This window comes from Chryseobacterium sp. JV558, assembly GCF_033712365.1.
GTDB lineage: Bacteria > Bacteroidota > Bacteroidia > Flavobacteriales > Weeksellaceae > Chryseobacterium.
The window spans coordinates 115,344-160,370 of the sequence record NZ_WJHU01000009.1; the positions used below are offsets into that span (position 1 = coordinate 115,344).

40 protein-coding genes are annotated in these 45,027 nt (G+C 35.6%); 26 read left to right on the forward strand and 14 right to left on the reverse strand.

Features of this window, described 5'->3' with window-relative positions:
- The first annotated feature begins 68 nt into the window (after positions 1–68).
- From GFU89_RS21435 to GFU89_RS21455, 5 genes are read left to right on the forward strand one after another with little or no spacing between them, the layout of a single operon-like run.
- Positions 69–467 (forward strand): hypothetical protein, encoded by a 399-nt coding sequence (locus tag GFU89_RS21435; RefSeq protein WP_318849058.1) that lies wholly within the window; start codon positions 69–71, stop codon positions 465–467.
- 7 nt (positions 468–474) lie between these two features.
- Entirely contained in the window at positions 475–1,209 is a 735-nt protein-coding gene (locus tag GFU89_RS21440) for a CsgE family curli-type amyloid fiber assembly protein (RefSeq protein WP_318849059.1), read from the forward strand.
- 11 nt (positions 1,210–1,220) lie between these two features.
- The gene (locus GFU89_RS21445; RefSeq protein WP_264519018.1) at positions 1,221–1,631 is read left to right on the forward strand and encodes a curli production assembly/transport component CsgF; all 411 of its coding nucleotides are present in this window, start codon (positions 1,221–1,223) and stop codon (positions 1,629–1,631) included.
- Positions 1,632–1,655: 24 nt separating this feature from the next.
- Complete coding sequence (locus GFU89_RS21450; protein ID WP_318849060.1) at positions 1,656–3,020, forward strand: CsgG/HfaB family protein; 1,365 nt, start codon at positions 1,656–1,658, stop codon at positions 3,018–3,020.
- A 12-nt stretch (positions 3,021–3,032) separates the two neighbouring features.
- Positions 3,033–4,544: a carboxypeptidase-like regulatory domain-containing protein gene (locus GFU89_RS21455; protein WP_318849061.1), complete on the forward strand. Its 1,512-nt coding sequence runs from the start codon at positions 3,033–3,035 to the stop codon at positions 4,542–4,544.
- A 367-nt stretch (positions 4,545–4,911) separates the two neighbouring features.
- Here GFU89_RS21455 and GFU89_RS21460 read toward each other — a convergent pair whose 3' ends face one another.
- The 6 genes from GFU89_RS21460 to GFU89_RS21485 all read right to left on the reverse strand — a co-directional run bounded on the left by GFU89_RS21460 (position 4,912) and on the right by GFU89_RS21485 (position 11,034).
- Positions 4,912–5,562, reverse strand: coding sequence for a response regulator transcription factor (locus GFU89_RS21460; protein ID WP_318849062.1), 651 nt, complete (start codon positions 5,560–5,562; stop codon positions 4,912–4,914).
- A gap of 213 nt (positions 5,563–5,775) precedes the next feature.
- The gene (locus GFU89_RS21465; RefSeq protein ID WP_318849063.1) at positions 5,776–6,246 is read right to left on the reverse strand and encodes an OsmC family protein; all 471 of its coding nucleotides are present in this window, start codon (positions 6,244–6,246) and stop codon (positions 5,776–5,778) included.
- A 75-nt stretch (positions 6,247–6,321) separates the two neighbouring features.
- On the reverse strand, positions 6,322–7,752 hold the full coding sequence (locus GFU89_RS21470) for a T9SS type A sorting domain-containing protein (protein WP_318849064.1): 1,431 nt from the start codon (positions 7,750–7,752) through the stop codon (positions 6,322–6,324).
- 75 nt (positions 7,753–7,827) lie between these two features.
- On the reverse strand, positions 7,828–9,387 hold the full coding sequence (locus GFU89_RS21475) for a ribonuclease E/G (RefSeq protein WP_318849065.1): 1,560 nt from the start codon (positions 9,385–9,387) through the stop codon (positions 7,828–7,830).
- Between the two features lie 366 nt (positions 9,388–9,753).
- On the reverse strand, positions 9,754–10,044 hold the full coding sequence (locus GFU89_RS21480; protein ID WP_002984212.1) for an HU family DNA-binding protein: 291 nt from the start codon (positions 10,042–10,044) through the stop codon (positions 9,754–9,756).
- 318 nt (positions 10,045–10,362) lie between these two features.
- Positions 10,363–11,034 (reverse strand): response regulator transcription factor, encoded by a 672-nt coding sequence (locus GFU89_RS21485; protein ID WP_149388314.1) that lies wholly within the window; start codon positions 11,032–11,034, stop codon positions 10,363–10,365.
- A gap of 179 nt (positions 11,035–11,213) precedes the next feature.
- Between GFU89_RS21485 and tssO the strand changes: the two genes are divergently transcribed.
- The 17 genes from tssO (at position 11,214) to polA (ending at position 31,809) form a co-directional block, all read left to right on the forward strand.
- Positions 11,214–11,750, forward strand: a complete 537-nt coding sequence (tssO, locus tag GFU89_RS21490) for a type VI secretion system TssO (RefSeq protein WP_318849066.1) — start codon at positions 11,214–11,216, stop codon at positions 11,748–11,750.
- An 11-nt stretch (positions 11,751–11,761) separates the two neighbouring features.
- Entirely contained in the window at positions 11,762–12,286 is a 525-nt protein-coding gene (locus tag GFU89_RS21495; protein WP_318849067.1) for a type VI secretion system transmembrane protein TssO, read from the forward strand.
- 50 nt (positions 12,287–12,336) lie between these two features.
- Positions 12,337–13,248: a PKD domain-containing protein gene (locus GFU89_RS21500; RefSeq protein WP_318849068.1), complete on the forward strand. Its 912-nt coding sequence runs from the start codon at positions 12,337–12,339 to the stop codon at positions 13,246–13,248.
- Positions 13,249–13,294: 46 nt separating this feature from the next.
- A complete protein-coding gene (tssR, locus tag GFU89_RS21505; protein WP_318849069.1) occupies positions 13,295–15,700 on the forward strand; it encodes a type VI secretion system protein TssR domain-containing protein in 2,406 nt (801 codons plus the stop codon).
- A gap of 413 nt (positions 15,701–16,113) precedes the next feature.
- The gene (gene tssD / locus GFU89_RS21510; RefSeq protein WP_034697144.1) at positions 16,114–16,521 is read left to right on the forward strand and encodes a type VI secretion system tube protein TssD; all 408 of its coding nucleotides are present in this window, start codon (positions 16,114–16,116) and stop codon (positions 16,519–16,521) included.
- Positions 16,522–16,685: 164 nt separating this feature from the next.
- Positions 16,686–18,617: a type VI secretion system Vgr family protein gene (locus GFU89_RS21515; protein WP_318849070.1), complete on the forward strand. Its 1,932-nt coding sequence runs from the start codon at positions 16,686–16,688 to the stop codon at positions 18,615–18,617.
- A gap of 2 nt (positions 18,618–18,619) precedes the next feature.
- On the forward strand, positions 18,620–20,011 hold the full coding sequence (locus GFU89_RS21520; RefSeq protein WP_318849071.1) for a hypothetical protein: 1,392 nt from the start codon (positions 18,620–18,622) through the stop codon (positions 20,009–20,011).
- A 6-nt stretch (positions 20,012–20,017) separates the two neighbouring features.
- Entirely contained in the window at positions 20,018–20,626 is a 609-nt protein-coding gene (locus GFU89_RS21525; RefSeq protein ID WP_318849072.1) for a hypothetical protein, read from the forward strand.
- 166 nt (positions 20,627–20,792) lie between these two features.
- Positions 20,793–20,915 carry a hypothetical protein gene (locus tag GFU89_RS21530; protein WP_318849073.1) on the forward strand — a complete coding sequence of 41 codons (123 nt, stop codon included), beginning with the start codon at positions 20,793–20,795 and terminating at the stop codon, positions 20,913–20,915.
- 70 nt (positions 20,916–20,985) lie between these two features.
- The gene (locus tag GFU89_RS21535; RefSeq protein WP_318849074.1) at positions 20,986–22,164 is read left to right on the forward strand and encodes a hypothetical protein; all 1,179 of its coding nucleotides are present in this window, start codon (positions 20,986–20,988) and stop codon (positions 22,162–22,164) included.
- 117 nt (positions 22,165–22,281) lie between these two features.
- Positions 22,282–22,953 carry a hypothetical protein gene (locus tag GFU89_RS21540; protein WP_318849075.1) on the forward strand — a complete coding sequence of 224 codons (672 nt, stop codon included), beginning with the start codon at positions 22,282–22,284 and terminating at the stop codon, positions 22,951–22,953.
- Between the two features lie 266 nt (positions 22,954–23,219).
- Positions 23,220–25,715, forward strand: a complete 2,496-nt coding sequence (locus GFU89_RS21545) for an ATP-dependent Clp protease ATP-binding subunit (RefSeq protein ID WP_318849076.1) — start codon at positions 23,220–23,222, stop codon at positions 25,713–25,715.
- Between the two features lie 58 nt (positions 25,716–25,773).
- Positions 25,774–26,640 (forward strand): lytic transglycosylase domain-containing protein, encoded by an 867-nt coding sequence (locus tag GFU89_RS21550; RefSeq protein ID WP_318849077.1) that lies wholly within the window; start codon positions 25,774–25,776, stop codon positions 26,638–26,640.
- Between the two features lie 348 nt (positions 26,641–26,988).
- A complete protein-coding gene (tssD, locus tag GFU89_RS21555) occupies positions 26,989–27,402 on the forward strand; it encodes a type VI secretion system tube protein TssD (protein ID WP_318849078.1) in 414 nt (137 codons plus the stop codon).
- Between the two features lie 482 nt (positions 27,403–27,884).
- On the forward strand, positions 27,885–28,301 hold the full coding sequence (gene tssD, locus GFU89_RS21560; RefSeq protein ID WP_318849079.1) for a type VI secretion system tube protein TssD: 417 nt from the start codon (positions 27,885–27,887) through the stop codon (positions 28,299–28,301).
- Positions 28,302–28,396: 95 nt separating this feature from the next.
- A complete protein-coding gene (locus tag GFU89_RS21565) occupies positions 28,397–28,828 on the forward strand; it encodes a hypothetical protein (RefSeq protein WP_318849080.1) in 432 nt (143 codons plus the stop codon).
- 146 nt (positions 28,829–28,974) lie between these two features.
- Positions 28,975–31,809, forward strand: coding sequence for a DNA polymerase I (gene polA / locus GFU89_RS21570; RefSeq protein WP_318849081.1), 2,835 nt, complete (start codon positions 28,975–28,977; stop codon positions 31,807–31,809).
- An 84-nt stretch (positions 31,810–31,893) separates the two neighbouring features.
- Here the strand turns inward: polA and GFU89_RS21575 are convergent, their stop codons facing one another.
- The 6 genes from GFU89_RS21575 to GFU89_RS21600 form a co-directional block, all read right to left on the reverse strand.
- Entirely contained in the window at positions 31,894–32,613 is a 720-nt protein-coding gene (locus tag GFU89_RS21575; protein ID WP_318849082.1) for a hypothetical protein, read from the reverse strand.
- A 489-nt stretch (positions 32,614–33,102) separates the two neighbouring features.
- Positions 33,103–33,837, reverse strand: a complete 735-nt coding sequence (locus GFU89_RS21580; RefSeq protein ID WP_318849083.1) for a protein phosphatase 2C domain-containing protein — start codon at positions 33,835–33,837, stop codon at positions 33,103–33,105.
- Positions 33,838–33,874: 37 nt separating this feature from the next.
- On the reverse strand, positions 33,875–34,189 hold the full coding sequence (locus GFU89_RS21585; RefSeq protein ID WP_318849084.1) for a hypothetical protein: 315 nt from the start codon (positions 34,187–34,189) through the stop codon (positions 33,875–33,877).
- Between the two features lie 7 nt (positions 34,190–34,196).
- Positions 34,197–34,808: a hypothetical protein gene (locus GFU89_RS21590; protein WP_318849085.1), complete on the reverse strand. Its 612-nt coding sequence runs from the start codon at positions 34,806–34,808 to the stop codon at positions 34,197–34,199.
- 122 nt (positions 34,809–34,930) lie between these two features.
- Positions 34,931–35,329 carry an immunity 22 family protein gene (locus GFU89_RS21595; RefSeq protein ID WP_318849086.1) on the reverse strand — a complete coding sequence of 133 codons (399 nt, stop codon included), beginning with the start codon at positions 35,327–35,329 and terminating at the stop codon, positions 34,931–34,933.
- Positions 35,330–35,338: 9 nt separating this feature from the next.
- Positions 35,339–35,896 carry a YdeI/OmpD-associated family protein gene (locus GFU89_RS21600; RefSeq protein WP_318849087.1) on the reverse strand — a complete coding sequence of 186 codons (558 nt, stop codon included), beginning with the start codon at positions 35,894–35,896 and terminating at the stop codon, positions 35,339–35,341.
- A 148-nt stretch (positions 35,897–36,044) separates the two neighbouring features.
- On the opposite strand from GFU89_RS21600, the gene GFU89_RS21605 reads away from it, so the two are divergent.
- The gene (locus GFU89_RS21605; RefSeq protein WP_318849088.1) at positions 36,045–36,692 is read left to right on the forward strand and encodes an MgtC/SapB family protein; all 648 of its coding nucleotides are present in this window, start codon (positions 36,045–36,047) and stop codon (positions 36,690–36,692) included.
- A gap of 40 nt (positions 36,693–36,732) precedes the next feature.
- Here the strand turns inward: GFU89_RS21605 and GFU89_RS21610 are convergent, their stop codons facing one another.
- The gene (locus GFU89_RS21610; RefSeq protein ID WP_318849089.1) at positions 36,733–37,221 is read right to left on the reverse strand and encodes a copper resistance protein NlpE; all 489 of its coding nucleotides are present in this window, start codon (positions 37,219–37,221) and stop codon (positions 36,733–36,735) included.
- A gap of 256 nt (positions 37,222–37,477) precedes the next feature.
- On the opposite strand from GFU89_RS21610, the gene GFU89_RS21615 reads away from it, so the two are divergent.
- The 3 genes from GFU89_RS21615 to GFU89_RS21625 all read left to right on the forward strand — a co-directional run bounded on the left by GFU89_RS21615 (position 37,478) and on the right by GFU89_RS21625 (position 41,760).
- The gene (locus GFU89_RS21615; protein ID WP_318849090.1) at positions 37,478–39,616 is read left to right on the forward strand and encodes a S46 family peptidase; all 2,139 of its coding nucleotides are present in this window, start codon (positions 37,478–37,480) and stop codon (positions 39,614–39,616) included.
- A 72-nt stretch (positions 39,617–39,688) separates the two neighbouring features.
- A complete protein-coding gene (locus GFU89_RS21620; protein WP_318849091.1) occupies positions 39,689–40,687 on the forward strand; it encodes a polysaccharide deacetylase family protein in 999 nt (332 codons plus the stop codon).
- Positions 40,684–41,760: a GNAT family N-acetyltransferase gene (locus tag GFU89_RS21625; RefSeq protein ID WP_318849092.1), complete on the forward strand. Its 1,077-nt coding sequence runs from the start codon at positions 40,684–40,686 to the stop codon at positions 41,758–41,760. Before GFU89_RS21620 ends, GFU89_RS21625 begins: the two co-directional genes overlap by 4 nt.
- An 86-nt stretch (positions 41,761–41,846) precedes the next feature.
- On the opposite strand, the gene GFU89_RS21630 is transcribed toward GFU89_RS21625, so the two are convergent.
- Positions 41,847–44,714: a M16 family metallopeptidase gene (locus tag GFU89_RS21630; RefSeq protein ID WP_318849093.1), complete on the reverse strand. Its 2,868-nt coding sequence runs from the start codon at positions 44,712–44,714 to the stop codon at positions 41,847–41,849.
- Positions 44,715–45,027 lie beyond the last annotated feature (313 nt).

Here is a 45,027-nt window from a genome sequence, read left to right on the forward strand (position 1 = left end):
CAGGGTTTCTCCTTTTTTACCTCCAATTTTCTTCGGTTAGCATCAGTATCTTTAACACACTATAGGCCATGTTTACTTTAAGATGGAGTGTTTTTGCTCTTTTCGCATTATTGCGATTGCAGGCACAGGAAATCGACTGGGATAAGATCAACAGTAATACAATCTTTAATCTTATAGCCAGGCAGCAGATTGATCAGACTTCATACGGTAGCAATATCATTCAAATAGGTGATTATAACAATGCCGAGCTTTCTCTGAATGCCAAAACTAATATTGCTGTAAAACAACTGGGAGACTTTAATACACTTTATTTTATCAATTCATTTACAGATAAAGAAACTAAAGCCGCAGTTACCGCACAAGGAAACAACAATATTATTGATGTCACGGGAAGCAATAGTATTTCGGATGGAATCCAGATCAACGTAAAGGGAGATAATAAAACAGTTTTCATGAGAAACTATTAAAATACAAATGATGAAACTTTTATATTCCCTTAGCCTGAGCACATTTTTTAGCTTCCTGTCTGTATGGACTTATGGGCAGGAAGATAAAAAAGTAAACGCAAGAATAGAAAGCAGCCTCCTTGAAAATCAGATTATACTGAAAGCAATTTTAATGAATAATACCACCGTTTACAAGGAACTGAATTACCTTTTGGTTTCTATCAAAAAAGGAAACGGAGGAAACCTTTCAAACAATCAGCAAAGTGGTAAATTTTCTGTTAATCCCAATGAAGTCAAAATACTGTCAGAGATCAGTGTCAATCTTGAATCAAAAGATGCCTTGAAAGCCTTTCTTTATATCAGAGACGAAGAAACCCAAAAACTAGTCGCCAAAGATAGTCTGGAGCTTAACAGTGATCTTTTTAAAAAGAAAACAGCAAAGGTAGAAGAAGATGCGGCTTATGAATTAAGAGGACTTACCATTGATGAAACCAAAACTAAAGTTGGAAAAGATTTTTATGATCTGTTTTACATGCAATACAGCCAGCTTCCGGATAAAAGCAGCAGTGCCGTCACCATTACAGAACTTCCCCTTCGTGGAACAAGCGGCCAGATCAATATTCAGATTGAGGATAAAATTATTTACAGTTTTATGACTAATCCTGCAGAAGATTATTTAAAAGAACAGCTGGTCTACAGCTTAAAATATATCAAAGAATTTAATGCTAAGAAAAACCTTATTAAAAATGAATTTATCTACTAAAAATGTCCGCCATGAAAACCTTTATCATTTTTTTGACCTTTATTGCGGGTATTTTCTACGGAAAATCTCAGCAGCTCGTCTACAAACCGGTCAATCCGGCTTTTGGAGGAGACACGTTTAATTATCAGTGGCTTTTGAGCTCTGCCAATGCACAAAACCAATTTGATGAAAAAAATGATTTCAGCGATCTGCTGGATCGTGTAAATTCTCTTGACAGCTTTACCCAGAGTCTCAACAGACAGATTCTCAGCGAACTTTCAAGAAAACTGTTTGATGAACAGTTTGGTGATGGAAATATAAAGCCTGGAAATTATCTTTTCGGATCGCTTTACTTACAGATTACCAATACTAATCAGGGACTTTTAATCAATATTTTGGATACCAGCAATGGCGATCAGTCCGAGATCGTAATTCCGAAATAGGAAATAACTAAAAATAAACTTACCATGACAACCTACACTTACACCAGAATCTTTTTCTGTAGTTTCCTGCTATGCATTCTGCAGGCTTGTAGTTCAATATTTGGTTTACCTTCGGATCCCGAAAAGCCAACTATGGGAGAGGTTACTTCCTCTACCGCAGAATTGAAAAATCTTCCCCTTCCCAAAGAAAAAATTGTAATAGGGGTCTACAAATTCAGGGATCAGACCGGCCAGTATAAACCTTCCGAAAACGGAAACAACTGGAGTACGGCAGTCCCTCAGGGAACCACCACCATTCTTATCAAAGCACTGGAAGACAGCCATTGGTTTATCCCTATTGAAAGGGAAAATATTGCCAATCTTCTGAATGAAAGACAAATCATCCGTTCCACAAGACAGGAATATATAAAGGATGCAGATAAAAACACTCAGGCACTTCCTCCTCTTTTGTATGCCGGAATTCTTCTTGAAGGCGGCGTAATCTCATATGACAGCAATATTCTCACCGGAGGACTTGGAGCAAGATATTTCGGTATCGGTGCTTCTACACAGTACCGCCAGGATAGAATTACTATTTACCTTCGTGCTGTCTCTACTCTTAACGGAGAAATTCTTAAAACAGTTTACACTTCTAAAACCATTCTTTCAACCAGCGTCAACGGAAGTTTTTTCAGATATATTGATACGGAAAGACTCCTGGAGGCTGAGGTAGGACTTACACAAAATGAGCCCGTTCAGCTTGCTGTCACCGAGGCTATTGAAAAAGCAGTAAAATCTCTTATTGTAGAAGGTATAAGAGATAAAATATGGGGGAAAGCAGTGGATACTAATGGAGGATACGAGACCTTAATCAATGAATATAACAGAGAACAGGAGCAAAATGATGGAAGAGCAGTAGGCGGCAAATATCCTGAGAACTACAGACAGAAAGTTTCTGTATTTGCCAATGTGGAAGGACAGAAGGTGAAAGATGATTATGTAGGGGCTAAAATGAACGTTGGAGGTAAAATAGGATTTAAATATTTTCTTACTCCTTACCTGAATGTAGAAATAAATGGAAGTTATTTTACTCTTGAAAATTCAAATATTGCAAAAAGAAACTATTTCGGTCCCGAAGTGAATCTGGAATATGTACTTTTTCCTAAATATAGATTCAGCCCATACATTTATGGTGGAGTAGGAGCTATGTATTCAAAATATAAACCTCAATATAAAGGACAGTTCGGAGGCGGATTGGAATATATGATCAGCCGGAATGTTTCACTGAGAGCTTCAGCTCAATATGACCTGGGCTTCAAAGACGACTGGGAAGGCCTTGTGAACGGAAAAAGAAAAGATCAGGCTTTTCGCTTTGGTATAGGAATCAACTTTTACTTCGGAAACAAATAAAAAACACGAATTATGAAAACTTTAATTAAAATACTCAGCATATTCATCTTTGCTTTTTGTCTGTTTTCATGCAATGAAGACCTTGTAGAACAGGCTCAAACAGGAATGTTAAAAGGAAAAGTCGTAAAAAGAGGCAGTAATGTGCCGCTTTCCAATGTGAAAATTTTTACCAATCCTACAACACAGACGGTTTTCAGTGGTACAGACGGTACTTTTGAAATCGCAGCCATGCCGGTAGGAAATTATTCTGTAAAAGCAGAACTTTCAGGATATATTACCAGCTTCCAGTCTGTCAATATACAGAATCAAAATCAAGTGGTAACGGCAGTTTTTGAGATGGATGATGATACATCATTGAATTCTCCTCCCGCTACACCACAGTTGCTAAGTCCGATAGATAACGCAGTAAATCAACCTTTGAGCGTCGAATTAACCTGGAGCGCAACGGATCCGGATACAGCGGATGTTTTAAAATACAGTTTGGCAATTAAAAATAATCTTGACACTAATGTGATTCAGGTTAATGATTTGACAGCTAATCATTATACGCTTTCAAATCTGAAGTTTGGTGTAAGTTACTTCTGGCAGGTGTCTGTTTCGGACGGCATTCACCAGCCAGTTTTAAGCTCTACCAGTAAATTCACCACCAATACGGTGCCGGCCAACAGGTATCATTATACCCAAAAACAGAATGGAAACTTTGTTATCATCTCCAGCGATGATCAGGGAAATAATTTCCAGTTTACCAATTCTTCCTACAACAGCTGGCGGCCACGTAAGAACAATAATGCAGGTCTTATTGCATTTCTTCGTACAGAAGGTGGAAGTACTCATATTTATACAGCCAATCCTGATGGCTCCAATCCTTTTAAAGTAACAACGGTGGCTGTAGCAGGTTTTAATAATTATGAAATGGATTTTGCCTGGAGCACCAATGGTAAGGAGCTTATTTATTCCAACTTTAATAAGCTGTACAGGATCAATAAAGACGGCAGCGGTCTGAGTCTGGTATATACCACTCCTGACGGAAGTATGATATCCGAATGCGACTGGAGCTATGACGGAAGTAAAATAGCTTTGAAAACCAATGATTATAATGGTTATAACACTAAAGTTTATGTTATCGATATGACGGGAAGCGTCCTAAAAACCGTATTGTCTGGTTCTGTAGGAGCCAGCGGTGGATTGAATTTCTCTGTAGACGGACAGCTTCTTCTCTTTACCCGTGATGTCTCAGGATATCTGGATGGAAGCGGAAATTACCGACAGCTGGATTCACATATTTTCATCTATAATCTGGTCACAGATGTCATAAGCGATATTTCTGCTGAAAGCGAAAAAGTGTTAGGTACCAATGATCTTGATCCAAGGTTCTCACCGAATAATGCGCAGATCATTTTTATGAATACTTCCAATGATAATATTTCGCAAAGAAATGTAATGGTCATTGATCTTAACAGCAGTATGACGGATCTTACCCGAACAGCACTTTTCAGCAACGGGGAGATGCCGGATTATGAATAAGATTCAAGGTTTAATGTTCTTAAGTTTAATGTTTAATCTTGTTTAGCTGCTTTTCATTATTCAATGACTGGCTTTGCAAAACACATTGTTTAATGATATTAAAAGTCCAGGGTTTTAAAGTTTAAAGTTCCAAGTGGTGAGCCGGAGATTAGAAATTTGGGTTGTTTGCAGATAAAACAATAAAGATAAAGTTATATAAGCTTTTTCATCGCTCAATTTCTGATCTCCAGGTTTCACTTCTCATCTTACAATGAAAAAGGATTAATAATAAATTGCGTCTGAATCTAGTATTAAGAATGAATTCAGACATAAAAAAAATTCCAGACTGTAAAGTTTGGAATTTTTCTGAGTTTTTCATGGGAGAATTTCAGTCGATAATATGATTCTCAATAGCATATTTTACAATTCCGACTGAGTTTTTCGCATTAAGTTTCAAAAGAATTCTTTTTCGGTGTGTTTCTACCGTATTGATACTGATAAAAAGTTTTTCAGAGATGTCTTTACTGCTGCATCCGTCGCAGATCAGTTTAAGGATTTCCATTTCACGACGGGTGAGTGGTTCTTTGATGTGGGGATTTTGTTTTCCCTGTTCGCTGCTGATGAAGTTCATCATTTTTTCCTTTGCATGATCACAGATATAAATCTCATTAAGGAGTAATATATTAATGGATTTCAGGAACTCGTCATAGGTACAGTTTTTGTCCAGATAACCTTTGATACCTTTGTTGAAGAGCTTCCGCATATCTATCACATCATAAGAGCTTCCTATGACAATGATTTTGGTATTTTTATGTTCAGAAATAATACTTTCTACCAACTTGCAGATATCTGTAAGCATGAGCATATTAGAACTCATGACAAGCATTTCAGAAGGTTCTTCTTTTAAGTGTTTGGAGAGGGTTTCCAAAGAATTACAAATGTCAATTGTACTGAAGATTTTGCTTTGTGTTAGCAGTCTTGATAATCCCTCTGTATACAGCATGGGTTCATCAAAAATGGTCAATCTTGGTTTCATCATGGTCTGTTTTATTTATATAAAAATAGTAAAAAAACTTTATATTTTGAATAAAATTGACAAATATTTTAAAATTATTGTGTTTTTATTGATGGTAAAACATTATTTTTGTTGATTTTTTATTAAATAATTCTCTTTAAGTGGAGTTTTTTAGAGTTATTACTGTTAAAGTATAATATTCATCAGTGTTTCCGGAATTTAATTTCAGATGTGGTACTATTTAACTAACGTGGTAGGGATATGCTTCACCGGAAAATTGACTGAGTTGGCGATGAAACAATATTCGTTGGCTTTATGATGAATTTGCTCCGCTTTTTCAATCATTGATTCTTCTGCAACTGTTACCTTGGGATGCAGGATTACTTCCGTAAAATGGCCGCTTCCGTTGGCTGTTTCTTCCATTGTGCCCGCTGCTTCATCAGTATATTCTGTTACAATAATACCGGCTTCAGAACAGAAGTGAAGGTACCATAGCATATGGCAGGATGAAAGAGAAGATAAAAGCATTTCTTCCGGATTATGTTTTGTTCTGTCACCACGAAATGCCGGATCAGATGAACCTTCTATAGCCACTTTATTTTCTGCTGAAATCGTGTGGCTTCTTTCGTAATCTCTATATCCGCTTGTTCCAGTTCCTTTGTTTCCTGTCCACTGGATGGTGGTTTTGTAATGATGGTGTTTGCTCATTTTGATTTGAAAATAAAAAAAGTATCTGCTAAAATTAAGCAAATACTTTTTTAAAAAATGAAATATGAATTCTTATTAATTTTTGATAAGTTTCTTATTCGTTGTGTCGCCATTCTCGAAAGTCACCTTTGCCGTATAGCTACCTTTGGGTAAGTCTGAAACAGAAGAATGAGAATCTTTTATTATTTTTATTGTCTGTCCTCCAAGAGAGAAAATTTCTATTTTAGCCACTTTATCCTTTGAGGTGAAGATGAGGTTTTGGCCGACAGGGTTTTCAATTGCAATGGCATAAGCAGGCTTAACCGGATTAGCTGCTCTCAGTGTCATATTATTAAGAAGGTATTTTACAATATAGCCACTTCCGTTAACAATGATATTACTGTCGTTGATGATCATATCACCAATGGTTGTCAAGTTTGAATCTGTTTCCACAAAATAATTGAAAACAGGATCTATTTGTCCATTTTGAGTAATTTTTGAAATAAAAAACTCACCTCCGTTTTGGGCATAATTCATTCCTCCTATGTAGTAGTAACCATTTTTTTCAACAATACTCAAAATATCATTCAAAGAAGAAAAAGATGAATTGAAATTAGCGACAAATGAGGGATCAAAAGTTCCATTTGCATTGATTTTGTTAAGGCTTCCGGCTGCATTCGGATCAAAGCTTGAAAAAATAATATTGTTATTGCTGTCAAGTATTGCAGATTGAATATATCCTGGATTGAAAGTTAGGTTGGCAATACCTGCGTTCCCAAAACCAGTAATAAGTTGTCCGTCTGCATTGTATTTTGCCACAGCGCCAACATATGCTGAACCTGTAGGATCTGTCTTGTTATACCCAAAACAGATTATATTGGATTGGTTGTCTAAAGCTACTAAGCTAAAGCTTGAAAAATTATTGATAAAGCCATTTGTTCCAAAAGTAGTATCAAGACTTCCATTTTCGTTCAGTCTGCATATAATTCCTGTAGGGTCTTGTAAAGGAATAATTGTTTTCTGTCCGTAAACGATTATTTTATTATTCTGAAGAACCAGCCCGTATCCCCGGATATTAAGATCGGGGTTGATATCAGGGATCTTTGAAACTCCATTGATGCCAAACGATGAATCCGGTTGCCCATTTGGAAGTATTCTAATAATTGCTGAGTAATTGGTGTCTGTGTCGGAGTCAAAAGCATGGATCAAGAGCTTGCCATCTGGCTGCATTTTCAGTTGGCTGTCATTTGAAGTATAAGGTAATTGAATTTCACCATTATTCCCAAAAGCTGAGTCTACAGAACCATTTGCATTTAATTTTGATAAAAAAGAGGATGAAGGAGTGGTTCCGTTACTCTTGGTATAGGTAAAATAAATACTTCCGTCTGAGTTTTGAATCATTTTAGACCAGGCATCATAGTTGGTAGTGGAATAGATACCATTTGAAGCAAAAAGATTGTCTTTAGACACAATCTGGGCAGAGATATTCTGGATCACCAGAATAGCCAGTAATAAAATTTTTTTCATTATTTGTTTGAGTTTTTATGTCTGGCAAAAGTAATAAAAAAAACCTCCGGTAAAAACCAGAGGTTGAATTTTGTTTTAATTAGAGAATTCTATTAATTCTTCTTTTTTAGCATTGTAGATTTTGTATTCCAAATATTTAAAAGAATCTCTTGGAACGATGGTTACCCATTTTTTGTATTTGATAAACCATTTCATTTGGATGCTTTTGATGCCTTTGGTTAAATAGGCTTCTACAAATGGGTGTACATGCAGGTAGATTTTTCCTTTTTCTTTCTGCAGGATGTTTCTTAAGGTTTCACCCATTCTTTCCACAATAACAATAGGAGCTACAATTTCTCCGTCTTTGTTCGGGTTTTCTTCTTTGGTCTCGATCTGTTTTTCCGGACGGTTTCTTTGTCTGGTAATCTGGATCAGTCCAAATTTACTTGGAGGAAGGATTTTGTGACGTGCTTTGTCACGTTTCATTTCCTCTTTCAGATGCTCGTAGAGATCTCTTCTGTGATCAGAATTCGGCATGTCTATGAAATCGATTACGATGATCCCTCCCATATCGCGGAGGCGAAGTTGTCTTGCGATTTCAGTAGCGGCCATTTTGTTCACTTTCAGTGCATGTTCTTTGTTGACAGCAGTTCCGGTGGTAATATTATTACCAGAGTTGACGTCAACGACGTGAAGTGCTTCTGTGTGTTCAATAACAAGATAGGCGCCTTTGGAACTTGGAATGTTTACGTGCTTTCCGAAGCTCTGTTTAAGCTGTTTTTCAACATTGTAATATTCCAGAAGAGGAATATGGGAATCATAAAACTGGACAATATTTTTCTTTTCAGGAGCAATTACTTCTACGTAATTTGTCATTTCACTTACCATTTGCTCATCATCACAGATGATATTGACGAAATCCTGATTAAAATTGTCTCTTAAAATAGCTGAAGCTTTGTCTTCTTCGCTTAAAACTTTGGATGGAACTTTATTTTTCTGAATGTTTTTAAAAGTGCTTTCCCATTTCTGAACCAGCTGGTTCATATCATTATGAAGGTCTGCTACTTTTTTTCCTTCGGCTACTGTTCTGATAATAACCCCGAAACCTTCAGGCTTGATGCTGTCGATAAGGGTTCTCAGCCTTTCCTTTTCTTCAAAGCTTCTGATCTTTTTGGAAATAGAAACTTTATTGTCGAAAGGAATCAGAACAAGAAAACGTCCTGTCAGAGAGATTTGGGTAGAGATTCTTGGGCCTTTTGTAGAAATAGGCTCCTTAGTGATTTGCAGCAGAACTATATCGTCCTTGGCAATTACTTTATCTACCGTTCCATTTTTGTCTATTTCGGGTTGTATCTCGAAATTTTTTAAGCTTGAAGTGCTTTGTTTTTTAGAAATAGTATCTTTTAAAAACTTCCTGTATGTAAGATACTGAGGTCCCAGATCCTGGTAATGCAGAAATGCATCCTTGTCATATCCGATATTCACGAATGCTGCATTCAGATTGGGTGCTAGTTTTTTTACTTTTCCTATAAACAGATCTCCAACTATAAAATCGCTTTTGTCCTCTTGCTCATGAAGTTCACATAGTCTTCCGTCTTCCAGTAGTGCAATCTTTGTAAGATCATCTTCATGCGAAACTATTAGTTCTTTCTTCATTTTTTAATAAGATAAAATTGTTAAGATTATAGGAAGTGGATGTTTTTCTTGATTAATTCATCTATTAAATATAAGGATTTTGAATGAAAACCATTATATTTTTATTAAAATAATATTTGAAACCATCCGCTTTCCGCGGAATCTTATAGTTGCAAACAAAAATATAGTCGGTGAACTTTAGAAACTAAAAACCACCAACTATATTATTATATTGTAAATCTCGAAAAGAGGAGATTATTTTTTCTTATGTCTGTTTGCTCTTCTTCTTTTCTTTCTTTTGTGAGTCGCAACCTTGTGTCTTTTTCTTTTCTTTCCGCTTGGCATAATTTTAATTTTTAGTAACTAGTTAATATTCAGTTAATGTTCTTATTTTACTGCAACTTTAGTCTTTACTTTCTCAACAAAAGATTTTGAAGGTTTGAAAGCAGGAATGTTATGAGCAGGTATCTCAATTGCAGTGTTCTTAGAAATATTTCTTCCTGTTTTAGCAGCTCTTGTTTTAATGATAAAAGATCCAAAACCTCTTAGATAAACGTTATCCCCATTATACATAGAAGTTCTGATCTCCTGCATAAAAGCTTCTACAACTTTCTGTGTTTCATTCTTTTCTGTTCCCAACTTATTTGAGATGGTGTTTACCAATTCTGCCTTTGTCATTTCCTTATTTTAATTTTAAATTTTAGGTGTGCAAATTTAGTTAAAAAAATTGAATACTAGCAAATTAGTGGCAAAATATTTTTATTCAAATCGTTGAGCTTTTAATGTATATAGTATATTAAGGCAGGGTTATTATAATTTAACAATAAAATAATCTAGCGGCATAAAGGTACAAAAAAATAATGAACAAAATTTAATAAATGCCGGTAACGATAGGTTCTGCAGGGTTTTCTTACTTTAAACAAAGTGTTCACAAAGCCTCTTCAGCCTCCATCTGTTATCCGGAATTTTAATTTTTTAAATCTGAAATCAGAATTTTTATAAACTGGAATTGTAATATCCGTTTTCTACGCAGAAACGTATAAGGTGAAGCTTGGTTTTCAGCCCCAGCTTTTCTGTAAGCCGGTTGATATAAGTGTCAATGGTTCTTGTGCTCAGGTTAAGTTTTTCTGCAATTTCTTTATTACTGAAGCCTTCATAGCAGAATCTCATCAGCTGTATTTCAGCCGGAGAAAGCTCTTCCTGACCCTTTTTCTGTCTGTCCATATATTCCTGTACTGCAAGCGGCTGCTGCTCCCATTCTTTGGAATAGGTTTGATAGTCAAAGTCTTCAGAAGCAATGCTTCCTTTGATGATATCTTTTATAATAGTGCTTTTTTTCTGGCAGTAATAGATATTAGGAATCTTTGAAAGGATTTCAGCCATATCTTCCTGATAAGTGCCGGAATAGGTAATAATAGGAGTTTCCGAGTTATTTTTTCGGATATATTTGATGGCTTCAATTCCACTTAACACGGGCATAAAGAGCTCAATGATGAACACATCCTCCTGTCTTCTGTAGATTCTGTTTACCAGCTCGTGTCCATTGTTACAGTCATTTAGGAGCATATAGAAAGGATTCTCCATGAGAGTTTTGATCATTATTTTTTTAAAATAAAAATCACTGTCAGCAATAGAAAAACGTACGGTATTAGATAATATTTTACTCATTCTTAATATCGATTTGGCGAATGATATTTAAAATTTAGAGGTCTAATTTATGAAAAACTTATCAAAGTGAAAATTAATATTAATTTAATCAGGGTTTTTACGAAACAGACTTGGGGAAATTACGTATTGTGCATAAAATTTTTTTTTTATATTTTCACAGGCCAAACAAATCGCAAATTATGTCTTCTAACAGGGAAAAAAAATTAAACAAATCTGACGTCAGAATAGGCATTTGGAAGTTTATTCTGTCTTTTGTCGTTTTGTCGGTTGTAACTTTTACGTGTTTATTTCTCTTCTTTAAGAGTTATGATATACAACGTGAAGGGATTAGCCGGGAAGCTGAAGCTTATAAAGAACTCATGCTTCGAAGTGACGTACTGAAAGATCATATTGATGAAATTTATGACAAAATGAACCAGCTTAGTATTAATAAGGTGGAGAATGACGTATTTCTCAGAACCAGTATTATGGATAACGTGAGAGATGCCAAAAACATTATGGGTAAAGACAGTGCACAAAGCTTTAAGCATTATGCTGTACTGATGAAGCAGATAGTACCTATGATGACTTTAAAGGCGAAGATCATTGAGGTAGAATATAAGAAGAAAACCGTTCTAAGAGATCTGGATGAATGCATGGGTAAAATAAAAGTAACCAATAACGAGCTTAGAAAAGACCCAACAAGAAATTTCACAGGAAGTAAAAGAAGAAGATAAAAAGAAAAGATATGCAAGGACAAATCACATTATCGAAGAAAGAAAGGCATTATCAGTTTTTTTATTTAATACTGATGCTAGTGACTGCTATGTTATTTTTGGGGGTAATCTTTTTAAAAGGATTTGTATCTCCATTTTCTGATGAAGACGTAAGAGGGATTCAGAATCTTGAACAGAAAGCTGAATTTGAGCATCATCAGAAAATTGTGATCCCAATCATGGACAGTACTTATACCATGATCACAAAGCTTACCAATGACGGTCCGCAGCCTTTTATAGAAAATAATATTCAGTTAGGGGTGAATGATCTTAATAGCTATTTCAACAGTACTGATGTTATTGATATCAGAAAAGATGCCTATCCTCAGATCGCAAAATTCTATAAAATGTACTTTGATGACAAAAAAGTGATTTCAACCACTACAGAAGATATTAAGATTTTCCAGAAGCAGGTGGATGAATGCAGAATCGGATTTAAGGACAAGCAAAACAGGCTTTATCAGCGTGAGCAGGACCTGAAAGCGAGAGTGCAATAAGTAGTATAAATACTAGGAATTTTATATAGAACACATCACAATTATTAACTATGAATTATTTTCAAAAGAACAAGAAAAACATTATTATCGGTGTTGTCGCAACTTTGCTCATCGCAGCATTGGTTGCTCTATGGCTGCAGAAAAAAGTTATCCATTCAGCCGATGATATTGTTGGGGTGGTTTATCCGTCTTCACTGGCGGTAGGAGACACGCTTTTATTCGAAGATAAAACCCAGTTTGCGAAAACCAAAAGATGGAATTTCGGAGACGGTACAACTTCAGATAAAAACAGTGGAATTCACTTCTACAATAAACCGGGATACTATCAGGTGAGTTTGATCGTTGACAATAAGTATACGAAATCTTTCCCTGTAATGGTAGGCGCAAGAAGCGTTCAGAAAGCAAAAGATACAGCAAAAGCAGCAACTACTATAGAAGCAGTAGCTCAGGCTATGCAAAATGAAAGCGTCTCTTTCCGTGCCATTTCTGATGCAAAAGTTTTTGCATGGAAATTCGGAGAAACAGGAAATACAGATTCTAAAGATAAGTTTACAATCTATTCTTATAAAAAACCCGGAGACTATGTGGTAACGCTATACACTGAAGAAACTCAGGAGCCTATTTATCACCATATCAAAATTATTCCGGCTTATGATGCTCTTGCAGAAGAAGAAGTATCTGTAGAAGACTCTTACGCAAAGGTAGATAATGATTTCAAATATCACCTGCAGCAGATTGCAAATGGAAACAGTTTCAATATGCACTACAATTACCTGTTGAAAACCTATCTGTGTAACAATGAAAACACAGTAGTAAAGGTAAATGACAGCAAAGTGAACAACTTCTACATGTATTGTGCCGGTCTTCAGTTTGACAAAAACACGGTGATACAGACTGTAAAAGTGAACCTGGATGATAAACAGGAGTGTGTAACTAAAGTAGAAATCAACCAAAGCAAATAATATCATCCGGTTTTACGGATGCGCCAATCATTAAAGATAAAATAGGATGAGAAATAAATTTCCTCTAGCAGCATATTATATAGGGTTATCAGTATTATTGACGAGTTGCCAGGTAAAACTGCCGTCAAAGAAAACCCCGGAACCGTCACAGTACGGACAGGTGGACACTTCCCCTGTAGTAAACGGTTATCCTAAAAAGTCAGCTCCATGGATCGTTATTTCAGATAGATCGAGAAATACGGCCTATCTGGATAAAGATGATGAGAAATCTTACAAAGAAGTAAAATTCCTTGAACCTTTAATGGTTTTAAAACATAGAGACGGAATGGTAAAAGTAGCGGAATATGTTCCGGATGCTTTAATGAAAAAAGTTTCGTCAAAATCCATCAAAACATATGGATGGATTCCTGAATCTGACCTTCTTCTTTGGAACAACGCTTTAAAAAGTGAAAAAACAGGATATCCTGTAAGAGTAGCCGCAGTGCCAAGTAACAGCGAAGTCATCAGGAATGCTGAAAGGTACTATAAGAACGACTCTATTATGGTGTTTAATTCACCAAGTCTTATTGAAACAGCCAATGTAAAGATTCCAAACGGACAAATTGTATATGTCTACAAACAGGCTGAAAACAACAAACGCTTTTTAGTAGGTAAAAAACCTTCAATTGATATAGACAGCATCGGCAAAGGACTCTACGGATGGGTAAGTTCTAATGTAATTTCAAGCTGGGGAGAGCGTTCTGCTATCAAGCTGAAAAATACAACAGGGATCAATGATTCTGCTTTAGGAATTTATGAAGGATATCCGGGAGGATCAGGATCAGATGCCGAAAATAAAAAAGCAATTCTTCTTACAGACGTTAACAAAAGAACACAGCTTGAGAATATTTTCCCTGTAAACCTTCCATTAGAACAAGCTCCGACTCCGGATTCAAAAACAAAATATTTTACCAATATTTTAGATTACAGCAAGAACTTTGTATCCAATGTATTGGGGGAACCTATTTATTTTGACCGTTACAGAGAGATCACAGAAAGAGATAAAAATATCAATATCGTTTTTGCTTTGGATGTAAGTGCAGGAAATGCACCTTATGCGCCTATCGTAAAATCATTGCTGCAGGATCTTCAGCTTAGATTTGAAAAACCATCTTATTTTAGCAATGTTAAATATGGTGTGGTGCTGTACAAAAATAACCCTTGCGGGGAAAATATTTCTGTATCAAACTTAAGCGCAGATTACAGCAAGATGACCACGTTTATTGATCAGAAAACGAATGAGATGAACTGTGCAAGCAATAATGGGTACCAACCGGTAGGTGAAGCTCTTACAGCAGCAGGAAATCTTCTTTCAAATGTGGCTGATGAAACCAATATTGTAGTCACTGTAGGAACTTCTGCTAACCAAAGCGGAAATATGTATAGTGTGATCAGCTCACTTACTCAGGCTCAGGCAAGACTGATTATGTTCCAGACAAGCGCAAGATCATCAGATACCTACAATGATTTCGTATTGATGGCAGAAAATGTTGTTACCAATACGGCCAAAAATATTGCTGAACTTAAAAAGCAAAAGATCATCAACCAATATGATGTTCTTACCAAGAATAACTTCAGCCTGGTAGAAGGTGATGCCGGATTCTTCTCATTGGCTTACCCTAAACAGAGTATGTCTCAGGGATTCGTTATCTTCCCTAAAAAAGGTGATATTACGACTCCTGGATTCCTAAAAAAATCTGTAGACAGCCTTATTTCACAGGTTACTTTAGACAATCAGAATATTGACAAATCACTTAATGAATATTTCCATTCATCCGTAGGAGCAGGAAAAACAGATGTTGATGTAAAATACAAATATCTGTATCCAGGTCTTACCAATCCGGTTTCTGCAGGAATTGCTGCACAGCTGATCAACTACGGAAGCCCATTCCTTGTAAAAGGATATATTCCGAAAGATCTGAAAGATTTTACTCCGGGAATAGAAAAGGGAATCCTTATTTCTGAATCGGAATATGATAACTTAAAAGCTTTCTACACCGAAGTATACAGAAATACTCAGGCAGACCGTCCAGACTTTAATCAGGCAAGAGCAGTGAAAGAATATGTAAAGCTGCTGAAAAAATATAATCCGACTATCAAATTCCTGGATAAAGGAGATCTTTATGAGCTTCCAATGTCTTACGCTATCGGAATGAGTACAGGATTTGATCTTTCTGAAGAAGAACTGATGGCTAAGTACAAACTGAAAGGTTGGAAAAAAGCAAAAATTGTTCCTAGTGAGACTGTGAAAAACTATTTCTATCACTATAAAAATTTAGCAGACAGAATGCTTGCCAACAGAAACAATCCGGCTGTAAAGATTCAGCAGAACGGACAGACTTTCTACTGGCTTAATGAGTACTTTACACCGTCAAGAATTCCGACAGAACAACCGGAATATACAAAGCACTAAGAATTCATTTTTAAAATATCAAAAGCAGAAGTACATACTTCTGCTTTTTTTGTGCCTGAAACTGGAAGTGAAAAATTGAAATGCTTACACCTTAAACTTTGAACTTTGAACGGAAAAATTCACATCAATGCGAATTGACCACTCATAATTCAGTCAAAATTTCCCAATTATTTCTCTTTGCAGTGTAAAATTGTTTTTTATCTTAAAAATGGGATTTAATTTAAAATACTGTATTGGTGGATGTTGTGTGAAGGTGTGTAAATCTTTTGTCGTAGAATTACGACAAGAAATCGTAGAACTACTACAATTTCTCAGATTTATATTGAAAAGTTTTTTTTAGCGGAACAGAGCCTCTATATTTGCTAAATAATCACTGAATCACAAAATATTACTAACGATTAAATTTACTAATCATGGCCGAAAGAAATTCAAGAGGAATCTTAAAATTCAACAACGGTGAAGGGCAGAAGCTGTTAAAAATGAACTACAGTGTCTCCAGATCTACAGACGTTTCAGGACGTGTAGCATCCGATCCTTCTAACGCATTGATCAAAGTTACAGTAGAAGCTACTGAAAAATCTGATATTCTTGAAAGTTTATTAAATGGTAAATACAAGCCTACAGTAGGTGAAATTACATTCAACAAATCTCACGAAGAAGGAACATTGATTACTTTGAACTGGCAGAACGGATATGTAATCCAGCATCAGGTTGATTTTGATGCCATAGACAGCAACAGTATGCTGATCAGCTTCGTAATAAGCGCTGAAACGATTGACTACGGTACTTCTCAGTACGCTGGACTTTGGCCGTCAAGCTAACATTTACACACATTATCAACATTCATAAGAAAAAAGACTGTCCCTATTAAAGGCGGTCTTTTTTTGCCTGATGAAAACTTATACCAGAAAATTTAATTCTATAACATGTTTATATAATGTATGTTATGTAAAATATTGTTATCTTTAACACAAACACAAAGCATATGAAAACCGAATCACAAACAAAAGGATCTTCCTTCCGTCCGTCACAGAATGCAGACGGAATATCCGAGAATCATCATGCAGGAATCAATCGGCTGGTAAAATTGTCACTGGTTGTGGAAGGTAAAATTATTAAGTACTACAAACATTTCACTCTTAAACAAAAAGCTAGCTGCCACCACGAATTCAGTCTTACCCTTGCCCATGACGCACTGGGAGACAGACAGAGCCATACCCTTGAAGAAGCCAATAAATTTTTGGGAAAACGCCTTACTGCCGTTATTTCTTACAAAGATATTGAGAAAAGCCCTGAAAGAAACTTTGTGGGGATTATTACCAAAGTAGGATTCAGCCAGGAAAAAATGAGTCTTGGAAATATTATACTTTCCGGATACAGCCCAACGATCTTATTGGATGGAGCTCCACATATCCAGAGTTTTGGCGGTGGACAACCCGTTAATATGGGAATCATAGCTGAAGAAGTAATCAAGCAGGGAATTGATAAAGAACGATTTGATATAAGAATTGACACAAATGATTATTCTCAGATCATTTACAGCAGCCAATACAATGAAACCCATTATAATTATCTGGCAAGAATGGCAGAAGCTTATGGGGAACAATTCTATTATGATGGCGAGGTATTGCATTTCGGAAAACTTCCTCCACAGAATAAACCTATCAAACTGCTTTACGGAAGCAATGCAGATAACGTCAGAGTAGAGCTAAAGGCTGTACATACAAAACCTCAATACTATGGTTATAACAGCAGTAAAAATGAAAAACTGACTTCCGGAGAAACTCCTGTAAGTCATTTGGGTGATCTTGCCCGTACTGCATACAGCCATAACGATAAAATATATAAAACTCCGGCACTTCAGATTGCACCTATTAAAGCAACAACCCATCTGGATGTTGAACATTCTCAAAGAAGCACTTCAGGAAGTGAAGCCGTAAACGTATTTTCTGTTTCCGGATCTACAACAGTTCCGTTTTTACATCCGGGATGTATTGTGGATATTCACATGAGAAAGCCGGACAGCAATGAAACTTCTTATTTTACCAAAGTGATGGTAACAGAAGCTGTCCACGAAATTGATACAATCGGACATTATTCAGGAACCTTTGAATCGATTGCCGCAGATACTGGGTTTTTACCCAAACCGAAATTCAATGTACCTGCCGCACAACCGCAGATTGCAACCGTAATTTCAAATACCGATCCAGAAGGACAGGGAAGAGTTCAGGTAAGATTTGACTGGCAGATGAATGATACCACTCACTTTGTCCGTGTAATGAGCCCTGATGCAGGAGGAACTGATCAGATTACCCAAAACCGCGGTTATGTAGCTATTCCTGAAGTAGGAGATCAGGTGATGGTCAATTTTGTTCACAGCCACCCTGACAGACCTTTTGTCATGGGAGGAATGTTCCATGGCGGAATAGGCCTTGGCGGAGGTGCAGACAACCGTGTAAAGTCTATCCAGACAAGAAGTGGGCATAGAATTGTTTTCACAGAAGATGAAAGTATCATTATTACTGACAAAAGTGGTAATGAGATTCATCTGGATACTACGGGAAGCAACATTAATATAACGGCACTGGAAACGATGACCCTGAACTGTAAAAATATGAATATTAATGTAGGGGAGAATATGACTACGACGGTGGGAATGAATAAGTCTGATAGTATTGGGCTGAACAATACAGAAAGTGTGGGTGCTATGAAGCTTACATCGGTAATTGGAAATGCAAGTACTTTTATTACAGGAAAACTCACAGAAATTATTGAAGGAGATGTGCATAGCGAGACAAAGAAAGAAAGAAATGAAATATCTGAAAAAGAATTTAATATAAGCTCTAATGCTTCCATTAATAAACATGCACAACAGGAAGTACAGAATAATAGTGGGGATAAATCTAAAGCATATTAATCATGAGCAGAACGAGAATTGTAAAAGGTACTTATACCAAAATCTCTCAGGAAGATCATAATATGTACTCCCGGGAGAGCATTATATCCCGTGCAATGAAATGGATTTCTGAAAAGGGTGATTCAAAAGGAGTAAGTCATAATACACCACAATCTCCACCATTAGCTTCTCAGCTCATACAACTTATTGTTCAGTTTAGACCTAATAAAGTATGGAAAGGAGAATTTGGTTTTGATTGGGTGAGAACGGGTGAAACCAGCCTTTTTAATGATCAAAAGTTTAGTGATATTATAGCTTATCAGTATGAGGATGCCAAGTTTACTACAAAAGTAAAAAATGGCAATAAATATGATGGACACTTTAAGGTTGACGAAACTATGTTTAATAATCTGAAAAAGGAGTATACACCTTTCTCTATTTTATGGAAAACTAAAAAAGATAAAAAAACAGGGAAAGATATTCCAGAAGAATATTTTGTGCCCTGGTTGTCTATTATAAAGGATAAAGAAGTTAAGGTTACTTTTTTTGCAGAGATTCAACAGGAAGCTGATTATTTGGAATTTACTAAATCCGATTATTTTACTTTTACTCCTAATAAAATAGAAATAAAAGGTAAAAAGAAAGTTTCCTTGAATGATTATGAGATTACTATTAAATGTGTTAAAGAGTTTGCTGCAGATCAAATTATTGAGTTAAAAGCATTTAAAACTGATGCAGGTGCAACTATTGAATCAATTGCTGGGAAAATAAATGTCTGGAAAAATGATAATACCAAACAGAAGAAAAAAGATGTCGTGTTTGTTGAAATAAAGACTCCAGAATTGTCTACTGGATTGGGGAAAAATAAACCTAATGTTAACGATGAAAAAAATAGGATTAATCAATATCTTGAGCAAGCGTATATCAAGTTATCCGATGACTCTGATATTGTTGAGTTAGATTTAACGGCAGATAAAAATTTTGTTGATTTTGTAACCAATGGAGAAGTAGATTCTGATAAAAAGAGCAGTGGAAAAGAATTGCAGGATTATTTGAAAGTTCAATTAGAAAAAGCCTACCCTAAGAAATATACTAAGCATTTCAAAGCTTTTTATTTTGCAGAACATGGTTACAATGCAGGTGGAGGGCATGTCTCTGGGTATTCAAATTATGGAGCTGATTATGTAGTGGTATTTAAGAGCAAAAATGATCAGACAGCAGCACATGAGTTTCTTCATTCTATGAATTTAGCCCATACATTTTCTAATAAAGAAGCGTCTTCTCATGCGTTATATACTTATGAATATAAAAAGACAGATAATTTACTGGATTACTCACATCATGGAGGAAATGATAATAAGCGATGTTCATTATATTATTGGCAATGGAAAAAAGCCAATTCATCTATAAAATAGATAGTTATGAATAAAATAATTATGTTAATATGGTTGAGTATATTTATACAATGCCAATCTCAAAAAATAAATAAGTATATGATGCCAATTGTTGACAATAAATATGAAAAATTTGATATTGAAAACTTCCAAAAGAAATCAATAAGAGGATACCTAAAAGGAAGGGAGAATAGCAATATTAATGTTCAGGATTTTCAATCACCAGGTTATAGAGAAATGATTTATAATGATAACTTGTTTTATAAGATAAATAAATTTTTTTATAATAATGGTAATATTGAAAAAAAGGGATGTTTGTTTAATGAAGGCTCGGCAGTTGGTATTTGGTACCATTTTGATGAATCTGGCAAATTCGTGAAAGAGGAAAACACGGATGAAGGCTACAATTTTAAACCTGAAAATATTATTGCATACTGTGAAAAGAATAAAATTAATCTGCCGAAAGGCTACCATGATTCAGGTTATCAGGCAAGAGTACTAAAACAGGATTTTGAAGGCAAAAAAGTATGGTGGATTTCTCATCAAATTGCGGGTGACAAAATAGAGGAAATCATTTTGGATGGTAAAACTGGGAAAGAGCTTCAGAAAAAGGTAGTACCTTTTTATAATCCGTAATTATTGATTAATAAAAGTTTAATAGGAGATTATATCTATTCAAAATCACTATTTGATAGTAGAAGCAACTCATAAGACATGTATACTATTGCATTAAATTATTCATTTGAGACACAAGAGAGTATATCCGCAATAACTCTTTTTAAATATAAAAACAGAAAACGTAATGGATTATATTTATGGAGATGTATTGATCACTTTTTGGAAGTGGCAATGGGATAGAATTCATAAAGACTCGGATGATATGAAAGCAATAGATAAATCGAAAAAAAATGAAACTGAAAAATAAGAAGTCCATCATCTTTAAGATGTTAGTTTTTATTGGCATAGTAATAAGTTGTCATTCAAATAGTCAAAATATGCAGGAATATAATAAAGAGGTTGAAAAGTTTAACACTAAAGAACTGTACCTAAACCAGAAGAGTGCTTATGAAAAAAATGGAGATCTGGTATTGTTTTACTCACCTGGCAAACAGCATGAAATATATGCAAAGGTTGATCTTAAATCGCATGTTTTTGATATACTAAATTCAAAGTTTATGAATACGGATGACTTGCTGGAGATTAACCATCTCAAATATTTTTCTCCCAAAAAGTATTCTACCTTTTATAAATATCCTATTGGAAGAAGCGGAACCGCAGGAGGTGATTTTTTTACACTCATAGAATTTAATGAGCTTGGACTCATTAAAAGTATCGAAAAAAACCTGCCGGATGCTAAAAACAAATATTTGTATCATTACAATAAATATGGGCAGTTATTGCGGATAGCTGAAGATAAAATGATTGACAAAATATTGTTAGAAAACACGTATGATGAAAACGGAAGGCTTATTTCTCAAAAGAAGAATACCAAAGATATACAGTCAGAAAGAGAATTTACTTATGATAAAAATGATCATATTCTAAAAGAAAGCATAAGAGAAAAAGAAATAGCACCTAACGGAAAAGTAGTGAAAAATGAAACTTATACCTTACTCTATCAATATAATAGTAAAGGGCAAGTCGTAAGGAAATATACTGAAAATGAAAATCATATTGTTGAATTTCAGTATGGCCCAGTGGGTAATGAACTCATGAGTGCTGTTGAATACTATGGAGATTCGGATAAATCTGATGCTAAAAAATGGATAAATCATTTTATGAAAACAACCTATAGCTATACTAAAAATCAGATTACCGAAGAGAAAAAATATGAATATATGATTGTAAATGCTTCGGTTCTTGTAGATAAAAAATGGACTCCAATAACTGTTGAACAACAGAAAACACTAGGCTGGAAAAAATTTAAAGAAGAATCTGAAACACCACTATCAGGAGTTGAAAAAAAATATAAATACGAGCCAGAAGCAATAACTACAGAAATCAATACCTACAATTTTTCCAACCAGTTTAAAAATGGTAAAACAGAAGTAAATAAAGAACTTTCCAATGCTGAAAGAATTAAATTTACACTGGATAATAACGGAAGAATAACCCAGAAAGAAATTAATAATACTCAAAAAAACACCTCAGAAGTACAAGTGTTTTATTATTAAATTTCTGTAAAAATGTATATCTTCAATACCTATTTCAATAACTCTTAACTATAAACAATCAATGCAAAACCGCTTTTCATAAAAGCACTCCATAAAACTAAATAACCTTCAACATCAATGAACAAAATCACGGATCACTTAAAATACTTTTCCAAACTATCCGCCGCATTTATCCTGAGTATATTTAAAATTTATGCAATAGGGCTTATTTCCACTATTGTTTCCCTGATATTGGGGATTTATATTTTATCAGATCGTTTAGGCCCGTCATTGGGACATGCAGGAGCAATTGCATTTTTAATAACAACAATTAAAGCAAAACCTGTTTCGGCGGTTATATTTTATTTGTTGATGATTATTGCTCCGTTTTTTACAATTGTTTTTGCTTCAAAATATGCGATGTCTGTAGTGATTAGCAAACTCCTTCAGGATCATTCCAAAACAATCGTAGTCCCGTTTATTGATAAAGTGATTGGGATTTTTAAAGCGAAACAACCAGCTGTTATCCGTACAAGTGCAGATTTTGCAATCGCTAAAGTAAAATTGCTGAATGAGTTTAAAAATAGTTCAGAAAACAAAATACTCAAACGTATCCTAAGCTATGCCTTAAATAAAATAAAGTTTGACGAGCTGAATCTGGGAGATGAAAATGCAGACTTTTCTGAAATTATCAAAACTACATTAATTGAAAAACTGCATGAACTGGCAGAACCTTCAGCCATGATATTCTATATCTACATAGGGCTGCAATGGATCAGTTTAATTGCTTTATACTTTCTAAATATATAAAGAAAAGAAAGATATAGGACAACAATTGGGTTATATAGTGTAACCAAGGAATCATCCTTAAAAAGAAAAAAATACCGTTGTTACTTCTCTAATTGAAGAATTAACTATCTTTATCTCGTTTAGAATAAAATAATTAATTTTAGCTACACAAAAAATAAAGGACTTTTGATTCTCTGACAGACAGGGATGAAAAATACAGATCAATACCATCAAATCTGAAGTACATTACAACAGAACGCAAATATATTAATATAAGAAAATTATAAATGGGAGTACTAGTAACCAACGAAACCGTAAAGCAACTATTTCACATTGCTCAGTCGATAGCGAAGGAAAATTATAATGGAACCTATGGAGGTCCGCATATTCTGCAGGCTTTAATGCATAAAGATATCGGCCTTAATGAATTTCTGAAAAGTATAGATAAGGATCCCGGATATTTCTATGAATGGGCAGATGTCCGTATTGAAGAATATCCTAAGACCAATCATCTTCCCGATGAAGTAGGTCAGGATGATGCTATAGATACCCTTGTAGAAGAAGCTGACGATATCCGTTTAAAATTAGGACTAGATGAGATTACACCCATCTGTCTCCTTACAGCAATTGTAAAACCACAGGTTGTATTCTCCCTTCAGCAGCTGAAATCGCTTCCGTTGAGAGAACATGAGATATTCAATCTATACAGAAAAGATACACCGTTTACCGTTTCAGAAGATGGTGATTTTTCATCAGTGTTTTCAAATGGTTCAGACTATTCAGATTCTTCATTTCCTTCCATCAAAAGTTACTGTGTAGACAGAACGGCACAGGCAAGAAAAGGTGATCTTGAAAATATCATCGGGAGAGATAAAGAACTCAGAATGCTCGTGGAAATTCTTTGCCGGAGAAGCAAACCCAATGTGATCATCATTGGGGAACCAGGAGTTGGAAAAACGGCATTGGTAGAAGGATTTGCTACCGAAATTATCAAAGGAAATGTTCCCGAAATGCTTAAAAACGGTACCCTTTTAGAATTGGACACCGGAGCATTACTGGCCGGAACTTCTTATAAAGGAGAAATTGAAGACCGTCTGAAGAAAGTAATCAATGAATGTAAGAAAATTGAAAAAGCCATTCTTTTCATTGATGAAATTCATACCCTATTAGACCCAAAAGGAAGCATTGGAAACGTTGCCAACCTATTAAAGCCTGAACTTGCCAGAGGTGAAATTACGGTTATTGGAGCTACAACACAGGAAGAATATAGAAAAATTATAGAGCCGGAACAGGCTTTTAACCGTCGTTTTGAGGTCTTAACCGTGCATGAGCCGGATGAAAAGACCTGCGTAAAAATGATTGATGTACTTCTTGAAGGGTACAAAAAACACCATGGTATTGAAGTTGAAAAAACTGCGATTCCGGAATGTGTACGTCTGGCTAAAAGATATGCAAAAGGTAAAAAATTGCCAGATGCCGCTATTGATTTATTAGACAGGACAATGGCAGCCATCAAAATGCTTGATGAATTGTCAGAAAAAGAACTCAGCAGCTGGAAAGAAAGCTATGACGCTATTTTAGAAGAAGAATTTGCAGACAGCAAAGATAAAGCAGAAGAACTGATCTGGACTTACAACCTCCTGAGAGATAAAATAAGTCCGATCCTTTGGGGTTCGCTGAGTGAGCAGCCTGCCATTGACAACTCTATGCCGGTAGATCAGATTCAGCAGATCATTGAAGACTCTTACGCCGAACTTCTACAGCATGCTGCCAAGAAAAGAGAAAAAGTAGACAGGTTGGAGCTTGCTGCTGTAATGGCTGCTAAAACCAATATTCCAATCGGAAAAATCCAGGCTCAGGAAAAAGAAAAACTCCTGAATATGGAATCTCTTCTATTGAACAGAGTAGTAGGACAGGATCATGCATTAAAAATTCTTTCCGATGCTATTGTTGAAAACCGAAGCGGATTGAACAAGCCAGGTCAGCCTATCGGATCATTCTTCCTTCTGGGACCTACAGGAACCGGGAAGACAGAGCTGGCAAAATCAATGGCCGAATTACTTTTCAATGATGAAAAGGCTATGGTGCGTTTTGATATGTCAGAATTTAAAGAAGAGCATTCTGCTGCATTACTATACGGAGCGCCTCCTGGATATGTAGGATACGAAGAAGGAGGTATGCTTGTCAATAAAATCAGACAACAGCCATATACCGTTGTTTTATTTGATGAAATTGAAAAAGCCCACCATTCAGTTTTTGATGTATTCCTTCAGATCATGGACGAAGGAAAAGTTCACGATAAATTGGGTAAAGAAGGAGATTTCAGCAATGCATTGATCCTGTTTACCTCCAATATAGGAAGTGAAGAAATTGTAAAACAGTTTGAAGAAGGAAAAATTCCGGAATCATCTTCACTGATGCAGATTATGTCAAATTCAGGACGATTCAGACCTGAGTTTTTAGCAAGAATTACAGAGATCATTCCTTTTGCACCAATCACAGAATCTATTGCAGAAAGAATCTTCAATATTCAGTTGAAATCACTTCATACCTCACTGACAAGGTTAGGAATTGCTTTAAAGATCAGTGATGATGCAGTAAGAAACCTTGCATTAGGCGGATTCAGCAGCAAATATGGAGCGAGACAGATCTCAGGAGTAATCCGTGCACAGCTTGCCAGACCAATCTCTAAAATGATTGTTAGAGAAGAAGTAAAATCCGGCCAGACCATTCATGTAGATTGGAATAAAGACGAAGAAAAACCAAGCTGGAAAGTAGATTAAATAGAAGGCGAAAGGGCAGAAAATACATTTGCCCTTTCGCTTATAAATACAATTAAAAATGAAAACCATTGTCAGAAATATTTTTACAGGCTTACTATTGTTGGGAACTGTTATCAGTGTAAACGGACAGTTTCTTGCCGCTTCTGATACATCAGAAAGCAGTGTGAGAAAATATAAGGGCATCATTAATGCCAATAAAGACCTTGTAGAATTTATTGAACAGTTACTTCTTCAGAAAGGTCTTCCCAAGCATTTGAGAAACCTTGCTCTGATAGAATCCCATTTCGACAGAAATATTACTTCAGGTGCAGGAGCAGTAGGCATATGGCAGTTGATGACTGCACATGCTAACCAGTACGGACTTACAGAACAAAATCGTACCGATGTTTATAAAAGTACAAAAACAGCTGTTATCTCACTAGGAAATCTTTACAAAAAGTATAACAATTGGGTGACCGTTGTAGCTGCTTATAACTGTGGTGAAGGAAATATAGCCAAAGCGATGGAAGCTGCAGGCTCCTCTCAATATCATGAATTTTCAAAATATCTTCCCGCAGAAACCATTAATCACGTGAAGAAATACCTCAATGCATGCTATGCTACCGGAGAACTTCAAAGTGTATTGAGTAACTATAATTCTGCAAGAATCAACAAAATTTTCTTTGAGGATGGAAACAGAAGAGTAGTCACTGCCGCGCTTTCAGAAACGGAAATCAATGCAGGATTCAGTCTGAAAGTTGTAGCAGATGAACTGAATGTAGATATGGATAAAATACTCACCTGGAATCCTGGTATTGTAGAAGAACTGCAGAGAAAAGGAGAAAGTCCTTTCTATCTTCCGGTCGACCTGATGCCGGATTTTCTGCTAAGGAAAAATAAAATACTGGTTCGTTCCATCAAAGAAGGAGCAAGTACCCAGCAGTAAATAATGTCAAATACAAATAGAAAAGCAATCAGTTTTTACTGGTTGCTTTTTTTATGTAAAAATTAAACTGTTAAAACAAGCCAACTTTATATTAAAAAAATCTTAATATTTCTCACTCATGTGGATAATTATTGTATTTAATTTTGTTTTCCAATAAGAGGAAATCCTTTTCTGGTGACGTTTTAAGTGGTTTTATTAAATCCATTGTCGTAGAATTACGACAAGAAATCGTAGAACTACTACAATTTTTCAGATTTATATTCAAAAGTTTTTTTTAGCAATAAAGAGCCTCTATCTTTGCTAAACAATCACCGAATCACAAAATATTAACGATCAAAATTTACAATCATGGCAGAAAGAAATTCAAGAGGAATCTTAAAATTCAACGGCGGAGAAGGACAGAAGCTGTTAAAAATGAATTACAGTGTATCAAGATCTACAGACGTTTCAGGACGTGTAGCATCAGACCCTTCTAATGCATTGATCAAAGTAACAGTAGAGGCTACTGAAAAGTCTGACATCCTAGAAAGCTTGTTAAACGGTAAATACAAGCCAACAAAAGGAGAAATTACATTCAACAAATCTCACGAAGAAGGAACATTGATCACTTTGAACTGGGAGAACGGATACGTAATTCAGCATGAAGTAGACTTCGATGCAATAGACAGCAACAGTATGCTGATCAGCTTCGTAATCAGTGCTGAAACTATTGACTACGGTACTTCTCAGTTTGCAGGACTATGGCCTTCTGCAGGTAATTAAGCCTATTCATCATCTTAGTAAAAATAAAATTGGTACAGGACAGTACACTCACCCGAGTATACTGTCCTGTTTTTTTATGTAAGGTCATATCATCCGGAAAGTTTATGAACAATAAAAACAATAGAATAGTGGCTTTTTTTAGTCTCAACCTGTACAGTATTAAAAGGAATAGATAATAAGGTTTTTGATTCCTTTAAAACTGCCTTTTTAAGATATTATTTCTCTTAGTGGTGTGATATTTAGTGAAATCCTCCTATTTTTAAATGAAATTTAATAGGTTTGTTTATAATAGGTTATGCTTTATTTTAATTCTTTTGTCGTAGAATTACGACATGAAATCGTAGAACTACGACACCAAATCGTATAATTACTACACTTTTTCATATTTCTGTTCAAATGCTTTTTTTTCAAAACCAAGGGGGCTATCTTTGTTATATAATTATTGAATAACAATTTATTACTAACGACTAAAATTTACAATCATGGCAGAAAGAAATTCAAGAGGAATTTTAAAATTCAACGGAGGAGAAGGACAGAAACTGTTAAAAATGAATTACAGTGTATCAAGATCTACAGACGTATCAGGACGTGTAGCATCAGATCCTTCTAACGCATTAATCAAGGTTACAGTAGAAGCTACTGAAAAATCTGACATCCTAGAAAGCTTGTTAAACGGTAAATACAAGCCAACAAAAGGAGAAATTACATTCAACAAATCTCACGAAGAAGGAACATTGATTACTTTGAACTGGGAGAACGGATATGTAATCCAGCACGAAGTAGATTTCGATGCAATAGACAGCAACAGTATGCTGATCAGCTTCGTAATCAGTGCTGAAACTATTGACTACGGTACTTCTCAGTACGCTGGACTATGGCCTTCTTCAGGAGGTAAATAATCCACTACAGCTTAAAGAAAAAGGAACAGTATGCCATTGGTATACTGTTCTGTTTTTTATCCATAATGAAAACTATCTATTAAAAACTAACAAACATGTTCAGACAAATTCTATTGATTCTTGCTTTTACAATGTCTTTTCTTTCCCTGCAGGCACAAAACTCTTCTACTTTATACAAAGGTACTGTTAATGGAAAATTGCCGATCACATTATTCTTCCAGTCCGTAGACAGTGATTGTGGAAGTGGTGTTTATTATAATGCAATGTACAAGTATGAAAAAGTAAGCAATTGGCTTGAACTAAACGTTACTGAAGGAGCTCACAAACAGTTTTCAATGGTAGAAGAACACTTTACAGGATTGATGATCATAAAAAAAGAAGGTGATATGATGAATGGAATATGGATAAGTCCTGACGGAAAAAGACAGCTTCCCGTACAATTAAAAAAAGTAACCATAAGCAGCAAAGAAATGGAAGATTACAGAAACAAAATGGAACAGGTGAACTACGAGAATCATGACTGCTAGAAAATGGACGGTGAATGATTGCTGTTACATAAAATTGAGAAGCAAAGCGAATTGATCATTCACTATTCATCATCTGAATCCCGAATCCCTTCCGCGAACTGCCAACTTTTACTCCTATTTTCTTATATTTGTTCATTATTCAAAATATGGACGCAACACAAGATAAAAGGCTGTTTCTCATCGATGCCTATGCGATGATTTTCAGAGGATATTACGCATTAATCAGGAATCCGAGAGTCACCAGCAAAGGATTGGATACTTCTGCTATCTTTGGTTTTACCAATTCTTTGATCGAATTGATCAGAAGAGAAAAACCTACCCACCTGGCAGTAGTTTTTGACGTAGGGCAGGCTAGTGTAAGAACTGATGACTATTCAGAATACAAAGCCAACAGAAGCGAAACTCCTGAGGCGATTAAAGTTGCTGTTCCATACATCCACAGAATTCTTGAGGCCATGCATATTCCACGATTAGGAGTAGAAGGCTATGAAGCTGATGATGTAATAGGTACCATTGCATGTAAAGCTGAAAAAGAAGGCTATACCACTTTTATGGTAACACCGGATAAAGATTTTGCACAGCTGGTTACAGACAAAATTAAAATTTATAAACCAGGCTTAAAAGGTGGTGATATCGAAGTTCTGGGAGTAGATGAGGTAAAGGCAAAATACGAGATCGAAGATCCTAAACAGGTTATTGATTTCCTTGCAATGATGGGAGATGCGGTAGATAATATTCCCGGACTGGAAGGTGTGGGAGAAAAAACGGCAATGAAGTTCCTTAAAGAATACGGAAACATTGAAACTCTATTGGCCAATACTGATCAGCTGAAAGGAAAACTGAAGGAAAAAGTGGAAGCTTCCGCAGAACGCGGTATTTTATCTAAAAAATTAGCAACCATTATCTGTGATGCTCCCGTAGAATTCCATCAGGAACAGTATGACCTGGAAACTCCGGATTTTGAAAAAGTAAAAGAAGTTTTTGATGAAATAGAATTCAGGAGACTTTACGAAAACCTTTACAGAGCTTTTGCACCTGCTCCTACAGAAACAGTGGTGGTGAGCGAAGTGGAAGTAAAGCAGACTCCAACTGGAACAGAAATAAAAGGACAGGTGATGCAGCTTGACCTTTTTGCCAATTTTGAAGAGCTGGAGCAGGCTACTTCTACCAAGTCTACTATTGAGCAGAACGATCATCTTTATCAGTTTATCGATAATCCGAAAGCACAGAAAAAGCTGGTTGATAATCTATTACAACAAAATATTGTTTGCTTTGATACGGAAACCACTTCATTAAACGAGCTGGAAGCAGAATTGGTAGGAATGAGTTTCTCCTATAAAAAAGGACTTGCTTATTATATCCCGCTTTCTGAAGACAGAGCTGAAGTTTTGCAGACCTTAGAGATTTTCAGACCGTTTTTTGAAAAAGAAGACCTGCTGAAAATTGCTCACAATCTGAAATACGATTATAAAGTTTTAAAACAATATGACATTACCGTTAAAGGGGCGATGTTTGATACTATGATTGCCCATTACCTGCTGAATCCGGACGGAAGACACGGTATGGATTACCTTTCAGAAGTATACCTGAACTATAAACCGGTATCCATAGAAACCATTATCGGGAAAAAAGGAAAAAAACAAGGCAGCTTCAGAGATGCAGATCTGAGAACACAGACAGATTATGCAGCGGAAGATGCAGACATCACTTTCCAGTTGTATGAGCTTTTTGCACCACAGCTGAAAAAAGAAAATCTAGAAGAGCTTTTCTACAATATTGAAATGCCTCTGATGGAAGTCCTGGCAAAAATGGAACTGGCTGGTATTTCTCTGGATGAAAAATGGCTGGCACAGGAAAGTATAGATCTTGAGAATGACCTGAAGCAGTTAGAAACCACCATTTTTGAACTTTCCGGAGAAGAATTCAATATGAATTCACCAAAACAGCTGGGAGAAATCCTATTTGAAAAAATGCAGCTGGATCCGAAGGCAAAAAAAACAAAGACCGGGCAATATGCAACCTCAGAAGATGTTCTTCAGAAGTTAAGTTCAAAACATGAGATCATCAAGCATATTCTGGAATACAGAACCTATCAGAAATTAAAATCAACCTATGTAGATGCGCTGCCTTCACAGATTGAAAAAGAAGATAATAGAGTACACACCAATTTCTCACAGACTACAGCTGCTACAGGCCGTTTGGCGAGTGTAAACCCCAACCTGCAGAATATTCCGATCCGTACTTTGAGAGGACAGCAGATTCGTGGCGCTTTTGTTTCTGGAGAAGGAAAGAAAATTATCTCTGCCGATTATTCACAGATTGAACTTCGTTTAATTGCTGAAATTTCCGGAGAAGATAATATGATCAAAGCTTTCCAGGATGGAGAAGATATTCACGCTTCCACAGCAGCAAAACTCTTTAAAATTCCTTTGAAAGAAGTTTCCAAAACCCAGAGAAGTCAGGCTAAGACCGTAAACTTTGGTATCATCTATGGACAGGGAGCTTTTGCATTAGCAGAACAAACCGGATTATCCCGTACAGAAGCCAAACAGATGATCGAAGCGTATTTCGAAACCTATCCAAAACTAAAGGAATACATGGCAGAACAGGTGAATAAAGCACGTCAGATGGGCTATGTGGAAACCATATTAGGAAGAAAGCGTCACTTGAAAGATATCAATTCCAACAATTTTGTGGTAAGAGGCCATGCAGAAAGAAATGCAGTAAATGCACCCGTTCAGGGAAGTGCTGCTGATGTTGTAAAGCTTGCCATGATTAAAATAGACCGGGAACTTGAAGAACAACAGTTAAAAACAAAAATGCTGCTTCAGGTACATGACGAATTGGTATTTGAATCTCCGGCAGATGAGATTGAAGCCGCTTCAAAACTAATCAAAACTGAAATGGAAAATGCTTTAAAAACACAGGTTCCTTTATTAGTAGAGATTGGAGTAGGAGATAACTGGCTGGAAGCGCATTAATCAATACTGCAAATCATACTTTAAATAAAAAACTTCCGTCTTTTGGGCGGAAGTTTTATTTTTATTAGAGTCAGGAGATCTTTATTATTTATCTACAGAATTGTATGCATTGCTGACAACATCATCCAGAGAAACATTTTCAAATAAAAATCTCTCCTTTTTCACTTGGGCTTTTTGAGTAGTTGAAGGCATTTCCTCTTTCATTGTATTGATACTCTCAAGCGTAATGTTACCTTTCATCGGTTCGTAATAGAGCGCAGAGTGAGAGCCTGCCCCCATATTATAAGTTTCAATATAAGTAAGAATAAGATGATCGCCGATATATTTAAACTTACTGAATTGATTGCCATTTGGCCCGATATCATACAGATTGATATTCAATGTTCCTTTCTCAATACTGATATCTTCAGTTTCATGCATTTTATAACCGTATTCATTGTATTCTTCAGGAAAAACAGTTTCAGAACTTGTAAATAACCGATATGTTTGATCAGGATTTTTTAAAAGAATAATAGTTTTTCTCTGTGCTAAAGTGTCCTCTTTTTTTCTTAAAACCAAAGCTTTGTCAGGAAGGCCATCCTGATTGAGGTCACCTTCAGTTTCATATTGAATTTCATACTGATTTGAAACAAAATCGGAGACTTGTTTTCCTACTGTTGATCGGTCGTTTTGAATTGGTGGACTATTTTTCGCTGTATCCTTTTTTATAGGGGCCGAAGAGTCTTTCGGAGCGTCTGCTTTAGTTTTATCGCATGAATAGATAAGCAAAGAAGACAGAAGTACAATAGAAATGATTTTTTTCAATGGTGTTTGTTTTTATAAGATGCAAATCTAGTTTTTATTTCCTGATAATGTAAAAATGAAATACACAAACATCCCAGAAGGATAACGGGAAAAAAAGACAGTGATATTGTATATTGAACCTCTGTTGTGAAGTCATAAGTACTCCATGAAGACTCTCTGTCTACAAATATGGAGTAGTTCCAAAATAACCAGACAAAGACCAACAATAAGAACTTAATGCCCATTTTGATCAACATCTTTTTAATAAAGGAAAACAAAGAAAAGATAACAGAAAGAAAAATTCCGATGATCAGTGACATAAATAATGCATCTTCAACAAACCAACATTCCAGACATCCACTTGACATTCGATCTGAAAAGCTACCCATTGACCAGTAAAATTGTACAAATGTAACCGCGGAAATAATCACTGTAACAATGAACAGTTTTTTTAGAAATGAGTAAAACCGATGAGGTTTTGAATGTTCCATGATGTTCAAAATGTATGAATTATTTTATGATTCTGACGATAGCTAAGTCATCTGTCGGTTTTACGCCAAATTGATACTCCAACTGCTTAAGTTTTCTGTTGAGCATTTCTTCCGTATCGTTATTTTTCTGGTCAATCATTAAATATTGTGTAAAGTTGATTCCTTCATCAGAATCAGTCTTTTTAATTTTTGAAAAGCTCGAAATACCATCAGTTGCAATGGAAACATCATCCAAATGATCAAAAAATATTCTCTGAGACAAGCTAAAATACCAATCTTCAAAGTTTTCATGAAGATGATAGGCAAGGTAATCAGGTTTGTTATCACGGTCAAATTCCGTGATCTTTCCATTGATGCAAACAACGCCGTCACCAATGGCTAAGACTAATCCTTCGTCCATTGTGATGTCATAAACTAAGATAATAAGAGTAGTTAGGAGCTCTTTTTCATCCAGCATCAGATGATTTTTAATAAATTTGAGTTCGTTGAATAATCCTTTTATAATTTCTTTGAGTTCTTGTTCTAAACTGTGTTCGTTATCTTTTTCATATAATGTTCTGTAACCAGCTTCAATAATAACTTTACGCAAAATTTTCCCAAAAAGTGTCGAGACAAAATGGCTATCCATTGCTGTAGAGCAACCGTCCATTACAGCACATACAATCTTATCCGAACCAATTTTTTTGATAAGAAGATCATCTTCACAATGATTAATATGATAATCTCCGATTTGTAAGGTAGAATATAGTTTCATGATTTATTGTAACGAAATTTTAGCAGGAAATTTGTTTTCACAGATAAGCAAGTTCTCCATTAATCAGGCTTATTGGAATTCCGGGATGGCTATAAGCCCATCCAAGATTAATTGCTTCTATTATTTTAGATTGAATTAGGGCAGGTGTTATTGCCATTGCTTCTCGTCCATAGTATTCGGATCTGCAGAAATTTACTATTATAAATAAAATTTGCCCCTCACTTTCATGTAGTATGGGAATTCTATAGTCGCTGTTATGTTGCTCATTATGAGAAATCTTTTTTCTTATTTTCCAGTAAAAAGTTTCATTTTTAACCACAATTTTTCTGAGTCCTTTTTTTGCTATAGCCATGATATATTTATTTTAGACGGTCAATTTCCTCCTGCATTCTTTCTTCCCAGCCTTTTCCATTTCTTTTTTCAAGATAAGGATTTACAGTCTCTGTATATTTCTTTTGTGCTTTGGTATCAATAGGATCAATGATACAGCCTGTATTGATATAGGTTATGCCATATTTCTTTCGGATATTCCGAATTTTACTTAGGTTTTGCTGGTCATGAGCGGGAATTGAGAAACCTCCTGCAAAAGATATGGCAACCTGGTCATTTTTTATATCCTTTTTGGCCTTTACAATATATTCACTTTCTTTTTTTGAAAGTTCCTTTTTATTCTTTATCAATTCATTTCCTGATGAAAATATAAAAAAAAGAAGAACAATAGAATTAATAATGGGATAAACTCTTAAAAACTTAGCCTTAAAATTTAATTTTTTAATAGGTAGGTTACTCACAAGATAAGTGACAAGGGCAGTGATAGCCAATATAACTGGGAAATATTCTAAACCGGATTCCTTTACAGAATACCAGAAATTGAACTGTGTGGGGTAATTAATAAAATAATATCCGGAAATATAGGCTGCAGCCAGCAACAGTATAATGATGAAATTAATGATTATAAGATTCCTGTTCATGATGATAGTTTACGAACTAAATTATCACTTTCTATGCCATTTCAGAATCTTTTATCAATAACAGGTGACTGCATTTCTGATGAAGTCACCTGTTATCAATAAGGGGAGATCATTTCCCAATATTAAACGTCATATTCTATTTGACCTACATAATGCAGGGAAAAATCATCGTTTTCTGTAGAAACCGGATTCGGAATAGCAAATCTGGTTGCAAAAATGATGGTATTTATAGGGGTGTCCAGACTTAGTTCGTTCAGTTTTTGTTCCAGGATCGGAAGCCATTGGTCAGCATAAGAATATTCTGCAAACTTGTCGTAAAGTCCAAGATTTTCATCCTCAAAGCCATATTCTATAAAATCATCATCAAACCATTTGATGTTCTGTGATTCTGCGAACTTTGAAACATACTGATCGTCTGTTTCTTCTTCTATATAATAATTTTCATCCTCTTCTACGAAACTATAAAAATCTTCTTCATTCTTGAAATACCCTAACCAGAAGTGTGAAATTTCTTTATCCATAATATTTTTTTATTCTAATCTTTTTGATTGTTTACTTATATCAATGGCTTTTTCATGCCTTGAAAGCCTTGTTTTTTCCTGTTTGGCACTCATGATCCAGTGTATGATCACCTTTTTATAGGATGGAGCCTGGCTTTCAAAAAAATCCCAGGCTGCCTGATGATCTGTAAATTGCTTTTGATAAACAGGATCAAGAGCAACTTCTGCTTTTTCATGAGAATAAATTCCGGATTTGTTCTCTTTTCTGAGATCAAATGCTTTCTGTCCGGCAGGAGTCATCAGCCCTGCTTGGGTGAGCTTTTCAACTTTCTTTATATTAATGTTGCTCCAGATGCTGGAAGACTTTCTGGGAGTAAATCGTATAGAATAACTTTCGTGATCTATTGATTTTCTCACGCCGTCTATCCAGCCAAAACATAAAGCCTGATCCACAGATTCAGACCAGCTTATCGAAGGTTTTCCACTTCCGGTTTTATAGAACCCCACTAAAAGTTCTTTCTCATCCTTGTAGTGCTTTTCAAGCCATTCTCTGAATTTTTCTTTTGTCGAAAAAAATGTAGGTTTCATAACTCCTGTACTTGCCTTTTACATTTAATCTGTAAAATTACGAAAGTTTTCACTCAAATAAAATCTTCTTGCCCTAAACAAAGTGCAATGATAGCCCCTGAAGATAAATTTTTTATTGTAATTTTATTCTACATTTAAATTGTGAAAAATGGATTTTCTTCAGGATCATTATGCTGTCAAAAATGAATTGCTACTTATTCTTATTTCTGTTATTTTAGGGCTGTTTATTGGTGCTGAACGTGAATACCGTAATAAATCTGCGGGTCTCAGAACCTTTATATTGGTTTGTTTCGGGGCTTGTCTCTTTACTATTCTTTCCATAAAAATAGGCGTTGAAAATCCGGATCGTCTCGCAGCCAATATCATTACCGGGATTGGATTTCTGGGAGCAGGTGTTATTTTCAAAGGAGATAATAAAATTGAAGGAATTACGACAGCAACCACCATTTGGGCAACAGCTTCAATAGGAATGGCTGTAGGTTCCGGATATATCTATATTGCATTGTTGGGAACCGCTTTAGTATTAATCATTTTGAATGTATTGACTTATCTTCAGAATTTCATTGATAATTATAATAAAGTAAGAGAATACAAAATTGCTGTGACAGGTTCTGCGGATATTCAATATTGTGAAAATATCTTTAAAGAACACCACTTAAAATATCTGATGATCAAACAACAGTATTCGCCCGAAAGTTTAACCGTTATCTGGCGGCTTACCGGGAAAAATACCCGTCATGAAGAAGTAATCAGACGTTTGGTAGACGACCCTAGAATTAAAGCCTATCAGTTTTAGATGAGATATAAGTAAAAAAATAAAGGCCGAAGCCTTTATTTTATTTTTTCTTGAATATATAAAGATCCTTGTTTGGACCGTCAATTTCTTTTCCATCCATGTCAAGTTGGATCAGCATATTCTCACCAACCTTATATTTATAATTGGCAGATTTCCCTTTTAAAGTGATCATACTTCCTGTTGTATCCCATGCAAAAGATCCTTTATCCTGATTCTTTGAATTTCTGTCAAGATATTCTTCAGAAATGCTGAATGTTTTATCATTATTCAATGTTAAAGAAGTCTTGATTCCCGGACAGTCAGCACAAGGAACTGTCGCTTCATAAGTTCCGGCCCAGTCTAATGCATTTTCAGAAGTGTCACCCGCTGCTGTAGGAGTAGCCTTAGTAATGCTGTCTGTAGCAGCAGGTTGTACAGCTGTTGCAGAATCTGTGGTTGTACCGGTTGTTTCAGTCGTTTCTTTTTTAGAACATGAAGCAAGGAATAAAACCGTTCCCATTCCCAACATGAGCATTTTGCTTTTCATCATAATAATTGATTTAAATATGTTTTTAATAATAAAGTTACTTCCAATCAACAAAAACTAAGCCAGAGGACGGAGGGTTTAATGTTTAACGTTGCTGGTTGTCAGTATACGGTTCGGGTTTACTGTATAGATCATTAAATGAATTTTCTGCTTTCTCTTCATTAATACATTTTACAAAAACCTACTCTTAACAACTTTTCCGCCTGTTTTATAAGGCCTATTCTTATTTTTCTTTGTAAATTCGGGCAAAATTTTGATTATGACAAAAAAGATACTTTTATCTGTATTTCTTTTGCCAGCTGCAATGGCATTTGCACAACAATATGGAGGAATGTGGATTCCTACTGAGCTGAATGAAAAGGAAATGAAGGATTTGGGAATGAAGATTTCTGCAAAAGATATTTTCAACCCTCAGAAACCAAGCATAAAGGATGCAGTAGTACAGTTTAACGGCGGATGTACTGCAGAGATTATTTCGCCTAAAGGACTGCTTTTAACCAATCACCACTGTGGTTTCGGTCAGATTCAGGCACATTCTACTGTTCAGAATGACTTGCTTTCAAATGGATTCTGGGCAAAAAATACAGATGGAGAACTTCCTAATCCGGGAGTAAAAGTAGATTTTATTGTAGATATAAAAGAAGCTACTGATCAGGTTTTAGAAGGTACAGATAACCTGACGGAGCCGGAACTTACCAAAAAGATCAACAACAATATTGAGGTTTACAAAAACGCTCAGAAGATTGAATCTTACCAATCAATTATGGTAAAGCCTATGTATTATGGAAACAAATACTATGCTTACACAATTGAAACGTACAAAGACATCCGTCTTGTAGGAGCTCCACCTCAGAGCATTGGGAAATTCGGAAGTGATACAGACAACTGGGTTTGGCCTAGACATACCGGAGATTTCTCTATGTTCAGAATCTATGCAGACAAGAATAATAAGCCTGCAGAATATTCAAAAGACAACGTACCTTACGTTCCAAAACACTACTTACCGGTTTCTATAAAAGATAAAAATGAAAACGATTTTACTTTTGTATTCGGATTCCCGGGAAAAACTACAGAATATCTTCCTGCAGTAGGCGTAGAGAAAATCATGAAGGATATTGATCCTGCAAGAATTGCTGTACGTGATGTTGCTTTAAAAACATTAGACGAAAAAATGCGTGTGGATAATGAGACACGTATTAAATACGCTTCTAAATACGCTTCCGTAGCGAACTATTGGAAAAAATGGATCGGTGAAGTGGAAGGGTTGAAAAAATCCAATGCTGTAGAGAAGAAAGTAATGTACGAAGGTTCTTTGGTTGCTAAAAATCCGGAGATTAAAAACACATTGGATCAGTTGAATAAACTGTACAATGATCAGGCTCCTTATGCTTTAAACAATGCTTATTATACAGAAGTGGTAAGAAATGCGGAGACTTTAAAGCTTGCAGGTGACTATTATGACTTTGTAGCTTCTGTAGAAGCGGGAAGAATGGATGAAAAGGAACTTACAAAGTTAAAAACAAAATTAACCTCTTTCTACAAAGATTACAGCGCTGAGCTTGATGCTAAAGTAACCGCAAAATTATTGGCATTATATGTTAATAAAACGGCACCACAGTTTTTACCAGCAGGTTTCAGCAAATATAAAGATGAAAACCCGAATATCCCTGCAATAGAAGATATGTCTAAAAACTCTATCATCACAGGAAGAACTGCTGTGAATGGAGCAGCATTGACTACTGATATTGATAAAGTGTTTTCTAACCAGGATAAACTGATCAAGACTTTAAAGAAAGATCCTATTTATCAGCTGTATGTTTCTATGAAAGAAACGTATATGAAAACGGCAGATCCGCAGTACACTTCAATGCAGGCAAAAATTGATGCATTGCAGAAAAAATTCATGGCTCAGCAGATGCAGACGGATAAAGACAGAAAATTCTTCCCGGATGCTAACTCAACGCTTCGTGTAACATATGGTAAAGTAAAAGGATCTACGCCTAGAGATGCGGTTTCTTACGGATACCAGACTCACCTTGCCGGAGTAATGGAAAAATATGTTCCTGGAGATTATGAATTTGATGTTCCTAAGAAACTGATTGACCTTTACAACAAGAAAGATTTCGGAAACTATAAAGATAAAACGGGTGACGTTCCTGTAGGATTTACGGCAACAAACCATACAACAGGAGGAAACTCAGGAAGCCCTGCTCTTGATGCCAACGGAAATCTTGTAGGATTGAATTTTGACAGACAGTGGGAAGGAACAATGAGTGACATCAACTATGATCCACGTTTCAGCAGAAACATCATGGTAGACACAAAATATATCCTTTTCATCATCGAGAAATTCGCTGACTCTAAGTGGCTTGTTGATGAAATGAAAATTATAAAATAATTTTTAAAAGTTATACCTTTAAGAATCTATTTGAACTGAGTTTTGAATAGATTCTTTTTTATTTTAAATAAGATGAAAGACAGGATCATCAATGTTTTGGCAACTTTTGAATCTGGTAATATCGGGAAATATTTTCCGCTGGATTACTGTTTGCCGCTTTATCACAGTGTCTCAGACAGAGAACTTCCTCATATAAAACATGTGATCCGTTATAAGACTACCAAACAGTTTGAAGAAGATCTGGATCATCTATCAAAGAATTTTCAGTTTGTGGACTGGCAGGAGTTCAAAGAATTTACTTCTGGGAATTTTAAGCCTAAGAAAAAAATTGCCCTGCTAACTTTTGATGACGGTTTCAGAGAGTTTTATGATATTGCTGCTCCTATTTTGGAACGAAAGGGAATCTATGCCTGCAATTTTGTAAATCCGGCTTTCATAGACAATAAAGATATGATGTTCAGATGCAAGGCCAGTCTTCTTGCTGATGCTGTTGAGAGAAAGAAAACTATAGATTCAGAAATTTATTTTGTCTTATCGCTTAAAAATTTAGACAGACGTTTTTTACAAAAGAAAATTTTAGCAATAAATTATCAGGAAAAAGATACTTTGGACTGGCTTGCTGAAAAACTTGAAGTAGATTTTAATGCTTATTCAAAGGAATTCAAGCCTTATTTAAGTACAGAAGAATTAAAGGAACTTACCAGAAGAGGTTTTGGAATCTCTTCGCATAGCTGGGATCACCCGAAATACGGAGATTTATCTTTGAAAGAACAGATGGAAACTACGGATAAAACTTTTGTTTATTTGAAAGAAAATGGTTTCCTCTATGAAAGCTTTGCATTTCCGTTTACTGATTTTGAAGTCCAGAAAGATTTTTTTGATGAGCTTTTTAAAAATGAAGAAATCTACTGCAGCTTTGGCTGTGCAGGAATAAAACTGGATAGTGTGAAGAGAAATTTTCAAAGGATTCCAATGGAAATGGGGGAGAGCGGAGAACAGATACTGAAAAAGGAGATGGCCTATTTCAAACTGAAAAGACTGATAAATAAAAATACGATCCTGAGAAAATGATAACGCTGAAAACATTCAACAGAAAAGAACTGGGAGATTTTATATCATCCGGAGCATTCCTGCAGTATGATTTTCTTCCTATTACGAAACATCGTGCATTGTCACATATTCAGAATCCTAAAGCATCAGAGGAAGATACCCTTCTTATTCTGGCTTTCTTTGAAGAAAAATTGATTGGTTATGTAGGATGTTTCCCGGATTATTTTGTCATTGATGGAAAAGAAATCCGTTATGCATGGCTGAGCACTTTGTATGCAAACCCTGAATACCGAAAAAAAAGACCCGCAAAAGCACTGCTGAAAAAAGTTTTTGAAGAGTATGAAGGGAAAATTGCCATTACAGAATTTACCAAAGAAGCAGAAGCGCTTTACACTATCATGGGTGTTTTTGAATATGTCTTTCCTAAAAAAGGGAAGAGGTATTACTTCAAAACCGATGCGGCTAAAATGATTCCTGAAAAAAAGCCGGGAACACAACCATTGAAACCTCTTTTTCAGACTCTGGATGCGGCTGCCAATTTATTCATCTCAATAAAGAATTTATCCGTACAGAAACCGGATTTCAAATATGAAGTTCTTGATCGTATTGATAAAGAGAGTGCTGATTTTATGGCTGAATTTTCAGGGGCACGCAATGCAGATGAAATCAATACTTTTATAGATAATCCATGGGTTTTGGAAGGCCAAAAAGACGAGAAATATCTCTTTTCAAGTTTTGCTGGTACATTTAAATATTTTTGGATTAAGATTTTCGATCAGAATAATCAACTCAAAGCTTGCTTGTTATTACTGCTCCGCGATGGATATCTTAAAATTCCTTATCTGTTTTCAGCTTCTGATTTGGCTGAGGTAGTTCAGTTTTTGAATTATTTCATACTTACCCATAAAGTGAAAGGTTTTACCAGTTATCAAACCAGATTGAACGAGGTAATACAGCAATCAAAAGGAGTTTCTCACATCTACGAACGTGATTTTAACAGAGAATATCTCTTTCATAAGCAATTATTGGAACTGCTTCCGAATAATTTTAACCCAAACTATCAGGATGGAGACGGGGATTGTATGATGACGTAATTGAATTATAAATTATCACTGATCAATTATCATTCATCATTGATAAAAAACAAACCGCTCGATAATGCTATCGGGCGGTTCGTTTTTTAATGTCCGAAAATATCTTTCAGACTTACTTCTTTAAATGTTCCCATTTTATTGACAGCTTCCATATTCAGATTTTCTTTTTTACCGATAATGGCTGTATTAAAATCTATGGATTTGACTTCTGTCTGATAAAAATGCCTGATATCTTCAAATTTCAGATCCTGAATCTGATTATAGATGTCTTTCCTGAAATCATGATAAATATTAAGCTTTTTCAATCTTAATGTATTGAAAAATATATTATTTCGGGTTACCCTTGTTGAGGCAATCTGTTTCAGAGCAGCATTTCTGGCATTCTCAAACTGAATAGTCACTTCAGGAAGCTCGTTCATCAGTTCATTCAGTGTATCCACAGCTATCATAAGTTTGTCAGGCTGAGTTCCGATATAAGTTGTTACATAATCAGGATGGTTGAGTTCAGAGTTGGCAGCGTAAGAAACATAGGCTGAATAAGCAAGACTCTTACTCTCACGGATCTCCTGGAAAACAATGGAGGATAATCCACGTCCAAAATACTCATTAAATACATTAACCTTTCCAAAATGAAGCGGGTTCACCAGATTTCCTTTTCCGATCTTACTCATTTCCATCTGAACCATATCATAATTGATGAAATTTACATTTCCTCCGGTGGCAGGTTCAGGATATTGCTTAGCCTCTGGCATCTGAAGACTTTCAGTTTCTATATACTGACCAATATATCCTTTGAAATTGTCAAAGTTTTTACCATAGAAGAATGCCTGATAAGGGTATTTGAAAAGCTTTTTCATTCTGTCAGTGAATACTTCAGAATTGCTGCCTTCAAGCTCCTCTTTAGAAATAACATCCGTAAAACGTGAGTGAACACCCAGTTTGGTGTAATTGGTCAGGGCAGTCATAATACGGTTTTTATCTTTTTTGATGGCCTGTCGGTTTTCCAGTACAGTTCCCACAAACTGATTGTAGATTTCCTGGTCTGGTTGTACATCATGCATCCAATGCTGCAGGAGAGCAATTCCTTTTTCTATATTTTCTTCCAGTCCGCTTAGAGAAATGATCAACTGGTCATTCGTAGTTTTGAAATCATTGCTGATTCCAATTTTGAAAAATTCCTTTTTTAAATCTTCAGGCGAAAGAGTATCCGTACCCAAATATTGCAGCAACTGAGTAGAAATTCCTAAATCTCTGTCATTGTCACTTCCAAAAGGGAAGATGAAATGAAGCTGTGCAATATCATTATATTTATTCTTTACGAAACTTAATTTCTTTCCGTTAAGCTGATCAGTGGCAATTTCTTTCTGATAGTCGATAAATTCAGGCTTAATATCCTCAGTCTTGTCCGTTAAAATCTCTTTTAAAAACTCAGACTGAGTATCACGGTTGATCTTAACAGGCGTAATACCTGGATTTTCAACTCTGATCAACATATCATTAACACCTTTTTCTTTATTGACAACAACATAATTTTCTTTGAAAAAATCCTGGGCAAAGTTCATTATGTCTTCCTTCGTAAAAGCAGCATATTCATCCATCTCATTCAGTTCCTGTTCCCATGTTCTGCCTTTTATATAAGAATCGTACAAGGTTGTAGCAAGTCCTTCCGCTGTTTCAAGGCCCTTCATTCTCTGAATTTTGAAATCATTAATGATTGCTGGCAGCATCCAGTCCGGGAAATCACCTTTCTTTATCAGCTCAATTTCCTCCAATACCATGTTCTTTGCTTCCTCAAGAGTTTGGGTTTCTTTTGGTACAGCAACAATAGAAAAATAACCATATTGTCTTAAACCTACAGAAAAGGCCTGAGCCCAAAGCATTTTTTGCGTCTGATTGATGTGTAGATCCAGTAATCCGGCTTCACCTCTGTTACTAAGAATATTGGCAACAACATCCGCAAGCATGGCATCCCTTGTTCCATAGCTTTCCGTTCTCCAAGCCAGTTGAGCCCGTGGAGTAGTAGGGCTTTTTACTGTTCTTATTACAATCTCTGTAATGGGTTGTTCAATTATTGGTGTCTTTTGAGGAAGCTCTTTATAGGGCAAAGTGCCGAAATATTGATCAATTAATTGAATAGCCTCCTCAAAATCAAGATCACCAACCAGTACCATTGCATAATTATTAGGAACATAATATTCATCAAAATACTTGTGAATAGCCTTCATAGAAGGATTTTTCAAATGCTCGGGTCTTCCCAGTGTTGTCTGCTGGCCGTTGGGATGCGTAGGAAAAAGAGCATCCATCAATTCATAGCTTACAAGTCTTGTGTCATTATCCTGAGCTCTGTTGAACTCTTCATATACAGATTCCAGTTCCGTATGAAAAAGACGAAGTACAATTTCAGAAAACCTTTCCTTTTCTATTTTCAGCCACTTTTCAAGTTCGTTATTTGGAATATTGTTTTTGTATACTGTTTCATCAAACCAGGTATGAGCATTTGTTCCAGTAGCTCCCAAAGAAGAAATAGCTTTGTCATATTCATTGGCAATGGCATATTGACTGGCTTCCTGAGAAACTTCATCAATCTTTTTATAGATCTCCTTTTTCTTTTCGGGATCCTGTTCCGCTTTATGCGCTTCATATAATGCTGAGATCTGGTCCAGAAGTTCTTTTTCCTTTTCCCAGTTTTGGGTTCCTATCTGAGACGTTCCTTTAAACATCATATGCTCAAGATAATGAGCCAGTCCGGTATTATCGGCCGGATCATTATTGCTTCCGGTTCTTACAGGAATAAAAGTCTGTATCCTCGGAGCATCAAAATTTTGAGCAAGAAAAACCTTCAATCCATTTTTCAAGGTATAAATTCTGACGTTATTTTCGTCGTGGGCTATTGTAATATATTCGTATTGGTTTTTATCAGTATGAACCGTTTCCTTATATTTTCTGTCTGTCATATAAAACTCATTTCACTCCTTAGAATCCGGAATGCACTACAAATGTATGAAATCAAAAAAAATGTTAGCCGGTTTTTATCACTATTACATCTATGGTTATAGTTGAAAAGGTAAATCAAAAGTATGAAATGCCCCATGGTAGAAAGGAAATAAAGATTACTTTCCGTTATTTCTTTTTATATAATATCTTTCATTACTATAGATAGATATATAATCTTTACTATTCATTATTATATATAGAATATTTTTAAGGAGCATTCTCCTGCTATCCATTCATACTCCTCACGCCCGGCTTTCCCTGGCTAAAACCCAC

Coding starts and splice junctions, on each gene's coding strand:
- GFU89_RS21435 (WP_318849058.1), top strand. CDS start 69: ATGTTTACTTTAAGATGGAGTGTTTTTGCTCTTTTCGCATTATTGCGA.
- GFU89_RS21440 (WP_318849059.1), top strand. CDS start 475: ATGATGAAACTTTTATATTCCCTTAGCCTGAGCACATTTTTTAGCTTC.
- GFU89_RS21445 (WP_264519018.1), top strand. CDS start 1,221: ATGAAAACCTTTATCATTTTTTTGACCTTTATTGCGGGTATTTTCTAC.
- GFU89_RS21450 (WP_318849060.1), top strand. CDS start 1,656: ATGACAACCTACACTTACACCAGAATCTTTTTCTGTAGTTTCCTGCTA.
- GFU89_RS21455 (WP_318849061.1), top strand. CDS start 3,033: ATGAAAACTTTAATTAAAATACTCAGCATATTCATCTTTGCTTTTTGT.
- GFU89_RS21460 (WP_318849062.1), bottom strand. CDS start 5,562: ATGATGAAACCAAGATTGACCATTTTTGATGAACCCATGCTGTATACA.
- GFU89_RS21465 (WP_318849063.1), bottom strand. CDS start 6,246: ATGAGCAAACACCATCATTACAAAACCACCATCCAGTGGACAGGAAAC.
- GFU89_RS21470 (WP_318849064.1), bottom strand. CDS start 7,752: ATGAAAAAAATTTTATTACTGGCTATTCTGGTGATCCAGAATATCTCT.
- GFU89_RS21475 (WP_318849065.1), bottom strand. CDS start 9,387: ATGAAGAAAGAACTAATAGTTTCGCATGAAGATGATCTTACAAAGATT.
- GFU89_RS21480 (WP_002984212.1), bottom strand. CDS start 10,044: ATGACAAAGGCAGAATTGGTAAACACCATCTCAAATAAGTTGGGAACA.
- GFU89_RS21485 (WP_149388314.1), bottom strand. CDS start 11,034: ATGAGTAAAATATTATCTAATACCGTACGTTTTTCTATTGCTGACAGT.
- tssO (WP_318849066.1), top strand. CDS start 11,214: ATGTCTTCTAACAGGGAAAAAAAATTAAACAAATCTGACGTCAGAATA.
- GFU89_RS21495 (WP_318849067.1), top strand. CDS start 11,762: ATGCAAGGACAAATCACATTATCGAAGAAAGAAAGGCATTATCAGTTT.
- GFU89_RS21500 (WP_318849068.1), top strand. CDS start 12,337: ATGAATTATTTTCAAAAGAACAAGAAAAACATTATTATCGGTGTTGTC.
- tssR (WP_318849069.1), top strand. CDS start 13,295: ATGAGAAATAAATTTCCTCTAGCAGCATATTATATAGGGTTATCAGTA.
- tssD (WP_034697144.1), top strand. CDS start 16,114: ATGGCCGAAAGAAATTCAAGAGGAATCTTAAAATTCAACAACGGTGAA.
- GFU89_RS21515 (WP_318849070.1), top strand. CDS start 16,686: ATGAAAACCGAATCACAAACAAAAGGATCTTCCTTCCGTCCGTCACAG.
- GFU89_RS21520 (WP_318849071.1), top strand. CDS start 18,620: ATGAGCAGAACGAGAATTGTAAAAGGTACTTATACCAAAATCTCTCAG.
- GFU89_RS21525 (WP_318849072.1), top strand. CDS start 20,018: ATGAATAAAATAATTATGTTAATATGGTTGAGTATATTTATACAATGC.
- GFU89_RS21530 (WP_318849073.1), top strand. CDS start 20,793: ATGGATTATATTTATGGAGATGTATTGATCACTTTTTGGAAGTGGCAA.
- GFU89_RS21535 (WP_318849074.1), top strand. CDS start 20,986: ATGCAGGAATATAATAAAGAGGTTGAAAAGTTTAACACTAAAGAACTG.
- GFU89_RS21540 (WP_318849075.1), top strand. CDS start 22,282: ATGAACAAAATCACGGATCACTTAAAATACTTTTCCAAACTATCCGCC.
- GFU89_RS21545 (WP_318849076.1), top strand. CDS start 23,220: ATGGGAGTACTAGTAACCAACGAAACCGTAAAGCAACTATTTCACATT.
- GFU89_RS21550 (WP_318849077.1), top strand. CDS start 25,774: ATGAAAACCATTGTCAGAAATATTTTTACAGGCTTACTATTGTTGGGA.
- tssD (WP_318849078.1), top strand. CDS start 26,989: ATGGCAGAAAGAAATTCAAGAGGAATCTTAAAATTCAACGGCGGAGAA.
- tssD (WP_318849079.1), top strand. CDS start 27,885: ATGGCAGAAAGAAATTCAAGAGGAATTTTAAAATTCAACGGAGGAGAA.
- GFU89_RS21565 (WP_318849080.1), top strand. CDS start 28,397: ATGTTCAGACAAATTCTATTGATTCTTGCTTTTACAATGTCTTTTCTT.
- polA (WP_318849081.1), top strand. CDS start 28,975: ATGGACGCAACACAAGATAAAAGGCTGTTTCTCATCGATGCCTATGCG.
- GFU89_RS21580 (WP_318849083.1), bottom strand. CDS start 33,837: ATGAAACTATATTCTACCTTACAAATCGGAGATTATCATATTAATCAT.
- GFU89_RS21585 (WP_318849084.1), bottom strand. CDS start 34,189: ATGGCTATAGCAAAAAAAGGACTCAGAAAAATTGTGGTTAAAAATGAA.
- GFU89_RS21590 (WP_318849085.1), bottom strand. CDS start 34,808: ATGAACAGGAATCTTATAATCATTAATTTCATCATTATACTGTTGCTG.
- GFU89_RS21595 (WP_318849086.1), bottom strand. CDS start 35,329: ATGGATAAAGAAATTTCACACTTCTGGTTAGGGTATTTCAAGAATGAA.
- GFU89_RS21600 (WP_318849087.1), bottom strand. CDS start 35,896: ATGAAACCTACATTTTTTTCGACAAAAGAAAAATTCAGAGAATGGCTT.
- GFU89_RS21605 (WP_318849088.1), top strand. CDS start 36,045: ATGGATTTTCTTCAGGATCATTATGCTGTCAAAAATGAATTGCTACTT.
- GFU89_RS21610 (WP_318849089.1), bottom strand. CDS start 37,221: ATGATGAAAAGCAAAATGCTCATGTTGGGAATGGGAACGGTTTTATTC.
- GFU89_RS21615 (WP_318849090.1), top strand. CDS start 37,478: ATGACAAAAAAGATACTTTTATCTGTATTTCTTTTGCCAGCTGCAATG.
- GFU89_RS21620 (WP_318849091.1), top strand. CDS start 39,689: ATGAAAGACAGGATCATCAATGTTTTGGCAACTTTTGAATCTGGTAAT.
- GFU89_RS21625 (WP_318849092.1), top strand. CDS start 40,684: ATGATAACGCTGAAAACATTCAACAGAAAAGAACTGGGAGATTTTATA.
- GFU89_RS21630 (WP_318849093.1), bottom strand. CDS start 44,714: ATGACAGACAGAAAATATAAGGAAACGGTTCATACTGATAAAAACCAA.